The 46,372-nt window shown below is 48.6% G+C and carries 36 protein-coding genes and 1 tRNA gene (1 of these 37 cut by a window edge); 28 read left to right on the top strand and 9 right to left on the bottom strand.

Annotated features, from left to right (window positions below; all coding sequences use genetic code 11):
* Nucleotides 1-196 precede the first annotated feature (196 nt).
* Nucleotides 197-1,105 (top strand): recombination-associated protein RdgC, encoded by a 909-nt coding sequence (gene rdgC / locus KEF85_RS16755; RefSeq protein WP_215582431.1) that lies wholly within the window; start codon nucleotides 197-199, stop codon nucleotides 1,103-1,105.
* Complete coding sequence (locus KEF85_RS16750) at nucleotides 1,105-2,049, top strand: L,D-transpeptidase family protein (protein WP_215582430.1); 945 nt, start codon at nucleotides 1,105-1,107, stop codon at nucleotides 2,047-2,049. The genes rdgC and KEF85_RS16750 overlap by 1 nt, the downstream gene beginning before the upstream one ends.
* Before the next feature lie 135 nt (nucleotides 2,050-2,184).
* On the opposite strand, the gene KEF85_RS16745 is transcribed toward KEF85_RS16750, so the two are convergent.
* Both KEF85_RS16745 and KEF85_RS16740 read right to left on the bottom strand, forming a co-directional pair.
* Nucleotides 2,185-2,463 carry an Lpp/OprI family alanine-zipper lipoprotein gene (locus tag KEF85_RS16745; RefSeq protein WP_215582429.1) on the bottom strand — a complete coding sequence of 93 codons (279 nt, stop codon included), beginning with the start codon at nucleotides 2,461-2,463 and terminating at the stop codon, nucleotides 2,185-2,187.
* Nucleotides 2,464-2,549: 86 nt separating this feature from the next.
* Nucleotides 2,550-3,041: a L,D-transpeptidase family protein gene (locus tag KEF85_RS16740; protein ID WP_246534995.1), complete on the bottom strand. Its 492-nt coding sequence runs from the start codon at nucleotides 3,039-3,041 to the stop codon at nucleotides 2,550-2,552.
* 133 nt (nucleotides 3,042-3,174) lie between these two features.
* Here KEF85_RS16740 and KEF85_RS16735 point away from each other — a divergent pair, with 133 nt between their 5' ends.
* Entirely contained in the window at nucleotides 3,175-4,809 is a 1,635-nt protein-coding gene (locus tag KEF85_RS16735) for an alpha-D-glucose phosphate-specific phosphoglucomutase (protein ID WP_215582427.1), read from the top strand.
* Between the two features lie 32 nt (nucleotides 4,810-4,841).
* On the opposite strand, the gene KEF85_RS16730 is transcribed toward KEF85_RS16735, so the two are convergent.
* Nucleotides 4,842-5,915, bottom strand: a complete 1,074-nt coding sequence (locus KEF85_RS16730; protein ID WP_215582426.1) for an AI-2E family transporter — start codon at nucleotides 5,913-5,915, stop codon at nucleotides 4,842-4,844.
* A gap of 135 nt (nucleotides 5,916-6,050) precedes the next feature.
* On the opposite strand from KEF85_RS16730, the gene moaB reads away from it, so the two are divergent.
* From moaB to KEF85_RS16650, 14 genes are all read left to right on the top strand, one after another.
* Nucleotides 6,051-6,572, top strand: a complete 522-nt coding sequence (gene moaB, locus KEF85_RS16725; protein ID WP_215582424.1) for a molybdenum cofactor biosynthesis protein B — start codon at nucleotides 6,051-6,053, stop codon at nucleotides 6,570-6,572.
* Nucleotides 6,572-6,937, top strand: a complete 366-nt coding sequence (locus KEF85_RS16720; protein WP_215582423.1) for a DUF423 domain-containing protein — start codon at nucleotides 6,572-6,574, stop codon at nucleotides 6,935-6,937. Before moaB ends, KEF85_RS16720 begins: the two co-directional genes overlap by 1 nt.
* Nucleotides 6,938-7,174: 237 nt before the next feature.
* The gene (gene pepN / locus KEF85_RS16715; protein ID WP_215582422.1) at nucleotides 7,175-9,817 is read left to right on the top strand and encodes an aminopeptidase N; all 2,643 of its coding nucleotides are present in this window, start codon (nucleotides 7,175-7,177) and stop codon (nucleotides 9,815-9,817) included.
* A gap of 49 nt (nucleotides 9,818-9,866) precedes the next feature.
* Nucleotides 9,867-10,460 (top strand): imidazoleglycerol-phosphate dehydratase HisB, encoded by a 594-nt coding sequence (gene hisB, locus KEF85_RS16710; protein WP_215582421.1) that lies wholly within the window; start codon nucleotides 9,867-9,869, stop codon nucleotides 10,458-10,460.
* A 48-nt stretch (nucleotides 10,461-10,508) separates the two neighbouring features.
* Nucleotides 10,509-11,150, top strand: coding sequence for an imidazole glycerol phosphate synthase subunit HisH (gene hisH, locus KEF85_RS16705; protein WP_215582420.1), 642 nt, complete (start codon nucleotides 10,509-10,511; stop codon nucleotides 11,148-11,150).
* A 56-nt stretch (nucleotides 11,151-11,206) separates the two neighbouring features.
* Nucleotides 11,207-11,941, top strand: coding sequence for a 1-(5-phosphoribosyl)-5-[(5-phosphoribosylamino)methylideneamino]imidazole-4-carboxamide isomerase (hisA, locus tag KEF85_RS16700; protein ID WP_215582418.1), 735 nt, complete (start codon nucleotides 11,207-11,209; stop codon nucleotides 11,939-11,941).
* A gap of 3 nt (nucleotides 11,942-11,944) precedes the next feature.
* A complete protein-coding gene (gene hisF / locus KEF85_RS16695; protein ID WP_215582416.1) occupies nucleotides 11,945-12,718 on the top strand; it encodes an imidazole glycerol phosphate synthase subunit HisF in 774 nt (257 codons plus the stop codon).
* A complete protein-coding gene (hisI, locus tag KEF85_RS16690; protein ID WP_215582414.1) occupies nucleotides 12,715-13,101 on the top strand; it encodes a phosphoribosyl-AMP cyclohydrolase in 387 nt (128 codons plus the stop codon). The genes hisF and hisI overlap by 4 nt, the downstream gene beginning before the upstream one ends.
* Nucleotides 13,102-13,177 (top strand) — tRNA-Thr (locus KEF85_RS16685).
* Between the two features lie 116 nt (nucleotides 13,178-13,293).
* Entirely contained in the window at nucleotides 13,294-13,908 is a 615-nt protein-coding gene (locus KEF85_RS16680; protein WP_215582413.1) for an Abi-alpha family protein, read from the top strand.
* Between the two features lie 172 nt (nucleotides 13,909-14,080).
* Complete coding sequence (locus tag KEF85_RS16675) at nucleotides 14,081-15,445, top strand: IS1380 family transposase (protein ID WP_215580104.1); 1,365 nt, start codon at nucleotides 14,081-14,083, stop codon at nucleotides 15,443-15,445.
* Between the two features lie 640 nt (nucleotides 15,446-16,085).
* On the top strand, nucleotides 16,086-16,208 hold the full coding sequence (locus KEF85_RS16985) for a hypothetical protein (protein WP_281413662.1): 123 nt from the start codon (nucleotides 16,086-16,088) through the stop codon (nucleotides 16,206-16,208).
* A gap of 80 nt (nucleotides 16,209-16,288) precedes the next feature.
* Nucleotides 16,289-20,485, top strand: coding sequence for a hypothetical protein (locus tag KEF85_RS17150; RefSeq protein ID WP_425515581.1), 4,197 nt, complete (start codon nucleotides 16,289-16,291; stop codon nucleotides 20,483-20,485).
* A 523-nt stretch (nucleotides 20,486-21,008) separates the two neighbouring features.
* Complete coding sequence (locus KEF85_RS16650) at nucleotides 21,009-30,497, top strand: virginiamycin B lyase family protein (RefSeq protein WP_425515605.1); 9,489 nt, start codon at nucleotides 21,009-21,011, stop codon at nucleotides 30,495-30,497.
* 126 nt (nucleotides 30,498-30,623) lie between these two features.
* On the opposite strand, the gene KEF85_RS16645 is transcribed toward KEF85_RS16650, so the two are convergent.
* Entirely contained in the window at nucleotides 30,624-31,163 is a 540-nt protein-coding gene (locus KEF85_RS16645; protein WP_215582411.1) for a copper resistance protein NlpE, read from the bottom strand.
* A gap of 583 nt (nucleotides 31,164-31,746) precedes the next feature.
* Here KEF85_RS16645 and KEF85_RS16640 point away from each other — a divergent pair.
* A complete protein-coding gene (locus KEF85_RS16640; RefSeq protein ID WP_215582410.1) occupies nucleotides 31,747-32,880 on the top strand; it encodes a fatty acid desaturase family protein in 1,134 nt (377 codons plus the stop codon).
* Here KEF85_RS16640 and KEF85_RS16635 read toward each other — a convergent pair.
* Both KEF85_RS16635 and KEF85_RS16630 read right to left on the bottom strand, forming a co-directional pair.
* Entirely contained in the window at nucleotides 32,875-34,542 is a 1,668-nt protein-coding gene (locus KEF85_RS16635) for a SulP family inorganic anion transporter (RefSeq protein WP_215582408.1), read from the bottom strand. The two genes, KEF85_RS16640 and KEF85_RS16635, sit on opposite strands and share 6 nt — an antisense overlap.
* 127 nt (nucleotides 34,543-34,669) lie before the next feature.
* The gene (locus tag KEF85_RS16630; protein WP_215582406.1) at nucleotides 34,670-35,047 is read right to left on the bottom strand and encodes a hypothetical protein; all 378 of its coding nucleotides are present in this window, start codon (nucleotides 35,045-35,047) and stop codon (nucleotides 34,670-34,672) included.
* Between the two features lie 78 nt (nucleotides 35,048-35,125).
* Between KEF85_RS16630 and KEF85_RS16625 the strand changes: the two genes are divergently transcribed.
* From KEF85_RS16625 to KEF85_RS16610, 4 genes are all read left to right on the top strand, one after another.
* On the top strand, nucleotides 35,126-35,341 hold the full coding sequence (locus tag KEF85_RS16625) for a hypothetical protein (protein WP_215582405.1): 216 nt from the start codon (nucleotides 35,126-35,128) through the stop codon (nucleotides 35,339-35,341).
* Between the two features lie 73 nt (nucleotides 35,342-35,414).
* Nucleotides 35,415-35,888: a hypothetical protein gene (locus tag KEF85_RS16620; RefSeq protein WP_215582404.1), complete on the top strand. Its 474-nt coding sequence runs from the start codon at nucleotides 35,415-35,417 to the stop codon at nucleotides 35,886-35,888.
* A 28-nt stretch (nucleotides 35,889-35,916) separates the two neighbouring features.
* Entirely contained in the window at nucleotides 35,917-36,438 is a 522-nt protein-coding gene (locus tag KEF85_RS16615; protein ID WP_215582403.1) for a GNAT family N-acetyltransferase, read from the top strand.
* Between the two features lie 47 nt (nucleotides 36,439-36,485).
* Nucleotides 36,486-37,286 carry a helix-turn-helix transcriptional regulator gene (locus KEF85_RS16610; protein ID WP_215582402.1) on the top strand — a complete coding sequence of 267 codons (801 nt, stop codon included), beginning with the start codon at nucleotides 36,486-36,488 and terminating at the stop codon, nucleotides 37,284-37,286.
* Nucleotides 37,287-37,372: 86 nt separating this feature from the next.
* On the opposite strand, the gene KEF85_RS16605 is transcribed toward KEF85_RS16610, so the two are convergent.
* Genes KEF85_RS16605 through KEF85_RS16595 form a run of 3 tightly spaced genes read right to left on the bottom strand, consistent with a single transcriptional unit; the run spans nucleotide 37,373 to nucleotide 40,607 of the window.
* Nucleotides 37,373-39,769, bottom strand: coding sequence for a Lon protease family protein (locus KEF85_RS16605; protein WP_215582401.1), 2,397 nt, complete (start codon nucleotides 39,767-39,769; stop codon nucleotides 37,373-37,375).
* A gap of 8 nt (nucleotides 39,770-39,777) precedes the next feature.
* Nucleotides 39,778-40,386 carry a GTP cyclohydrolase II gene (gene ribA / locus KEF85_RS16600; protein WP_215582399.1) on the bottom strand — a complete coding sequence of 203 codons (609 nt, stop codon included), beginning with the start codon at nucleotides 40,384-40,386 and terminating at the stop codon, nucleotides 39,778-39,780.
* Nucleotides 40,387-40,439: 53 nt separating this feature from the next.
* The gene (locus tag KEF85_RS16595) at nucleotides 40,440-40,607 is read right to left on the bottom strand and encodes a DUF7230 family protein (protein WP_215582398.1); all 168 of its coding nucleotides are present in this window, start codon (nucleotides 40,605-40,607) and stop codon (nucleotides 40,440-40,442) included.
* Between the two features lie 55 nt (nucleotides 40,608-40,662).
* On the opposite strand from KEF85_RS16595, the gene mnmG reads away from it, so the two are divergent.
* From mnmG to KEF85_RS16565, 6 genes are all read left to right on the top strand, one after another.
* Complete coding sequence (gene mnmG / locus KEF85_RS16590; RefSeq protein WP_215582397.1) at nucleotides 40,663-42,531, top strand: tRNA uridine-5-carboxymethylaminomethyl(34) synthesis enzyme MnmG; 1,869 nt, start codon at nucleotides 40,663-40,665, stop codon at nucleotides 42,529-42,531.
* Nucleotide 42,532: 1 nt separating this feature from the next.
* Nucleotides 42,533-43,159, top strand: a complete 627-nt coding sequence (gene rsmG, locus KEF85_RS16585; protein WP_215582396.1) for a 16S rRNA (guanine(527)-N(7))-methyltransferase RsmG — start codon at nucleotides 42,533-42,535, stop codon at nucleotides 43,157-43,159.
* Nucleotides 43,152-43,928 carry a ParA family protein gene (locus tag KEF85_RS16580; protein WP_215582395.1) on the top strand — a complete coding sequence of 259 codons (777 nt, stop codon included), beginning with the start codon at nucleotides 43,152-43,154 and terminating at the stop codon, nucleotides 43,926-43,928. The genes rsmG and KEF85_RS16580 overlap by 8 nt, the downstream gene beginning before the upstream one ends.
* A complete protein-coding gene (locus KEF85_RS16575; RefSeq protein ID WP_215582394.1) occupies nucleotides 43,925-44,773 on the top strand; it encodes a ParB/RepB/Spo0J family partition protein in 849 nt (282 codons plus the stop codon). The genes KEF85_RS16580 and KEF85_RS16575 overlap by 4 nt, the downstream gene beginning before the upstream one ends.
* Before the next feature lie 387 nt (nucleotides 44,774-45,160).
* A complete protein-coding gene (locus KEF85_RS16570) occupies nucleotides 45,161-46,075 on the top strand; it encodes a type IV toxin-antitoxin system AbiEi family antitoxin domain-containing protein (RefSeq protein ID WP_215582392.1) in 915 nt (304 codons plus the stop codon).
* A gap of 123 nt (nucleotides 46,076-46,198) precedes the next feature.
* Nucleotides 46,199-46,372 carry the 5' portion of a nucleotidyl transferase AbiEii/AbiGii toxin family protein gene (locus tag KEF85_RS16565; RefSeq protein WP_215582390.1) on the top strand. The gene runs 552 nt beyond the window's last position, so only the first 174 of its 726 coding nucleotides appear in the window; the start codon lies at nucleotides 46,199-46,201; the stop codon falls past the right edge of the window.

The raw sequence follows: 46,372 nt of genomic DNA, 5'->3' as shown, positions 1-46,372 counted from the left end.
CGTTGGTCAAACATTGGCATCTAAAGGGTTTGCATGATACCACAGAGCATTAAGCTGACGACTTTTAGAACCGCAATTTAGCACAGCTCCACCGCCAAATCAGCATAATGGGCTGATTTGGCATAATACCTGTCATGTGGGTTCCTCAGCACTTGGCAAATTTGCGATAATACCCGGTTTTAAGTAGAGTTCTGACATGTGGTTTAAAAATCTTGCCGTTTACCGTTTTTCCGAGCCTTTTACGCTGGCTGCCGATGAGTTGGCAAAGCACTTGCAGCAACAGGCTTTTCGGAGCTGTGGCGCGCATGACGAATTCAGTTTCGGCTGGACTACACCGTTAGGCAAAGCGACAGAAACGCTGGTGCATACCAGCAATGGGTTTATGATGGTTTGCGCCAAAAAGGAAGAAAAAGTGGTGCCTGCTTCAGTGATTAACGAAATGTTGCAGGAGAAAATTGAGGAAATTGAGGCGCTTGAAGCCCGAAAATTGCCGCAAAAAGAGCGTAGTCGAGTCAAAGATGAACTGATTTTCGAATTATTGCCCAGAGCTTTTTCTTTTTCACGCAAAACTTATGCTTATATCGACAGTCAGAATGGCTGGCTGGTCGTAGATGCCGCATCTCCTAAAAAAGCCGAAGACTTGCTGACCCTGCTTCGCCAATCACTAGGCTCTTTACCAGTAACTCCCTATGCCACTGGACTAAAACCCAGCCTAGTGATGACAGACTGGCTGTTAAATCACACGGCACCTAAAGACATTATAATTGAGGATGAATGCGAATTACGTTCTCAAACCGAAGAAGCCGCCATTATCCGCTGCAAGCATCATGACCTGAGCCTGCCGGAAATCAAAAATCATCTGGATAGCGGTAAACAGGTGATTAAACTGGCGCTTAGTTGGGCAGATCGCTTAGCTTTTGTCTTGGATGAACAATTAGCGGTTAAACGCCTGAAGTTTCTGGATTTGATTCAGGAGCAGGCGGCTGAAATTGAAACCTATGATGAAATTGAACAGTTTGATGCCGATTTTTCGATTATGACTGCGGAATTAGCCAACTTTTTTCCGCGTTTGCTTGAGTTATTTACTACTGAGGGTCAGGCCTGATGAAAGCCAGATTAATTTTCAGCTTGCTGCTGTCTGTTTCCAGCGCTGCTACAGCATTAACATTACCCACTCCAGATAGAGCCGGAGACAGTTTGATTGGCAACCCACCTCAAGACGCCAAGTATGTGGCCGCTACCCATGAAGACACGCTGATTGACATTGCCGTTAACTTTAGGCTGGGTCAGGACGAGATTGTGCTGGCCAATCCCACCGTGGATCGCTGGCTGCCAGGGGCAGGCACCAAGGTAAAAATCCCCAACAGCTTTTTACTGCCGGATGCGCCTAGACAAGGCATCGTTATCAATTTACCGGAAATGCGTATCTATTTTTATCCAGATGCCACCCGTGTAGTGACCTATGCAATAGGCATAGGCCGGGTGGATTGGAAAACGCCTATGGGTAAAACCCAAATTCAGGGTAAAACCGAAAATCCCTCCTGGTCTCCGCCGCCATCGATTATTGCTGAGCATTTGGCTGACGGTGATGTTCTGGATCCCTACTATCCGCCAGGGCCGGACAATCCATTGGGTTTGTTTGCCTTCAGGTTGGGTATTCCAGGCTATTTGATACATAGCACCAATAAAGTTAATGGCGTAGGCATGAGGGTGAGTCACGGCTGTATTCGGATGTATCCGGCCGATATTGAACAGTTTTTCCCTATGGTAAAAGTCGGCACCCAGGTCAATATTGTCAATCAGCCCATCAAGGTTGGCTGGTATCACGACACTTTATATCTGGAAGCCTATCCAGAGATGGAGGAAACACCTACCAGTTTCGAACAGCGTTTACACAGTGCACTGGATATTATCGAACGCGCCAATGGCGGCAAGATGCCGGTCATTAAAGGCTCTATCCTAAAAGCGGCCCTGGAAAAACAATCAGGAACACCGATAGCACTTTATCAGCGCCCTACCAGCAATATCGCAGCTGTAGCGCCTAAATAAGCTTTAACACAGCTACAAGGGTCTGTATATGCAGGCCCTTGCTTTAATCGGCTCAAATAAATCCTTTAGCCCACAAAAAAAGCCCGTGAGCCGAAACGACTCACGAGCTTTTTAAATCAACAAAACAAGCAGAGCTTATTTGTGTTGTGATTTTTTGAACAGACGATCCAATTTGCTGTTGGTGTCTTGTGCATATTGAGCAGCACGGTTTGCAGCAGCTTCAGCAGCAGCAGCTTTAGCAGAAGCTTCAGCGGCAGCAGCTTTAGCAGATGCAGCATCAGCAGCAGCAGAAGAAACTTTACCTTCCAGTGTGCTAACTCTTGCGTCTAAAGACTCCAGATCTGAAGTGCTTGCGCAACCGGTAGCCAATGCTGCAATTGCAACAACTGCTGATAATTTAATAGCTTTCATCATGGTTTTCCCCTTGATTTATGGTTTCAAAAAATTTTAATGAAAAAGACATTGTCAATTGTCCAACATTTTTTTGGTTTTTACCAACATTATTTCACTGTTACCAGTGTTCCTTTCTCTATCCACTGGCTAAGCTGATCAATTTGATCGTTAGTCAGTGCGATACATCCATGCGTCCAATTCATGGATTGATGGATGCCCAGATTGCCGCTTCCTAAGCCATGTATGCCAATTTGCCCACCTAAATCAGTATATTGCGGCGGGACTTGCCCGTTGATATGAGCTCTGGCAATAGACTCATAAGTATCCAGATCTATTTTACCGGCCTTAAGCGCGCTGTCAGCATGCTCAATACTGGGATAGGTTAAACCGTAAAATTTACGAAAGGGACTTTTCTCATTAATCCAGCCAATACGGAAGTTACCCAATGGCGTAATGTCATCACCACGATGCAGTTTTTCCCCGGCTCCATTCCTACCTATCGCTATATTTTTCAGAACAGCGATAGTTTTTTCACCTTTTTTGATTTCCATATTTAAATTTACAGTATCAACCAGCAACCAGACATCCTGATCGGCCATACTCAGACTTGGCATCTGGCAAAAACATAACAGCAAAATGCTTAACAATTTGTTTCGAGCCATAGACAATCTATAATTAAATAAAAATTTGGTGTAATTTATCCGTTTCCAATTGTCGCACTAAGGGTTAAACATGCAAACAAAAACCTATGCCACCACAGCGTATGAAGGACAAAAACCAGGCACATCGGGTTTACGCAAAAAAGTTAAAGTATTTCAACAACCGAAATATCTGGAGAATTTTGTCCAATCCATCTTCAACAGTCTAGTTGATTTTCAGGGGAAAACACTAGTACTGGGTGGCGATGGTCGCTATTATAACCGTCAGGCCATTCAAATCATTATTAAAATGGCTGCCGCCAGTGGCTTTGGTGAATTGATCATCGGCCAGGGTGGCCTGCTGTCCACTCCAGCGGCCTCAAATATCATACGTAAGTACCAAGCATTCGGCGGCATAGTCCTGTCTGCCAGCCACAATCCCGGCGGCCCGGATGAAGATTTCGGCATAAAATACAATGTCAGCAACGGCGGCCCGGCACCCGAAAAATTTACTGATGCCCTGTATGAACATACTACAACCATCAGCAATTATGTCATAGCTGAGTTTGACGACATTGATCTGGACTCTGTAGGCGAAACTCAAATTGGTGAATTAAAAATCCGGGTGATAGATCCAGTGGCCGATTATGCGCAGCTGATGGCAGAAATTTTCGATTTCGACCTGATCAAGCAAAGCATAGCTGCCGGCCTGATTACGCTGCGCTTTGATGCCATGCACGCCATCACCGGCCCTTATGCCACCCATATCCTGGAGGAAGTGTTAGGTGCAGCTCCAGGTTCAGTATTTAACGCTGTACCACTGGAAGATTTTGGCGGCGGTCACCCCGATCCCAATATGGTACATGCCCACGAATTGACCGAAATCATGCTGGGTGCAAATCCTCCGGTATTTGGCGCTGCCTCGGATGGTGATGGTGACCGCAACATGATTATGGGTGCACATGTGTTTGTCACGCCCAGCGATAGTCTGGCGATTATGGCGGCCAATGCCCGACTGATTCCGGCTTATGCCAAAGGTATCAGCGGTGTGGCTCGCTCCATGCCTACCAGTCAGGCGGTCGATCGAGTTGCCAACGCACTCAATCTGCCTTGCTATGAAACACCGACCGGCTGGAAGTTTTTCGGCAATCTGCTGGATGCCGGCAAAATTACCCTGTGCGGTGAAGAAAGTTTTGGTTCGGGCTCTAATCATGTCCGCGAAAAAGACGGCTTATGGGCGGTGCTGTTCTGGTTGAATCTGCTGGCCCGTAAACGCCAGTCGGTTGCCGATATCGTCACTGAACATTGGCAAAAGTTTGGCCGCGATATTTACTGCCGCCATGACTATGAGGCTGTCGATAGTGATATTGCCAATGGTGTGGTTGATCACTTACGTGAGCAATTGGACAGCTTGCCCGGTAAAACGCTGGGTAGCTATACAGTGAAATTTGCTGATGAATTCAGCTATACCGACCCGGTCGATCACAGCGTCAGCAACCATCAGGGCATTCGCATTGGCTTTAGCGATGGCTCCCGGATTGTGTTCCGTTTGTCGGGCACTGGTACGATAGGTGCCACGGTGCGTATTTATCTGGAAAAATATGAACGTGACGCCAAAAATCACGCTGAGGACGCCCAAATTGCCTTGGCTGAACTGATCGAAATTGCCGAACAACTCAGCCAGCTTAAACAACGTAGCGGCAGAACTGAACCCACTGTCATTACCTGAGTAACCGTTTATAAGTGAGTGGAGAGTGGGCGTTAATGCCCGCTCTCCAGTTCCACCAGCGGCTCCTGCTCTTTACGAATCAACCAATCCAGCACCAGGGAATACATGGTTGCCAACAGGGTAGGACCGATAAACACGCCAATAAAACCAAATTCGAACAAGCCGCCAAAAATGCCGATGACAATCAGCACGAACGGCAGTTCTACTTCGCGACTGATCAGAATGGGCCGCAGCCAATTGTCTATCGTACCGACAAACAGCGAAAACCACAGCGTGATAAAAATCGCCCAGCCAATTTCACCATCGGTCAGCATCCATAATGCCACCGGCAGCCAGACCAGCGTTCCCGCAGTGGGAATAATCATTAAAAAGAAAGCAAATACGCCTAAAACAAAGGCGTAGGGCACGCCGGCAATCACCAAACCCAAAATTGATGCAAGGGCCTGCGCCAGGGCCGTACCCAGAATGCCGTAAACCACTGCGCGCAAACTGGAGCGGACAATATGCAGAATGCGCTGCGTGTTTTCCCCGGCCAGACGCTGTATCACCATAACCACATGCTGCGCCACATGTTCACCATCCCGGTAGAAAAAATACAATACCAGCACGCTCAAAAACAAATGCATCATCTCGGCACCCAGCTTGACACTTTGTTGCAACAACCAACTAGTGCCGGTTAAGGCATATTGACGACCCAAATTGACCAAATGCTCAGAATCCTCACCAAATTTGCGCCAAGCGCCACCAAGCTGATTACCAACAACCGGCAATTTTTCCAACCAGACCGGTGGAGCCGGCCAAACATGGGCGCTTTGATTCAGCCAATGTAATAATTGATTGATATCTTCGGTAAAAGAAAATGCAGCAGCGGCAATCGGCAGCAACAATAAAATACTGATCGGCAACACCATGCAGCTTGCCGCCAGATTCGGACTTAAATCCCAGGCCCGCAACCGGGAATAAAGCGGCCAAGTGACAAAACACAAAATCGCCGCCCACAGCAGATCGATCAGAAAAGGTTGCAACACCTCATAACAAGTAAACAGCAACAAAAATAAAGCCAGTGGACTGGCTATTTTTTCAAAACGAAATTTTTCGGAGGGCATAATAAGAATTAAGATTATTCAGCAGAGGTTAGAGAACATTACAATAGGCATTTAAGCCATTCCAAATGACGTTAATATGACGATGCTTGAATTTGCACCCATTTATACCCACCGCTTAATGAGGAGACTCGTATCGTGAATGCAGAACGGCAATTTATCCCTTTAGATATTGCGGTATTAACCATTTCCGACACTCGCACTGCAGAGAACGATAGCTCCGGGCAGGCCCTGGTGACGGCATTAACTCAGGCCGGTCACCACTTATTTGAGAAAACCATAGTCACTGATGATATTTATCAAATCCGTGCCGTGCTGAGTCGCTGGATAGCGGATGTAGCAGTCAATGCTGTTATTACCACAGGCGGTACCGGTGTGACCGGCCGGGACGGCACGCCTGAGGCTGTTTTACCTTTGCTGGACAAAGTGCTGGAAGGTTTTGGCGAAGTGTTTAGAATGATTTCCTATCAGGATATTAAAAGTTCGACTTTACAATCTCGGGCCCTGGCTGGCGTTGCCAACGCCACTTATATTTTTTGTGTGCCGGGCTCTACCAATGCCTGCCGAACGGCTTGGGACAGCCTGATAAAAGACCAGCTGGATTACCGCACCCGGCCTTGTAATCTGGTACAACTCATGCCGCGTTTACTGGAAAAATAATGGACAAGCGCTTTTTATTTCCGGCCGCCGTAAGCGGTTTTCTGGCTGTTGCAATGGGAGCGTTTGGTGCCCACGCTTTAAAACCCCTACTCAGTGAACATGGTGTAGATATCTACAAAACCGCCGTCAATTATCATATGTGGCACAGTCTGCTGCTGGCCCTAATCGCCTTACTGCCACCGCATAAACTATTAAACTTGGTCGCCATTTTGCTGATAGTCGGTATTGTGTTGTTTTCCGGCAGCCTGTATTTATTGGCCATTTTTGAGATACATTGGCTGGGTATGATCACACCTTTTGGTGGCTTGGCCTTTTTAAGCGCATGGGGTTTGTTGATCTGGATCAGTAAACCTGGCAAACCTTAGAAATAAGCCTGCAAATACCTGCAAAGCCAGCCGGCTTGCTAAATTGCCGGTACTTGGTATATTGCTAGCATGGCGCTGGATGTAAATTATCAAAATTGCTGCGATAATACATGGCTGTAAGCAACTGATAGTTTGCCATAATCCAAGTAATTATTTAGCTGATATAAAAATAGCTGGCAGGTCATGCCCTGCGTAATTATTAACCCAATCTGAAATTTGTAACAAGAGCTGATACTGATGCGCGATGCTTCCCCGCAAACTGTTTACCTGAAAGACTATACCCCACCGGAATACCTGATCGAAACGGTTGAACTTAACTTCGATCTTGATGAACAGCTGACTATCGTCCGCTCCAGCTTAAGCTTGCAGCGCAATCCGCAAAGCAAACACCAAAATCTGGCTTTAAGCTTGATGGGGGAAGAATTACAGTTGATCAGTCTGGCAATTGACGGGGTTAGTCTGGATGAAGACGAGTACACCCTGGACAAAGAGAGCCTACTTATCCATAAGGTGCCGCAAGACAGAGCGTTTCAGTTGAAAATTGAAAACAGCATCAGCCCAGCCGCCAATACCGCTCTGGAAGGCCTCTATTTATCCAGCCAGATGCTGTGTACCCAATGCGAGGCCCAAGGCTTTCGAAAAATCACCTGGTTTCTGGACAGACCGGACGTAATGAGCCGCTATAAGGTCACCCTTAGCGCCGCTAAAGACAAATATCCGGTATTACTGTCCAACGGTAATAAAATTGCTGGCGGTGATATTGATCAAAACCGTCACTGGGTGACCTGGGAAGATCCTTTTGCCAAACCCAGCTATCTGTTTGCACTGGTGGCGGGACAGCTGGAAGCCGTGAGCGATGAATTTGTCACCCACAGCGGCCGCCGCATTGAATTACAGATTTTCGTTGAGTCGCATAATGTCGATAAATGCGCCCATGCCATGCAATCGCTTAAAAACGCCATGCGCTGGGATGAAGAAACCTATGGCCTGGAATACGATCTGGATTTGTACATGATCGTCGCAGTTGACCATTTCAATATGGGGGCCATGGAAAACAAAGGTCTGAATATTTTCAACACCAAATTTGTGCTGGCCAGACCAGATACCGCCACAGACAGTGATTATGAATATATTGAAGGCGTGATAGGTCATGAATATTTTCATAACTGGACCGGCAACCGGATTACTTGCCGGGACTGGTTTCAATTAAGTTTAAAAGAAGGCTTTACCGTATTTCGTGACCAACAGTTCAGCGCTGACCGCAGTTCTAAAGCCGTTAAAAGGATCGCCGACGTCAATGCCTTGCGCACCCGGCAATTTGCCGAAGATGCCGGCCCATTAGCTCACCCGGTTCGCCCTGAAGCCTATATTGAAATTAATAATTTCTACACTTTAACCGTCTATGAAAAAGGTGCAGAAGTGGTGCGAATGCTGCATACCCTGCTGGGACCAGAGGGTTTCCGCAAAGGTTGTGATTTATATTTTGCCCGGCATGACGGTCAGGCCGTCACCTGCGAAGATTTTGTCAATGCACTGGAAACAGCCAATCAGGCTGATTTCAGCCAATTCTGGCTGTGGTATTCTCAAGCCGGCACACCGGTACTGGATGTCACTGAGCATTACGATGCGGCAAACCAGCAACTGCATTTAACCATTAAGCAAAGCTGTCCGGCCACTCCCGGCCAAGCCCAGAAAGCGCCATTTCACATCCCGGTGAAACTAGGCCTGCTGTCTGACGATGGCTCAGCTGCCCCGATTTGGTTTAATCAGCAATCCAGCAATGAAATCACTTTGCATGTCACGGCGGCGGAACAGACTTTTAGTTTTGCCAATTTAGCACAAGCACCGGTAGTGTCCTTGTTAAGAGGCTTCTCGGCTCCGGTCATTCTAAAAATGGAACGCAGCCTGGAAGATCTGGCTTTTCTGTTACGCCACGACAGCGACACTTTTAACCGCTGGGAAGCTGGTCAACAATTGGCGATAAAAGTCATCTTTGAGCTAATCAAGAATCTGCAAAACCAGCAAGCCTTGCAATTAACCCCGTTACTGGTCGATGCCTGGCGCAATATTTTGCAGGATAAATTCAGCGACTTATCCTATCAGGCCATGCTGTTAAGCTTACCCGAAGAAAGCTATCTGGCCGGTCTGATGGAAGTTATCGATGTTGATGCCATCCATGAAGCGCGTGAATTTGTCCGAATCAGTCTGGCTAAGCAATTGCAAACTGAATTCCAGCGATTGTATACCTTGTATCATCGTGATGAATCCGGCAACTTCCAGGCGGATGCCATCGGCAGACGCCGCTTGAAAAACATCTGCTTAAACTATTTAATTTCCCTGGAAACCCCGGAAAACTATGAATTAGCCGAACGCCAGTTTTACAGCGCCGGTAATATGACCGACCAGATGGCGGCCCTGGCTACCATTGCCAATAGCCGACATCCAGCCAAAGCCCGCAGCCTGGATAGTTTTTACCATCAATGGCGCCGTGAAGCTCTGGTGATAGACAAATGGTTTGCCTTGCAGGCCACCAGCAGTATGCCCAATACTTTCGCCACTGTGCAAAGTTTGATGCGTCACCATGCCTTTGACATAAAAACACCAAACCGGGTCAGAGCCTTGATCGGTGCCTTCAGCCAGTCCAACCCAGTCAACTTCCACGCTAAAAACGGCGAGGGTTATGCGTTCCTGGCCGATCAGGTTTTAGTGCTGAACGACCTCAATCCACAAATCGCTTCGCGCATGGTGACCGGTCTGGCCCAATGGCGGCGTTATGATGAAGAACGCCAAATCTTGATGAAACAACAATTACAGCGTATTGTTAGCTATGCGCATCTTTCCAAGGATGTCTACGAAATTGCCAGCAAGAGTTTGGCTTGATCGTCACAATAACGTAAACTAGCCAGCTTATTAGGTACGCATAGCAGCTATGAACCCACGCATCGCCCAGGTTGAGCGTAACACGCTCGAAACCCGGATTAAAATTGACATCAATCTGGATGGTAACGGCACCGCATCGTTTACCACCGGTATCCCGTTTCTGGACCACATGGTGGATCAGGTTGCCAGACATGGCCTGATTGATTTGCAGATTATTGCCGACGGCGATTTACAAATCGACGCCCATCACAGTGTCGAAGATATTGGTATTACCCTGGGCCAAGCTTTTGCCAAAGCCCTCGGCGACAAAAAAGGCATTTACCGTTATGGCCATGCTTATGTACCATTGGATGAATCCTTATCACGGGTTGTGGTGGATTTTTCCGGTCGTCCTGGCCTGTTTTATCAGGTAGAGTTTCCCAGAGCTGTAATCGGCAGCTTTGACGTGGATTTGTTTCGCGAGTTCTTTCAAGGCTTTGTCAATCATGCCGGCGTAAGCCTGCATATCGATAATCTGAAAGCCGGCAACGCCCACCATATCGCCGAAACAATATTCAAAGCCTTTGGCCGTGCAGTGCGCATGGCAATCAGTCTGGACAGCCGCATGACTGACATTATCCCTTCCACCAAAGGCAGTCTTTAATTCTTTCATTGCCAATTCTGAAACTCTGACCCTAATCATCTAGTCTTTATGTCTTCAGTTGCCGTCATCGATTACGGAATGGGTAATCTGCATTCCATTGCCAAAGCTCTGCAACATGCCGATGCCGGGGTCAATGTGCAGATCAGCGCCGATCCTCAAGTTATTAATGCCGCTGATCGTGTGGTGTTTCCCGGTGTGGGAGCCATGCGCGACTGTATGCAAGCTTTGCATGATACCGGTCTGGCTGATGTTATCCGCGAAGCAGCCGCCAGCAAGCCACTATTGGGCATCTGTTTAGGTATGCAGGCTTTGCTGAGTGACAGTGAAGAAGGCGGCAATATTCCTTGCCTTAACGTCTTTGAAGGTCATGTGCGTCGCTTTAGCGAACATTTGACCGATAAAGACGGCAATACCTTAAAAATCCCACACATGGGCTGGAATCAGGTTAAGCAACAAGCGCATCCGCTTTGGGATAATATTCCGCAAAATAGCCGCTTCTATTTTGTGCATAGTTATTATGCCGTGCCCGATCATATTGAAGAAAGTATTGCCAGCAGCGATTATCCACAGCCATTTACCTGTGCATTGGCCAAAAATCAGATCTTTGCCGTGCAATTTCATCCGGAAAAAAGTCAGACCGTCGGCCTGCAATTGCTAAAAAACTTTTTACATTGGAATGGCCGTTTTTAACCCCCAAAGCCAGACCGGCTTGCAATAAATGATGTGTTAACCATTGAGATTGAGATATGTTGCTGATACCTGCAATTGATTTGAAAGAAGGGAAATGTGTACGCTTGCGTCAAGGCCGCATGGAAGACGATACGGTATTTTCCGACGATCCAGTCGCAGTGGCTGGTCGCTGGGTTAGTGCCGGCGCCAAACGCTTGCATCTGGTTGATCTGGACGGCGCATTTGCCGGCAAGCCCAAAAACGCGGAAGTGATTCACGCGATTGTCCAGGCCTATCCAGACATACCGGTACAAATCGGTGGCGGCATTCGCGATGAAGATACCATACAAGCCTATCTGGAAGCCGGTGTGCAATATGTGATTATCGGCACCAAAGCAGTGAGTGAACCTCATTTTGTCCGGGATGTATCCATCGAATTTCCCGGCCATATCATCATAGGCCTGGATGCCCGAGACGGCAAAGTAGCGATAGACGGCTGGTCTAAACTGTCCCGCCACGATGTGATTGATCTGGCCCAAAAATTTGAAGCCAACGGTGTGGCGGCCATTATTTATACTGATATTTCCCGCGACGGCATGATGCAGGGTGTCAATGTGGAAGCCACCGCCAAACTGGCCAGAGCTATCCATATACCGGTGATCGCTTCCGGCGGCATCACCAATCTGGATGACATTAAAGCCCTGGGTGAAGTAGCCCACGATGGCATTATTGGTGCCATCACCGGACGAGCTATTTATGAAGGCACCCTGGATTTTGCCGAAGCCGAAAAACTGGCCGAATCGTTCGGATAAATCATGAGCCTGGCAAAACGCATTATCCCCTGTCTGGATGTCGATAACGGCAGAGTAGTCAAAGGCGTTAAATTCGTCGATATTCGCGATGCCGGCGACCCGGTGGAAATTGCCCGCCGGTATGACCGGGAAGGCGCAGACGAAATCACTTTTCTGGATATTACCGCCACTCACGACAACCGCGACACCATCGTTCATGTGGTGGAACAAGTGGCCAGCGAGGTATTTATTCCGCTGACCGTTGGTGGCGGCATTCGCACACTTGAGGACATCCGGCGCATGTTAAATGCCGGTGCCGATAAGGTCGGTATTAATAGCGCAGCCGTATTTAATCCCGAATTTGTCAAACTGGCCGCCGAAAAATTCGGCTCTCAATGCATAGTAGTGGCCATAGATGCCAAAAAAGTCAGCGCTGCCGGCGAGCCTGAGCGCTGGGAAATTTTTACCCACGGTGGCCGTAAACCTACCGGCATTAATGCCGTAGATTGGGCTGAAAAAATGCGCGTTTACGGTGCTGGGGAAATTTTACTGACCAGCATGGATAGAGACGGCACCAAATCCGGTTTTGATCTGGCCCTGACCCGTGCCATCAGCGAAGCGGTGTCGATACCGGTCATCGCATCCGGCGGCGTCGGCAATCTGGATCATTTGGCAGATGGCATTTTGCTGGGCAAAGCCGATGCCGTGCTGGCTGCCAGTATCTTTCACTTTGCCGAATACACCATCGAACAAGCTAAACTGCATATGCAGGCCAAAGGCATAGAGGTGCGTTTATGAGCAAGGACTGGCTGGCGGAAATACAATGGACAGCAGATGGCCTGGTGCCGGTCATCGCCCAGCAGTATGATACTGGCCGGGTGGTGATGTTTGCCTGGATGAATCCCGAATCCTTGGCGCTTAGCGTCAGCGAAGGCTTTGCGGTATACTGGTCACGTTCCCGGCAGCGCCTGTGGCGCAAGGGTGAAGAATCCGGACATAAACAAAAAATTATCGATATCCAACTGGATTGCGATGCGGATGTCATTCTGTTAAAAATAGATCAACATGGTGGCATCGCCTGCCACACCGGTCGCCATAGCTGCTTTTACCGCAGTTTGACAGACGGTGAATGGCAAACCACGGAACCCGTATTAAAAGACCCCGAACACATCTACAAATAAGCCGGTGTAGCTCAGTCGGTAGAGCAGCGCACTCGTAACGCGAAGGTCGTAGGTTCGATTCCTATCTCCGGCACCATTTAAATCAAATAGTTATGTTGACCTTGGATTCTTGTAAAATAGTCAAGTTCCACTCACGTTCCAATTGATGCTAAAAAATCAGGGTAAACGGCAATACAAAACCAATAAAAAGTCATGAGCGAAGAAAATAGCATTATCCCTATTTCAGATGCGCAATCAGAAGCAATCAAGGAAATTGTCGGCGCAGTTCGAGATGGCGGCGGTTATTTGACGGAAATTTTAGGCGACCTACCTAAAGATTTGGTTGGACTAATTGGGGATAAAATAAAAATTTATAGGGCTACACGACTTCAAAAGCTTTGGGATGATGCGAAGCATCATCTGGGTATACAGCAGCCTGAAACACCATGTTTAAAATTGGCGCTTCCTATTTTTACCGAAGCCGTAGATGAAAGCCGCGAAGAGCTTCAAGACTTATGGGCTAGATTGCTTGCAGCTTCAATGCATCTAGAAAAATCAAAACGTTTTAGACTTGCTTTTATTGAGACAGCAAAAAAACTCGACCCCTTAGATGTTCGGGTATTGTTAGAAATCAAACTAAATCCGCACAATACTTTTCAGGTGGGAAGTGAAGCCGGGAAACTAGCTCAACATTTAGGTGTTGGGTTCGATGAAGTCAAAATCTCATTAGACAACCTCGAAGAATGTAAAATTTTGTCTCAAATAGGTTCCATAGATAAGGGATTAAGTTCTTACGGGAAGGAATTCTTACGCGCCGTCGAATTCTAACAAATGTCAATAAAGTATACATTATTTTACACTACCCGCCACCCGCGCAAACCCGCATTTTGCAACGCAAATAAAAGTTAACCTGAATCCGTGTTCGTTTTTTTTATAAATAGTCATAAGTCAATGATAAAAAAGGTATAATATAGTTTTTCTATAGTCACCCGTTTTGATTATGGCACGTTTTAAGCTTAAAGAATCCAAAAAGGAACTTACCTCCTATGCCGGACTATCCTTGATCGGCCAGTGCCTGGAAGCGGTCAATGTCGAAGTGATGGTGGACGGTAGAATACCTGTTTCACAGGGTATCAAAACCTCGGATTTAGTCAAAACCACTGTTGGCCTTTTAAGTATAGGCAAAAGCGACTTCGAGGCTGTTGAGCCGTTTCGTGAAGATCGTTTTTTCAAGAAGGCATTGGATGTACGTAAGGTTCCCGGCAGCGTGTGGCTGCGGCAACGTCTTGATCGTGTCAGCGGCAGCCTGCTGGAGCCGGTGGATGATCTATCGATACGACTCATCGAACGAACAGAAGCCCCAATTACGCCGCATAAAGGCTACGTCTGTCTGGACATGGACACCTTCGTCATGGATCAGAGCGGTACCAAGAAGGAAGAGGTGAGTCGAACCTATCAGGGAGTGGATGGCTATACGCCTGTCGCGGCTTATTTGGGCAATGAAGGCTGGTGTATAGGATTGGAACTGCGTCCAGGCCGCTGGCATTCATCGCTGGAGATTGATTATTTTCTAGAAAGGCTGTTTCCTCGAGTTGAGCGCTTGGTTGCACCGGGTTTGCCGTTGTTATTACGCAAAGACTCAGGGTTTGATAGCGCCAAACTGTTATTTACGGTTGCGGCTGAGAAAGAACGCTGGGCAGCCATGAACAGGCGCTTTGAATACTTGATCAAGTGGAATCCAAGACGGCAAGATAAGACATCCTGGTTAGAAAAAGCGGAAGCGGCCGGCGCCTTTGTTGAAAAACGCCCCGGTAAACGGGAAGCGTTAATGACACTGACGGTGGAACGTGCTTGGAAAAAACAGACTCGCCCCTTCAGACTGGTCGTGCGGATCATTGAACGCACGAGCAATAAGCACGGCCAGATGCTATTACTGCCGGACATTCAACTGGAAGGCTGGTGGACGAGTCTGGAGGAACCCGAAGAAACCGTCATTGAACGCTACCGCGACCACGGCACCCATGAACAATTTCATTCGGAATTCAAAACTGACCTGGATATGGAACGCTTACCATCTGGAAAGTTTGAGACCAACGACTGTCTATTGAGAATGGGTATGTTTGCCTATAATTGCTTGCGACTGATTGGTCAACTGGGCTTGACTGGCGACTTGGCGCCAATACGTCATCCGGCAAAACGACGGCGGTTACGAACGGTGCTGCAAGAAGTCATGTATCGAGCAGCCCAGGTGATCCACAAAGCCCGGCAATGGTGGCTGGACTTAGGGTGCGCCTCACCCGTGGCAAAAGTATTCGCTTATTTACAAGAGCGATTGGTGGTGCAGCCTGGCTTTGCATCAGGATAAGCGGCGCGAAAGCTGAGATGCTGGTTACGAGCTGATTCTCCGGGTAGAGAAGAAGATTGCTTGTCTTGGCGTCAGGTTTTTCATCTGGCGATGCCGGCAATACCATGGAAACGATTGATTTTTGCGACTGAGGGCTTGATGAACGGCAGTTAAATTTCGATTGGTGGTAGATTTTTTTAAAAAACGCGTCTGAAACGCGACTGCCCTCACTTAAACCGAAAGGAACACGGATTCAGGGTTAATTTTACATTTTATTTACAAATAATAAGCTTATTTTGAGACTTTACACATGGCTGGGCAAAATCATGAAAGACAAACACATTAGATATATCCGGGTAAACTCAACTTCTCATAACGCTGAACGCCAATTGGCAGAGGTGCAACTAGACTGTCAAACAGCGTTAAAAAGTTACCACTCCCGGTCATCAAATTACAGCGGTAACGTGGGGCTAGTTGGGACGGCTAGACAGTCAACTTCCCAATAGCCCGAGCCATTGCGGTTCAACCAATAGACCACAAGCAGACCATTGCTATGATTAAGTTTCCACCATTCCTTTTTGCTTCGTTATAATCAAGGCTTCCTATCCTTAACGACCTTACAGCTCAAGGAAGTACCATGTAAGTTGCCGTCAACCTACCATTGACAGCCCGCAAGCTGCAAGCGACCACAGACAAAGGATTTGCCAACCATGATGTGGTTGAACAAATCATCAAAATTATTGAGCAACGTGCCGAGTTGACGATACGGCGGCTAACAGATTAGCGTGACAGGGGAATTGCGCATTTACTGAACAATGGCTTGACATTTATATTAAAATACATATTTTTGCTAGGGAATATCACGTGTCTTCAAATAATGCCGCCCCGACATTGTCTGCCACGATTCAGCGTATGGCTTCTTTCCCTGGCCACGGCCCCGGTGAATATCAAAACGCATCTGCATTTGCCATTATTAAAAATAATGGCTCGGTAGTCACTTGGGGCGATCCAGCTTCTGGTGGCGATAGCAGTGCCGTTGCCGGCCAGTTAACCGGTCAGATACCTGTTTTACAGATAGTTTCAACCGGTAGCGCCTTTGCGGCACTGCGCAACGATGGCTCAGTGATTACCTGGGGCAATCCGAGCATCGGCGGCGATAGTAGTGCTGTTAGCAATTCATTATCCGGCAATCCGCCGGTTATGCAGTTATTCTCAACCGGTTCGGCGTTTGCCGCACTGCGTAGCGATGGCTCAGTGGTGTCCTGGGGAATGTCAGGCGCTGGCGGAGACAGTAGCAATATCGCCAGTCAATTAAACGGCAGTATTGCTGTTACGACAATTTACTCCACCAATGATGCTTTTGCTGCCTTACGTAGCGATGGCAGTGTGGTTACCTGGGGTAACTCTGCAGATGGCGGCACAGCAAGCAGTCAATTAACTGCTAGCATTCCTGTCATCCGAATTTTTTCAACCGCTACAGCCTTTGCAGCTCTGCGCGCCGATGGCTCTGTTGTTACCTGGGGTGACAGTACGAGTGGCGGGAATAATAGCAGTGTCAGTAGTCAGTTAACGGGTACGCCACCGGTTATTCAGGTTTTTTCGACAGCGGATGCTTTTGCAGCCCTTCGTGCTGACGGCTCGGTGATCACCTGGGGCAACACTACCGATGGTGGCAACAGCAGCACGGTTAGTACCCAGTTAAACGGCAGTATTCCGGTAGAACAGGTTTATGCAACCAGTGATGCCTTTATTGCTTTACGCAGCGATGGCTCAATTGTTAGCTGGGGTAATACCGGTAATATACCCAGCACCTTACCATCTACCCTAGCAGCACCATTTCCCGCCGTGACACAAATTGCCTCCACCACCGGCGCTTTTGCGGTTTTATTGGCCAATGGCTCGGTTATGGCATGGGGTAGCGCCAGTAGCGGTGGTGATACCAGTACGGTTGCCAGCCAGTTAAATGGCAGTATTCCGGTTACTCAACTCTATGCAACCGGCAATGCTTTTGCGGCAGTACGCGCTGATGGCTCAGTCATTACCTGGGGCGATGCCAATTCGGGCGGCGACAGCAGTGCAGTAACCAATCAGGTTAATTCCGGCGTTGCAGCGGGCCCGGAAGGTACAGCGGATTACAATCACCTCATCAGCTATCAAATCCAGAACGCGCCGACCCTATTAATGCCGGATTCCGCCCAAATCACTTTGAGCGGCTCCAGCTTGTCACAGATTGATAATTATAACGGTGTCAGCTTAACTATCGCCCGCCACGGCGGTGCCAACGCACAGGATATTTTTGCTCCTAGCGGTACACTGCGGTTAGCCGGCAGCAATATCAATATCGGTAATATTACGCTTGGCACCTTCAGCAACAAAGCCGGTTCACTGGTGCTGAATTTTAACACTAATGCCAGCCAGGCATTGGTTAACGCTGCATTGAAACAACTGACCTACCAAAACACCGCCGATACCGATACCACTAGCAAAACGGTGCTAATGGACTGGACATTTAGCGCAAAAAGCGCTCCGGTAGCCACCATCGAAACGACCTTAACCCTGCTGCCTAATATTTCGCCTGTACTTAATCCGGCTACAGCACCGGTTTTGCAAGGCGTAGCTGCCAATGCAGGCGCACCGGTCGGACAGGTGGGTACCTTAGTCAGTACCCTGTTAGGTGGTGGCGAACCTTTAAACAATTACAGCGATAGTGAAAATCACGCACCAGGCATGGCCATCATCGGCACTGCTCCGGGTACACTCTGGTATAGCACCAATAACGGTGGAACCTGGCTAAAAGTGGGCACCTTAACCACCAGCAGTGCCTTAACGCTGTTTGCTGATAAAAATACCCGAATTTATTACCAGCCACCAACTGGATTTTATGGCGCTATCAGTGCAGCCATCAGTTTTAAGGCCATGCAGCAAATCTATGGTGAAAGTAATGGTGGGCTTAATATCAATACCCTAAGCAGCACTGCCTTTTCCAGCGCAACAGATACTGCCGCCATTAACGTTACCGCCATTCAAACCGGCAATGTCCATCTTGATACCAGCTTTAATGGGACAGGGAAAGTTCTCAGTGATTTTGGCTCTACGGATGTCGCGCGTGCCGTGCTGGTTCAAACAGACAATAAAATCGTGGTTGCCGGATATGGTGACGCCAATATCGATTTTGCGATTTCCCGCTACAACGCAGATGGCAGCCTGGATACCAGCTTTGCCGGTACAGGAATGCTTACCACGGATTTTGGCGCTACCGATCAGGGTAATGCCATTGCCCAACAAGCAGATGGCAAAATTTTGCTGGCAGGCTCTACCTCAAATGGTAGCAGTTCAAATTTTGCACTGGTTCGTTACAATAGTAATGGTACGCTCGATCAAAGCTTTAACCACAGCGGTACGGTCACCACCAGCTTTGGCAGCAATACTAATGCATACGCTAATGCCATGGCGGTACAAGCTGATAATAAAATCATTCTGGCCGGTGCGGCAAATAACAATTTTGCATTGGCTCGCTATAATCCGGATGGCAGTCTGGATAGCAGTTTTAACAGCACGGGTTTGGTCACCACCAATCTGAACGGTCTCTCGCAAATCAGGTCTGTTGCTATTCAATCAGACGGTAAAATACTGGTCGCCGGCAATGACTTAAACGCCACAGGCTATGAAATTGCCATGGCCCGTTACAATCCAGATGGCAGTCTGGATACCAGCTTTGCCAGCAATGGTGAATTGATCATCAATCCCAGCTCCACCTTCAATCTGTTCGGTACAGTCTATTCCGGCATTGAATCGATGGTACTGCAGCCCGATGGTAAGATCCTGATTGCAGGTTATTTGCAAAGTGGCGGCTCTCCGGCAACTGATTTCGCGATCATGCGCCTGAATGCCAACGGCACTCAAGACCTCAGCTTTAATAGCAACGGCCTGGTAACTACCGATTTTGGCAGCAGTGGTTCAACAGTTGCCAATGCTCATGCTTATGCAATGCTGCTCCGACCAGATGGTAAAATTGTGGTGGTGGGCACCACCAATAACGGCAACGATATGGCGGTTGCTCAATATTTAACCAATGGCAGCCCAGATCCCAGTTTTAATGGCAGCGGCCAGCAGACCATTAATTTTGGCAGCCTGGATTATGGCTATGCCATTGCAGAACAGACTGATGGCAAAATAGTCCTGGCCGGTTCTGGCGGCAGTAACTCAGATTTCGCGATAGCCCGACTCAGTTACGGCACTACCGTCAGCTACAATGGCCCATCGCTGAGCAGCGCCAGCTATAACGCCGGCAATGGTCAACTGACACTGACGGGCAACAAATTAACCACCGGTATCAACGATTACCTGGTAACTGATCTCACCCTGAAAGGTGATGGTAACAGCAACTATACCTTAACCAGCGGCAGCAAGTTACTGAATATTTCAGGAAATCACAGCATCACCTTACAGCTGTCGGCGGCTGATCAACAGGCTGTCAACACCTTATTCAACAATAACGGCGTCACTGCCGACAACGGCACACCGTACAATCTGAGCGCCAGCAGCGGCTGGGATACCACCGCCAACTCAGTCAGCATTCTAGGTGTCGCTGTCAGTAATGTGATACCGCCTAGTCTCACCACCGTCAGCTATAACGCAAGCACCGGGGTGTTCAATATCACAGGCAGCCATTTGATCAATAATGGCAGCAATGGAATTAATCTAAGTAATTTCACGCTCAGCACCGACGGCAATAGCCACTATACCTTCAACAGTAGTCAAGACAGTCTTAGTAACCTGACTGCCAACGGTTTTACCCTGACTTTAAACACTAGCGACAAAGCTGCTGTTAACGCTTTTGTGAATGCCAATGGCGGTATTGCCCTGAGTGGTGTGGCTTACCAGTTGAATACCACTGCATTGTGGGATAATGATAGTGGTGCTGCAATCAACAGCTTACCGGTTACTGTCAACGGCATCAGCGCTGCCGTCGCTAAGCGCTGCCAATTACAACGCCGCTACCGGTATACTCACTCTGACCGGCAACAATTTGACCAGCACCACTGCCGGTTATCAGCTTAACGACTTTACTTTGACTGGTGATGGCGGCACTCATTATCAGCTAACGGGCGGCCATGTCATCGTTGGCACCGCTACCGGCACCAGCGTCAACCTGCAGCTTTCCAGCACCGATCAATTGGCTATCAATGGTTTGCTCAATCACAACGGCAACCAGGCAAATGATGGCAGTCTCTACAATCTATCAGCCAGTAACGGTTGGGATACGGGCGCAGTGGCATTGACCACGCAGGGGATCAGTGTCAGCAACAGCAACGCCCCCACCATTACCGGCGTGAGTTATGATGGAACTATCGGTCAGTTCGTTTTCACCGGCAATCATCTGACGAACCACGGCAACAGCAGCGGCATTAATCTAAGCGATTTCTCGCTGAGCAATACCAGCTATAACCCCTTTAAGCCCACCTATACCGTCAACAATCTTACCTCAACTGGTTTTAGCTTTTCGCTGGATAGCGCAGATCAACAGTTCTTCAACGGCATTTTGAATACTGCAGGTATTAATTCCAACAGCGGCTTATCCCTTATGCTCAAAGCAACAGCCAACTGGGATAGCAACAATGGAGCAGCCATCAGCCAGCAGACCATTACAACGATCAATCTCAACTCGACTGCCGCAGTTGCTGTTTCCGGAAAAGCTGGGCCTTGGAATCCGGGACTTAATCCAACTTATTCATACGGCTATCCAACCGGCTTCAATTATTCTGCTCAACCATTACCTCCCACCAAAGTCTATAGTGGCATAGGCACTTTACATTTCAATGCCGGTGATTCCCTCACCATTAAGTACACCGGCGGCCTGGTCAATCCTGGAGTTGGTCAAGGTAACGATGCAGGCGGTATCACAGATGGCTTCGACTTCCTCCTTGGTACCCCACCAGCCAATTATATTCCTGGCAATGTCAATCTAGAGGAATTGGTAGGCGTGTTCGCAAACGCGAATGATGTCATTGTCGGCACCCCATTTGCCATAGGGAATAGTGCTAAGGTGGTGATACCGACAAATGCCTATGAGCTACTTCTGGGATTTAATGACAATTACTACGCCGACAATTCTGGTTCGGTCAACATTGCCATCACTGAATCAAGCAATATCAATCCACCCACCCTTAACAGCGTCAGCTACAATGCCAGCAATGGCGTATTGACGCTGACCGGCTACAATAGCTCGACTCTTCCCTCGGCTTTTACCCCCACTGACCTGACTTTAACCGGCGATGGTGGCATCAGCTATACCTTAACCAGTGGCTCGGTGGCGGTGGCCGGTTCATTAACCAGTTCCAGCGTTAACCTACAATTAAGCAGCATTGATCAATTGGCCATTAATGGCCTGCTGAATAACAACGGCAATCAAGCTCAAGACAGCACACATTACCTGCTGACCGCTACCAATGAATGGCAGACCGGTGCAGGCGCCATTATCAATCAGCCGATTACCGTCAGTAACAGCACCACTCCTACCCTGAGTAAAGTCAGTTACAACACCGCCAGCGGGGTATTGACCTTTACCGGCAATCATCTGGTAAATCAAGGTAGTAACAATGGCATTACGGATAGTTATTTTACCTTGCAGGCAGGTAACAGCAGTTATATCTTTAACAGCCATGATCAGGTCAGTAATCTAAGCAGCACCGGCTTTACCATCACGCTGAGCAGCAGCGATCATGCTGTGGTTAACAGCTCCATTGATATGAATGGCACCACCAACAGTAGCGGCAATATTTATAATCTGAAAGCCAGTGCCGGCTGGGACAGCGATAGCGGCAATGCGGTCAATACCCTGGGGCTAACCGCCACTGGATATGTGCCGACATTGACTGCTGCCAATTACGATGCAGCCTCCGGCAAATTGACCCTGAACGGCAGTCATTTAACCCTCAACGCCAGCCAATATCTTGTTAACGCCTTTACGCTGAAAGGCGATGGCGGCAATAGCTATACATTAAGCAATACCAGCACGGTAAACGGCACCCCAACGCTCAATAGCGTCACGCTACAGTTGTCCGTCGGCGATCAGCTTGCCCTGGATGGTTTGTTCAATAAAAACGGCAATCAGGCCAACGATGGTAAAACCAGCTACAATTTGTCAGCCATTAGCGGTTGGGATACCGGTAGCAGTGCGATCACTACTCAAAGCATCAGCGTCAGTAATGTCACGGCTCCCACAGTCAGCGCAGTCAGTTACAACACCGCTAATGGTGTATTTGCATTCAGCGGCAACCATCTGGTCAATCACGGCGGCATTAACGGCATAAGCCTCAACAACTTCAAACTTAACGCAGGCACCAGCAGTTACAGTTTTAACAGCAATGACACAGTCAGCAATCTTACCGCTACTGGTTTTAGCATTAATTTAAGTAAAACCGATCAAACCAGTGTCAATACATTTATCAATAACAACGGTAACCAGTCTCTAAACGGTACCAACTATAACTTAAGTGCCACCGTCAACTGGGATAGCGATAGCGGCAATGCCATCAGTTCACAAGCTATCAATGTCAGTGGTGTGCCTGCCACCCTAAATAGCGCCAGCTATAATGCTGCCAACGGTATCTTGCAGCTAACAGGCGTTAATCTGACATTAAATACAGCTGATTACAACGTCACCACTCTTAGCCTGAAAGGTGACGGCGGTGGTAGTTATACCTTGAGTAATGGCAGTATACTCAGCGGCACGCCGACCAGCACCACTGTCAGCATCCAGCTATCGACAGCCGACCAACTGGCCATAGACGGCTTGCTCAACCAAAACGGCACTCAGGCTAACGATGGCACGACCAATTTTAGTTTAGCGGCTAGCGGCAACTGGGATGCTGGTGCTAGTGCTAGTGCCATCAACAGCCTAGGGATCTCTGTCAGCAATGTCACTTCACCTACGATAGCTTCGGTGACTTACAACGCTGCCAGCGGCGTGTTTAACATCACTGGTAGCAAGCTGAGCAATCACGGTTCCAGTAACGGTATTGCCGTTAGCAATTTTAAATTGACCGGTGGCAATAGCAGCTACAGCTTCAGTAGCAATGATACCGTTAGTAATTTGAGTGCTAACAGCTTTAGCATCACTTTAAGCAAAACGGATCAAGCAACGGTTAACAGCTTCGTTAACGCTAATGGCCTACAGCCAAAAACCGGATCAGCCTACAATTTCAGCGCCAGCGGTAAATGGGATAGTGATAACGGCAATCCAATCAGCACTCAGACTGTCACTGTCAGCAATCTAGCCACGCTCAGCACAGCCAGCTACGACGCCACTAGCGGCAAACTGACCCTGAGCGGCAACTATCTGACCACGACTAACAGCGACTATAATCTCACTGCCTTAACTATTAAAGGTGACGGCGGCAGCAGTTATACCCTTAGCAACAGCAGCAGTGTATTCGGCACGCCCACCAGCAGCAGTATTACTTTGCAACTGTCTGCCTCCGACCAACTGGCCATTAATGGCTTATTAAATAAAAATGGCAGCCAGGCTATCGACAGCAGCAATTATCTTCTGAGCAGTAATGCCGGCTGGGATACCTCGGCCAGTGCCAGCAGCAATCAGAGCATAACTGTCAGCAATTCCGCCAGCCCCACTATCACAGCGGTTTCTTACAACGCTGTTACTGGCGTATTCAGCGTCAATGGCAGTTCTTTTGCCAATCACGGCAACAGTAACGGCATTATCCTCAGTAATTTTAAATTCACCGGCAGTAACGGTAGTTACAGCTTTAGCGCCAGCAACGACAGCATCAGTAATCTTAGCGCAACCGGCTTTAACATCAATTTAAGCAGCGCAGACAAAACCACCGTCAACCACCTGGTCAACGCCAATGGTTTAAATCCGCAAACCGGCGCAGCTTACAACCTGAGTGCGACCGGTAAATGGGATAGCGACAACGGCAACGCGATTACAACTCAGGCGGTTTCTGTTAATGGACTCCCGACTATCACTCAGGCCAGTTACGATGCCAGTAGCGGCAGACTTAGCCTGAGCGGCAATAACTTTACTGCCAGCAATACTGATTACCAACCCACCAGTTTGACGCTGAAAGGCGATGGCAACAGCAGTTATACATTAAGCAGTGGCAGCAATTTGTTCGGCACCCCCAGCAGCACCGGTGTCACATTCCAGCTTTCTAGCGCCGATCAGCTTGCCATCAATGGCTTATTAAATAAATCCGGCACTCAGGCTAACGATGGTAGTACTACCTATACCCTTAATGCCGGTAATGGCTGGGATACCGGAATCGGTGCAGCCAAAAGCCTAGCGCTTACCGTAAGCAACGCTATAGCCCCCACCATAACATCGGTCAGTTACAACACAGCCACAGGCGTATTCAGTTTTACCGGTAATAATCTGAGCAACCATGGCAGCAGCAATGGCATTGCCGTTAACCATTTCGCACTGACAGGCGGTACTAACGGCAATTATCAATTCAATGCCAGCAATGACAATGTTGCTAATCTCAGTAGCAGCGGATTTACCATTACCCTAAACAGCACCGACAAAACAGCGGTTAACAGCTTTGTTAATAGTAACGGCACAGCTCCCAGCACCGGCGCTGCCTATAATTTAACGGCGACCAGCAACTGGGATAGCGACAGTGGAGCGGGCATCAGCAGTCAACCCGTCACCGTCAGCGGCCTGATACCGACCATCAACAGCGTTAAATATAATGCTGCCAATGGCCTGCTTACCCTAAACGGCCTTTATCTGACCACCGACAGTCATCAATATGTGGTTACCAACCTGACGCTAAAAGGCGATGGCAACAGTAGTTACACATTAACCACCGGCAGCAGCGTAACCGGCGTACCGACTAATACCAGCGTCAGCATCCAATTATCGGCAACAGATCAACTGGCAATTAATGGTCTGCTCAATAAATCTGGCACAACGGCCAATGACGGCAGCATTTACAGCCTGAATGCCGGCAGCGGTTGGGATTCCAGCATCAGTGTAGCCAACAGCCAACCGATTAGCGTCAGTAATACCGTTGCCCCGACACTAACAGCTGTCAGTTACAACGCAGCTAGCGGCGTATTCAGTTTTACCGGCAATCATCTGAGCAACCACGGCAGCAGCAACGGGATTGCTGTTAACAATTTTAGCCTGACAGGCGGTAGCAACGGCAATTACCAGTTTAATGCGACCAACGACAGTGTCAGTAATCTCAGCAGCACCGGATTTACCATTACCCTAAGCAATGCCGACAAAACAGCGGTGAATAGTTTTGTCACCGTCAACGGCACCGCCCCCCTTAGTGGCGCTGCTTACAACTTAAACAGCTTGGCTAACTGGGACAGCAATAACGGCGCCAGCATCAGTACCCAATCCGTCTATGTTAGCGGCTTATTACCAACGCTCAGCAGTGCCAGCTACAACGCAGCCACCGGCCAGCTCACCTTAAGCGGTAACAATCTCACCACAGCCAGTAGTAATTACCTGGTTACAGATTTCATTCTGAAAGGCGATGGCAATACCAGCTACACGCTGAGTAACAGCAGCACTATATCCGGCACACCTACCAGCACCAGCCTAAGCATCCAGTTATCGGTAACTGATCAATTGGCCATTAATGGCCTGTTTAACAAAAATGGCACCCTGGCTAACGATGGCAGCAGCATTTACAATCTAAGCACCACTATCGGCTGGGACACCGGTGCCAATCCGATTACAACACTGGGCATTACGGTAAGTAACGCAACCACCCCGCAGATCACCAGGCTGGCTTACAACGCAGAAACAGGCGTATTCAGTTTCAGCGGTAACAATCTGACTAACCATGGCAGCAGCACCGGCGTTGCACTTAACCATTTTACTGTGACAGCAGGCAACACCGGCAGTTATACCTTTAACAGCTTTAACGACAAAGTCAGCAATTTAAGCAGCAGGGGCTTTACGGTTACCCTCAATGCAAGCGATCTGTCTACAGTCAATGCCTTGCTTAACAACAACGGCAACCTGAACGGCAATAGCAGTGCCTATAATCTGACAACAACTGCCAAATGGGACAGCAACAGCGGGAATGCCATTACCAGCCAAGGCCTGTCGGTAACCGGCGCGACACAAACCGTGGTTTCATCGGGCATAGGCATTATCTCTGGCCTGGCTATCGACAGTGCCGGTAGTCTGTATTTGGCGGATAGTGGCAACAATGCCATTGAAAAAATTGCCGCAGGCAGCCACACTGTATCCAGCCTGCTTAACAACGGCCTTTCTGTTCCACAGGGAGTCGCCATCGATAGCGCAGGTAATCTCTATATTGCCGACTCAAGCGACAACGCGATTAAAGAAATTGTTGTCGGCAGCCAAACAGCTATCACTCTGTTAAACAACGGCCTAAATAATCCTGCCAGTATCGCGGTTGACACTGCGGGTAATATCTACATTGCTGATACATTAAATAATGCAATTAAAGAAATCAGTGCAGGCATCCACAACGTAACTACCCTGCCAGCCACAGGTATTAATGTACCGGATGCCATTGCCGTTGATAACGTTGGTAACGTGTATTTTGCTGACCCGCAAAACAAGGCCATAAAAGAAATTTCAGCGCTCGACCATAGCGTAACCACCCTGCTGACCACCGGACTTAACAGGCCCCAGGGAATTGCCGTTGATAACGCCGGAAATGTTTTTGTCACAGACTCTATCAGCAATAACATCAAGGAAATATCCGCAGGTAGCCGCACGGTAACCACTGTACTGGCCAGCGGCCTTGCCAACCCTACCGGCATCGCAGTGGACAGTGCGGATAATCTTTATATTGCGGACAGTAATAACCGCGTCATCAAGGAACTGAATCACGCCAATTATCTGTTCAACACCGCTCCAACCAATAACAATCTGGTTACGATTAATAGTCTTTGGGAAAATACCCAGCAAATTGAGCTGTCCAAATCCATTTTTACAGCCTTTGCCAACAGTAATAGCATCACTGCAGCCAATTTCAGTAATAGCAGCAGCCCCACCAGTGCCGCCGATTATCTGTACTACAATGCCAGTACCGGCGGACTGTATTATGCTGCCCAAGGCTCCAGCAATCCGGGTAACGCTATTGAAATTGCCGTCGTGGGCGTCAACAGCCACCCATCTGCATTGAGCATAGGCGATTTCAGTCTGTTAAGCAGCAAAACGGCACCGACACTCAGCAAAGTCAGTTATAACGCCGCCACTGGTCAGCTTACTCTGACCGGTGCTAATCTCACCAATAAGATCACTGACTACAATATCGCCAAACTAAGCCTTAAAGGCGACGGTGGCGGCAGTTACACCCTGAGTAACAGCAGCACCATAACAAGCACCCCAAGCAGCAGCACACTAAGTATCCAGCTTTCCAGTACCGATCAGTTAGCTATTAACGGATTGTTAAACAAAAATGGCAATCAGGCTAACGACGGCCTAAGCAATTACAATCTCTATGCCGCCAGCGGTTGGGATACCGGCGCCAACACCATCAGCAACCAAAGCATTACCGTAAGCAACGCCGCCACACCATCGCTATCTGGGGTAACTTACAATGCGACAACCGGCGTTTTTACCGTTAGCGGCAGCAATCTGGACAATCATGGCAGTAATATCGGCATTGCGCTAAACAATTTCACCCTATCGGCAGGCAGCAGTAGCTATACTTTCAACGCCAGTACAGACACTATCACTGCGTTGAGTAATAGCAGTTTTAGCGTTACATTGAACAGCGCCGACCAATTAGCGATTAATAGCTTTATCAACCATAATGGCAGCATGGCCGGCAATGGCACCGCCTATAATCTGTCGGTCAGCGCCAACTGGGATAGTGATACCGGCTCATTGATCAACACTCTCGGTGTCTGGGTCAATAACGTCGCCTTACAAAACCTGATAGCATCTGGCCTTAACAGCCCACAAGGTATTACCATTGATGGTTCAGGCAATCTGTACATTGCCGATACACTTAACAACGCGATCAAAGAACTGGCGACAGGCAGCCAGACCCTGACGAATCTGATCACCACCGGCCTGAACAATCCGCAAGCCATAGCCCTTGATAGTGCCGGCAATCTGTATATTGCCGATACCGGCAACAAAGTGGTTGAGCAATTTATACCCAACACCCAAACGCTAACCACAATCCCGGATAATATTCTCGGCAGTCCGCAAGGCATTGCCGTCGACAGTGCAGGTAATATCTACGTTGCAGACCCTATCAACAATACCATTGATGAAATAGCCGCAGGCAGCAACAACTCATCCACCCTAGCGGTTAGCGGCTTAAATAATCCACAAGGTGTGACGGTTGACAGCGCAGGCAATGTTTATATTGCCGACACTGGCAACAACGCTATCGAAGAAATAGCCGCAGGCAGTAACAGCCAAACCACCCTAGTTAATTCAGGACTATTCAGCCCTACCAGTGTTGCTGTCGATAACAGCGGTAACTTGTATATAGCTGATCAGAATGGTGTGGAAGTGTTTACCGCCAACACCCAAAGTCTGTTATCACTTAGCGATAGCCGCTTGAAAAAAGCCGCCGCTGTTGCGCTTGATAATGCCGGCAATCTCTATATCGCCGATAGCGGCAACAATGCTATTGAAGAAATCACTCACAGCGCCCTGACAGCCATTCCGGTACTGACTGGCGTCAGTTACAACGCCAGCAGCGGCGTTTTTAGTTATACAGGCAGTAATTTACTCAGTCACAATGCATTGGCATTAAGCCATTTTATGGTTTCCCTGCCACTATACAATGGCGGTATCGCCTACGGTCTTGCCGGTTACACATTTAATACGGCTAATGATATCGTCAGCAATATCAGTAATAATGGTTTTAGCATCACATTAAGCAGCAGCGATCAGGCCACCGTCAATGCATTTATTAATACCAACGGCACAAGCAATAATGGTCAAAGCTATAGTATTTCCGCCAGCGCCAACTGGGATGGCGGCTATGGCACAGCCAAATCCACACTACCATTATCGGTAACAGGCGCTGCGATGCAGGTATTGGCTACTAATGTTAGCCCTTACAGTCTTGCGGTCGACAATCAGGGCAATATTTTCTTTAGCGACGGCACTATTCAGGAAATTAAGGCAGGCAGCTCATCAGCACCGGTTTTAATCTCAGCCGGTTCAGGGTCTTTTAATTTTATCGCCCTGGACAATCAGGGCAATCTATACGCTGACGGCTTTAATCAGGAAATTGATACCATAAGCGCCACCAGCCATAGTCTGCAGCCTATTCTATATGGCAGCGCTTACGGTATTTATCCTTACAGATTGGCGACAGACACTACCGGCACTTTATATGTAGCTGACAGCTATAATGACATTCTGGAATTTACACACGGCAGCCATAATATCAATACTCAAATTGCAAGCGGTGCAGGCACTCTGGGAGGCATTGCTGTTGATAATGCAGGTAATATCTATTTTGCTGATTCCAGCAATAATAGTATTAGTGAAATTGCTGCAGGCACCACCACCCCGCAAACCATATTCGCTAGCGGTCTGTCCACACCAACGGCCCTGGCAATGGACAGTGTCGGTAATCTCTATGTGGTGGATAGCGGTAACAACGCAATTAAAGAAATCTCAGCCGGTAACCATGTCGTTACCACACTGCTTTCTGGCAATGATTCGGGCACGAACGTACCCATGACAATTAGCAGTATAGCGGTGGATAGCGCAGGCAACGTTTATATTGCCGATACCGATAATCAACAAATCAAAGAAATTATCCATTCCACATACGTTTTTAATAACGCACCATCCACCACCCCTATTAACATCAGTCAATTTTGGGAAAATACCGGACAAATTGAGTTATCCAAATCAGTTTTTAGCGCTTTTGCCGGAGCAAACAGCGTATCGGCTGCAAACTTTGCTAACGCCAGCACTGCCCAAAGCCCCAGCGATTATCTATATTACAATGCCGGCACCGGCGGGCTTTATTACAATGCCGGCACCTCCAATCCAGTTGAAATTGCTGTGATTGGCGTCAACAGCCATCCAAGTGCATTGAGTTTAGGCGATTTTAAATTGATTGCCTGATTAAAGCCTATTCCTAGCATAGTCACAAACTTTACCAGGAATAGAAGCGGGGGTATCAAGGCGGGCGCCATTATCCTGGTAAAGCTATGAACAGCTATGCTTCTGCTCGGCCATCCGACACTTTGCTTAGTGAATATGCACTTCCCGGGATTTAGCTTTATCGCTTCTATTCAAGGTATAGTCATCCTGGTCACCAGGCAAAGGCTTGCCATTACTGCCGAGCTGAATCAGGGTGCCGGCATCTTTAATGGTGAACAGACGTTGGACACTATCTTTGTTGGAAGTTAAGGTCAAAATATGACTGACATCATCCCAGCTGTATTTGCCTTTATCGTAATATTCTCTGGCAGAAGCCATTGCGTTCTGGGTAACCAGCAGATAATTGTTTTTTTGTTTCAAAGACAATGTCATTTTAAAACCATCACAGTCTTTTTCTTTACATGGTAAATAGCCATAAAAAACGCCACGGAACACCTCTGCCTCACTAGCCGGATTGGTGTGGGCAGAATGATCCACGCCACCCTGACGACTTAATTCCCTGGCCTTGAGTGCTTTTTCCTGGAGTTGCATATCCGATTCAGCCCAAGCCGGGTTAAGCATCGACAGCAATGCGCCGAAACAAATCAAAGTCACATATTTTTTAATTTTTATTTTTGATGTTTGCATATTAGATTTTTTTGTTTCTGTACGTAAATTAGTCTGGCTCAAACACCTTGGGAGAAAATTATTGCTTAACGGCAAAAACGACCAATCCCAACTTTATGCCAACCCCATGATTTTTATTTATTAAAACATTACCCGGATTTGTGAAATAAAATCCTAGTAAGCCGCTGGGTATTCTATTGCGATATGGTTTTACATTCAAATAAGAAAAATCACCAGCTTGAATTTTCTACGCTCACTTGCGGTTCCAGCCTCGAGTGGACGTTGAACAGTGCTGCTATAGAAGACCTACAATATTTTGTTTATTCAATTTACCAAATTGCATGATTTTGCCGAGATTACACCTATAATGGGTGGATGCGATCTCGATTTATTTATTCCATGAAAACAGTCAATGTCAACGGCTTAAAAAATGGCGCCTGCTGATTGTGCCGGCCAGCACCTCCCTGGAGCAATGGCTGACAATCGCTGACGATTCGATTGTTGGTATTTGTGGGTATTGATTCAGCTCCTGAGCATCAAGCCTGATCTGCTACATTCCTCGACATCCTAACCCCACCAAAGCACTATAAAGAGGCAATCCGTTTTGAGTTTAAATAGTTACCAGTCGGTAGATCGTGAGCAATTAGCAAAAGATATCAGCCAAATTCACCAACAAGCCTTAGCCAATATCGGCGCAGCAGATTACAAACATTTAAAAAAAATGGAGCGCTGGGGCAAAGCCTGCTCAATTATCGGTTATGGCACTGCCTGGATAATGCCTAATCCGCTGTCCGCATTATTCATCAGTATGGGCAGTTTTACCCGCTGGACCCAAGTGGCGCATCCTGTCATTCATAAAGGTTACGACAAACTTAACGGGATACCCAAAAACTACACCAGTAAAAAATTTGCCCAAGGCTGGAGACGGTTTTTCGATTGGCCGGACTGGATGACAATACCGGGCTGGCATCACGAACATGATTTATTGCATCATTACAGTTTGGGTGAAAAAACCGACCCCAACAATGCCCAGCACAATATGGAATGGCTGAGACAATCACGCCTGCCGATGTGGCAACGCTATACGATAGTGGCCTTGTTTGCGGGTATCTGGAAAATTATTTATTACACACCCCGTACCCATAAAGAACTGTGCCTGAATGCCGCCCGCCAACAAGACCTGCCCGAACCGGTCATGACCCGCATCGGAGCATGGAGTCCGTTTACCCAGCAAGGTCGCTCCTTGTGGCTGTATAGCGTCCTGCCCTATACCGGCTATCGTTTCGTCGTATTGCCCTTGCTGTTCTTGCCTATAGGCAGTTTTGCCGCCATCAGTGTCTTGCTTAATTCCATCATGGCAGAAATTTTTACCAATGTGCACAGCTTTGTGGTGATGATCCCCAATCACGCCGGCGATGACGTGATGATGTTTGATGAAAAGGCTAAAGGCAAGGGTGAGTTTTACTTACGGCAGATTTTAGGCTCAGTCAATTACCCAACCGGATCTGATTTCAATGACTTTTTTTACGGCTGGTTAAATTATCAAATCGAACATCATTTATGGCCGAATATGCCGTTAAGACAATACCAGCTATTACAGCCGCAAGTGATGGCTCTCTGTCAAAAACATAACATCCCTTATTGCCAACAATCCATTTTTAAACGGTTATTAAAAGCGGTGGACGTTATGGTGGGAAAAACCTCCATGCTTAAACCAGGCATCCAACATAAATTATAGCAATGCCATTTCTTCCAACTTTTTTGCCCCCAGCACGGCATCGTTAACACTCCAAAACAACTTGCCGGCAAATTTATCATGCGCCAGCTGTAATAATAATGAGCTGATAGGATCTTTAACCCTGGCCAGAACCAGTGTTTTGTTTTGCTGTTCCAGCTGCTGGGTAAATTCGATTAAACATTCAGCTGCCGTACTATCCAGATTGGCGCTTACTTCCAAACTAATAATCAGGGTGCGTACATCACTACTGAGTTGTAGCCGGTGATTAATTTCGGCCAGAATACCTTCCACGCTGGCAAAAAACAGCGGTTCTTCCGGACGCAGGATTAACAGTCTGTCATGCACTACAGCGCTGGGGTGATTATCTCTGTCCACATAATCAGTAGTATCGTCCAGCTTGGCCAGTTCCCTGACCACCGGTTGACTAAACGCCCGAATAGCAGCCATCAAAGATAAAGCGATGGCGATCAACATGCCGTGCAATACCCCAAAAGCCAATACCGCCAACACTGCCGCCAGCGCCAGATATTGATCACGATTGATACGCCATAAGGCCAGCAAGGACTTGGGATTTAAGGCATGACTTAAGGCATTGATCACTGCCGCCGCCACCAGAGGCTCTGGAATCAGGCCTATCCATTTTTGGCCAAACAGCGTCATCAGCAACAAAACCACACCTGCCGCCACTCCGGCCAGTTTGGTTTGCGCTCCTGCGGCTTCATTGGCTGAGCTGGCCGAGAAACCAGCTCCAACCGGCATACCCTGCAACAAACCCGACAGCAGATTAGCCGCACCCAACGCCAACAATTCCCGATTGGGCTCAACACTATTACCGTGATTAAGTGACAGACTCCGAATACTGCCCCAGGATTCAGCCACAATAATCACCAGCAAACCAAACGCCAGCTCGGCCAATCTTAACCATTTTTCCAATGGTAATTCCGGAAACACAAATGCCGGCGGCTTGATGTGCAAAGGGCCGACAATATCCACCTGTAAGGCGGCAAGATTCAGCCAGGCACTTAAGCCAATACCGGCCACCAGAATCACAAATGCGCCGGGCACTATCGGCCAGCGTTTCAGCAGCCATAATATCAGCAAAGCCCCGATGCCTATACCGGTGCTCCAGGCACTCCATTCCTGGTAATGGTGTATCAGCTCAATAATAATCGGCAAAGGACTGGTTGCCGCCACGTCTATTCCGAACAAAATCGGCAGCTGCTTAATAATAATGGTCACAGCCAGCGCAAATGAAAAGCCATGCAGCACCGGGCGTGAGACAAAGGCCGAAAGCCGGCCCAAACCAGCTTTGGCAACCACCAATAATCCGGCACCGGTTAAAATTACCAAAGCACTGCCAAAACCAATGGCGGCATCAGCATCCAGCGGGTGCAAAGACAATACCACCGCTGCCAGCAGTGCGGCTGCCGAGGAAGTGGGCGCAACGATGGCAAATGGGCTTTTGCCTAAGCAGGCATAGCAAAGCAGACCGACAACTGCAGCGGCGATAGCCGCTTGAATACTCAGATGGGCAATGGCCGCATAGGCTACGGCTTCCGGGAGCAATATAAAGGCAACCGATAAGCCGGCAATGGCATCAGCAAGCAGTATAGCAGGGCTAAAACCAGAGCCGGAACGCCCAACTATTGAAGAAAATTTCACTTTTATTTCGGCTCCTGCGGACAAGCAAATAAAACCAGCGTCATTATTCAGTGTAAGTGTTTTGGTGGATTGCCTAGCGGCGAATCCACCCTACAGGTAATTACAAACCAGTTAATTACAATTTTGTTCAAATAATTTTACAGTAAATTAGTTCATCTTCATTAAACTGATAAATCGCACACAAGCGATGATAACCATCAGCAATCACTACTTTGCCGATAGCCTGATCACGCACCAACAAAAGCGGCGACAGGCTCTTGCCCTTCATAATCTTTTTTCTGTCCTTTTCAACATGGGAATTACTGACGCCTAACAAGGACAGTTGTGAGGCTCGAAATATGTCCTTGGCTTTATACTGCACGATACGGGCGTTTTTTAATCTGTGTATCATGTCAGCCACCTGATCGTTGCTGTAAATCAGACTGAGATAGGATTCAGCAGCAGGGTAATCATGCTCTTCTACCTCAGACAGCCACTGAATGACATCGTATTTTGGTTTTGACATATTGGTTTCTCCATACCTGCATTTAACAATCAAGCCACCAAGTGTAGCAGACCGTACCTAACAAGTTTCGACTAGTGGTTGACCAATATTACTTTGACGGCAGCGTTTGAAGATGTGTCGACTCTGCAAGCACATGGTTCGCGATTGATGCGCATCACTGCGTTCAATACATCCTACGCCATCCGTCAAAATATGATCGGTCAGCTACTAGCCATCCAATCAGCCGGTCATTTTCCAGACAACTACCGACCAAGCCATCAATTAAGTTGCAAGTCCTGGTATTATTTGAAATAGTAACTATCTGGGAAAAATTTCCGGCACTGGTATTTACCCAGGCCCTTTCAGTTACGCTATCCGTAAAAAAGTTATGAAAAAACTATTGCTTAGCATTTTAGCTATTTTTCTGATTATCGAAGAATGGTTATGGGATTTATTATCGGCGCTGGGTCATTACCTGATCCGCCAGCTTCATCTGGAATACATCGAACGCTGGCTGATACAAACCACCCCGCCGATAGCTTTACTGGCGGTGTTGGTGCCGATTCTGCTGGTACTGCCGATCAATCTGGCGGCTTTATGGTTTTTAATACATGCTCAGATCTGGCCGGGTATTTTGTTGGAAATACTCTCCAAACTGCTGGGCACTTTGCTGGTAGCGCGGGTATTTGCCCTGACCAAGCCGCAATTACTGACATTCAAAGCCATTAATATCATTTACACTACCATCAGTGACTGGTTGCACTGGGCGCATCAGAAAGTGGTTGATACCGCTATTTATCAATATGCCAAACAACTTAAAGACAAGCTTAAGTTGCGGCTTAAAGCCATTTTTTCCGCTTAATTGCCACTGGATGTTAGTGACCTAAACAATGCAACTGGTGTTTTCCGAGGCTGAGGCCAGCAATGCCGAAGCGCTGGTCAGACTAATCAACTGTGCTTATCGCGGCGAAACCAGTCGGCTGGGCTGGACCACCGAAGCCGATTTGCTCAGCGGCAGCAGAACCGATCTGACAGATATACTCGATTTGCTTGGCGCACCGGATTCCATCATATTAACCGGTCGATGCCGGCAAGAATTGCTGGCTTGCGTACATTTGCAAAAAACCGGACAACAAGTCCAGTTTAGTATGCTGGCCGTAGCACCTGGCCGGCAAAACCAGGGCATAGGTAAACAGTTATTGGCGGCAGCTGAAACCAAGGCGCAACAACGCTGGGCAATAACAGAGTTTGCCATGTGGGTAATTGATCATCGCCCAGAGTTGCTCAGCTTTTATCAACGACGCGGCTACCAACTCACCGGGGACAGCCGGACGTTTCCAGTTAACGCTGCCTTATGGCAAGCCAAGGTTTCTGGCTTGCGTTTAGAGTTGTTGGTGAAAAAACTGCCATAAATAGACTAACAGTCGTGAATGTCAAACGACACAGGAGAGCATAAGCCATGACCCATAGCCCAATGTATAAACCTGCTATTGCCCAGCCCCCGCGATATGACGCTCTCTGGGATATTAATGACCAGCACATGTTTTTTACCGGCCCCCTGTATTACAACGCCAACCATCAGCATGGCGCGCCGGTTTTTTTGGCAGGGATTTACGGCAAGTTTCGGCTGCGTTTGCCCGGCAGTGACTGGATGTGGTGCCGTACAGCGGTGATTCCGGCCGGCGGCTTGCATGAACTGGATGTGGGAGGTGAACCGCTGGCGGTATTTTATATTGAACCGAATACAGCTGGTATTGAGGCCTTGCTGCCGCTGATAAACAATTGCCGCGAGGTCAATGGTTCCCTGGTCGGCAACGGCGGTGAAATCAGATTTATGCGAGATCTTTATGAAGACCGTTATAACCCGGCCTGGAACGGCGCGGTATTGGATGATCTATTAGGCTTTTCCAAACGGCGGGGCGGCACAGTGATCGATCCGCGTATCGCGCAAGTGGTGAATCATCTTTACCAAAACGGTGATGAGCTTACCGCTTTAACTACCATAGCCGACAGTGTGGGCCTATCGGCATCACATCTGCAGCATTTATTCACGGCCCAAATCGGTGTACCGTTTCGGCGTTACCGCAGCTGGAACCGGATGAGAATGTCGATCCGCGAGATCATCAAAGGCAATAATTTTACTTACGCGGCACATGCAGCCGGCTTCACCGATTCGGCGCATTTTAGCCATGAATTTCGCAAAACCTTTGGCGCGGTACCCAGCATTGGCCTTAAAAAACTGGCCAGATTACAGCTTTAGCTTGAGTGGGGGGTTAAGTTTGCGTTAGGTGGCTTGGTGGCTTGCCTGGCGGCGAAGCCACCCTACATGGCTATCGAACACCCTGGCTAAGCGCCCTCCACTTCCTTATCTTCATCACCGGATATGTCGGAAATTTCCTTTAAGCGCGCCACTGCCTTAAAGTTAATGCTGCCTTCCGGATACTGACCGTTGGCATCCACCGCGCCCGCCGGCTGATTCATTAACAGCGCCAAGGCCTCATCGACATTGGCTACTGAATAGATGGCAAACAAACCTTGCGCCACGGCATCAATCACATCCTGCTTTAACATCAGATTGCGCTTATTTGAGGCTGGAATGATTACCGCCTGCTTGCCGGTCAAACCTCTGGCCGCACACAGATTGAAAAAGCCTTCGATTTTTTCGTTGACGCCACCGATAGCCTGCACTTCACCGTATTGATTGATAGAACCGGTTAAAGCAAAACCCTGCTGGATAGGCACCCTGGTCAGCGCTGAAATCAAACAGCACAATTCGGCCAGCGAGGCGCTGTCGCCGTCGATGTGACCATAGGATTGCTCCATAGCAATACTGGCGGAAATGGCCAGCGGAAATTGTTGGGCATAGCAATGGCCCAGATAACCAGTCAAGATCATCACGCCTTTGGAATGAATAGGCTGCCCCAGTTCCACCTCACGCTCAATATCGACAATGCCGCGTGAACCAGGGTGGACAGTGGCGGTAATCCGCGCCGGCGCACCAAAACTGCTGCCGCCGATATCCATCACCGTCAGGCCGTTGACTTTACCAATCGCCAGACCATCGGTGTCGATGAGGATGGTGCCGTCCAACATTTCTTCCAGCACTGCTTCGGCAATCCGGCCATTGCGCTGCTCCCTGGCCGTCAGGGCCAGTTCGATTTCGGCTTTGTCGATATGGCTGGCACCACGCTGGCTGCCCAATAAATTGGCTTCGGCAATGATTTCCAGACAACTGTTAACATGCGCCGACAAATGCGACTGATTTTCCGCCAGCCGGCAGCTGTATTCGATCAGCCGTAACAGGGCCGGGGCGGTCAACTCTCTGGCCCCGGAATCACGTACTTGTTGAGTCATGAGCTGCACAAATTGGGCAATACTGTCCGAACTGCGTTTGATATGGTCGTCAAAATCGGCCAACACCCGGAACATTTCGTTGAACTCGCTATCCAGCTCTTCCAGCAGATAATAAATATCCCTAGCACCCACCAGGATGACTTTGACATTAAGCGGTATCACCTCGGGTTTCAGGGTGATGGTATTAATGCCCAGCTCGGAATACGGCGATTCGATTTCTATACGGCCAGACTGCAAGGCGCGTTTCAAACCTTCCCAGACGAAAGGATACGTCAGGATTTTTTCGGCATCCAGAATCAGATAACCACCATTGGCGCGATGCAGCGAACCCGGACAGATGCGCCGGTAATTGGTGACCAGCGTACCTTGATCGTTAACGTATTCGATGCGGCCAAACAGGTTTTGATAAATGGGGTGTGGTTCGTAAATCACCGGCGCACCCTGGGTGTCGTGCTTACAGTCCACCAGAATATTGGGCAGATATTGCTCATTAAGCAGCACGCGCTTGCCGGCACTTTCCCGGCTGTCCTGATGGCGATTCGGCATCAGAGAATCACTGATGGTGTTGCCGAGATTTTTTTCCACCTCAGCCAAATAAGTAATCACATCATCAATATTCTGATATTTTTCATTCAGCTCGGCAAACAGCGGCTCTAATGCCAATTTAATGGTGTCGTTGTCCAGCTGGCGCATTTCTTCCACCAGAGTACGCCGCCATTGCGGCAGTTCCAGCAACACATCACCCAAAAACTCTTCCAGTTCTTCGGTGTGTTTATGAAAATCATCGCGTTCGGCTTGCGGCAGCAGGGTAAATTGTTCCTCGTCCAGCGCTTTGTCGTTGCGGATAGGCAAAAAGGTGATGGCATCGCTATCCCGGTATAAGGCCACCCGCATGTCGCGGGCTTTGTTATCCACCTGATCAATAGCGCTGTTATAGCGCTGATTGAAACGCCGCTCTATCGCAGTTTTTTTCTGTTGATAGCTGGGGCTTTCAAAAGCCGCCGGAAAAGTGGCCAGCACATTGTCGATCAGCTTTTCAATGTCTTTATAAAAGGCCTGACCTTCCCCGGAAGGCAATTGCACCACTACCGGTTCGCGCGGATTCTCAAAATTGTCCACATAGGCATAGGACAGCGGCGGTTCCTGCTGCTCGGCATAACCGGACAGATAATGGCTGACCATAGACAAGCGCCCGGTGCCGGGATCGCCCATCACAAAAATATTGTAGCCTGGCGCTTGCATATCAATGCCGAAAGCCAGTGCGGCTTGGGCGCGCTGCTGACCGATGATACCGGGCAACTGGCCGGCGATGGGTTTGGTTGAGCTGATATTGGGCAAATCAATAGTAAGCTTCAGTGCCGAAACCGGCAGTTTTAAATGATCTAGCATACGCTGGCTTATTGGGAGTCTGGTACGGAAAGCAAGTGATGCATGCGTTCGGCCTTGGTTTTAAGATAATCGACATTGTCGAGATGAATATGGGTTTCGATGGGTATACGTCGGCTTACCGGCATACCCAGTTCGGTGAGCTCGTCGATTTTTTGCGGATTATTGGTAATCAGGGCAATGGAACGCACTTTTAAATCGCTGAGGATTAATGCAGCAATATCGTACTGGCGCTCGTCGGCCAAATGACCCAGATGAATATTGGCGTCTACGGTGTCCAAACCCTGATCCTGCAGATTATAGGCCTGCAGTTTTTTTAACAAACCGATGCCGCGGCCTTCCTGGCGCAAATAAATCAGCACACCGGTGCCGGCCTGATTAATCAGACCCAGCGCCATGTCCAGCTGTTCACCACAATCGCAGCGTCTGGAACCCAGTACATCCCCGGTAAAACACTCGGAATGGATGCGCACCGGCACATCGTGTTTGTTTGCCACATCGCCTTTGACGAAAGCGATATGCTCTTTGTCGTCTATGGAATTGGTATAGTAATGGAGTATAAATTCGCCATGTTTGGTGGGAATCCGGGTTTGAACTTTATCTTCTATGCTTACTTTCACTGGTGTTGAAATCCTTATGTTGCCTGGGCCTAGCGAGAGCCTTTCTGAATCACTTAAGCGCAAGCGATTAAGAAAGGCTCCTGCCCGGCGTGTTTGCCTTTACGACGATATTGGCGCTTATCGGCAAAAACCAAGGCCTTGTTACAATGGTGAGCGAATTTCGCCACCGGATTTTTTAGCGGTAAATCCGCCGCTTGCGGGGTTTGGTTTTGTTTTCTCATGATTTTTTCCTCATAAACTATTAAGATAGCGCTTTTATTTGACCATAAATTAGCTGTGAAATTCCAGAAAGACTTTGATGTGATCGTAATAGGCGGCGGCCATGCCGGTACTGAAGCGGCATTAGCCGCTGCACGCGGCGGCGCGCAAACCCTGTTGCTGACCCAAAACATCGAGACCTTGGGTCAAATGAGCTGTAATCCGGCCATAGGTGGTATCGGTAAAGGCCATTTGGTTAAAGAAATCGATGCACTGGGCGGTATTATGGCAAAAGCCATCGATCAGGGCGGTATTCAATTTCGTATCCTTAACGCCAGCAAAGGCCCGGCGGTTCGCGCCACCCGCGCTCAGGCCGATCGCCAGCTGTATAAACAGGCGGTGCGCAGCGCGCTGGAAAATCAAGCCAATCTGGCCATTTTTCAGCAAACCGTTGCTGATCTGCTGGTCACCGGCAACCGGGTTACCGGCGTAAAAACCCAGATGGGTCTGGAATTCAACGCCAGAGCCGTGGTGCTGACCGCCGGTACTTTTCTGGCCGGACGCATCCATATCGGCCTGGAAAACTACAGCGGCGGCCGGGCCGGCGATGCCGCTTCCATAGCCCTGGCCGAGCGCTTGCGGGAACTGCCGTTACGCATAGGCCGGCTGAAAACCGGCACCCCGCCGCGTATCGATGGCCGCACCATTGATTACAGCAAATTGCAGGAACAACACGGCGATACGCCACTGCCGGTGTTTTCCTTCATGGGCCAGCGCAGCCAGCATCCGCGCCAGATCTGCTGCCACATTACCCGCACTAATAGCGAAACCCACGATATCATCCGCTCCGGCCTGGATCGTTCGCCGATGTACACCGGTATTATAGACGGTATCGGCCCGCGTTACTGCCCTTCTATTGAAGATAAGGTGGTGCGCTTTGCCGAACGTGATTCGCATCAGATTTTTGTGGAGCCGGAAGGTCTGACCACTAACGAAGTTTACCCGAACGGGGTATCCACCAGTCTGCCGTTTGATGTGCAATACCGCTTTATCCGTACCATGATCGGCTTTGAAAATGCCGAGATTGTCCGGCCCGGCTATGCCATTGAATACGATTATTTTGATCCGCGCGATTTGAAATCCTCGTTGGAAACCAAACATCTGGACGGTCTGTTTTTTGCCGGCCAGATCAACGGCACCACCGGTTATGAAGAAGCCGCCGCCCAGGGTCTGATTGCCGGCCTGAATGCCGCGCGTCTGGCGCAAGGATTGGAAAGCTGGTGTCCAGGCCGTGACGAAGCCTATATCGGGGTGATGATAGACGATCTGATTACCCGTGGCACTGCTGAACCGTACCGGATGTTTACCAGCCGCGCCGAATACCGTTTGCAACTGCGCGAGGATAACGCCGATCTGCGGCTGACCGAACAGGGCCGGGCGCTGGGTCTGGTTGACGATGCCCGCTGGCAGCACTTTATTGAAAAACGTGAAGCCATTGCCAATTTGCAGGGCAAACTGGCCAAAAAATGGATCAGAGCCGAAACCGATGAAGCCGCACTGGCCGAATTACACTGGGGCAAAAAGCTGCTGAAAGAAGCCAGTTTGATGGAATTGCTGCGCCGTCCGGAAGTGGATGTGGAGCGTTTGCTGGGCTTTACTGATGACAGCGAAGTGGATGAACAAGTGGCCGAACAAGTGGCGATACAGGCCAAATATGCCGGTTATATTGACCGCCAGCAAACCGAGATTAACCGTACCCTGCGTTACGAACATTTAAAACTGCCGGAGCATGTCGATTACAGCGAGGTGTCGGGCCTGTCCAATGAAGTCAGCGAAAAACTCAAAAAACAAAGACCGGAAACCCTGGGTCAGGCGGCCCGGATACCCGGCATCACCCCGGCAGCCATTTCCTTGCTGCTGGTACATCTGAAAAAGAAAAGCGCCTGATATGCCGGCCTATCGTGAAAAACTGCAGCAAGGTATTGCTGCATTGGCCTTGCCGTTGGCCGAAACCGAAATCAGCGCTTTGCTGCATTTTATTAAGTTAATAGAAAAGTGGAACAAAACCTATAACCTCACCGCCATCCGCGATCCTGCCGAGATGGTGGATTTTCATATTCTGGACAGCTTGGCCATCCTGCCGCATATCCAGCCGCCGCGGATTGCCGACATCGGCACCGGTGCCGGTTTGCCGGGGATTCCGCTGGCTATTTGCCGGCCGGACTGTCATTTCACCCTGCTGGATTCCAACGCCAAGAAAACCCGGTTTGTGCAGCAGGCGGTGCTGGAACTGGGTTTGAAAAATGTGGACGTGGTGACTAGCCGGGTGGAATTATTCAAACCCGAGACCTTATTTTCTGCGGTGCTATGCCGCGCCTTTGCCGCCATGCCGGAAATCATGCAACTGACCGGACATTTGCTGGCGGAACACGGTTTATTGTTAGCCATGAAGGGTAAGCAGCCCGAGCAGGAACTGCTGGAATTGTCTTCCACCTACCGGATCATACCGTTGACGGTGCCGGGCATAGCAGCCGAGCGCTGTCTGATCGTTTTGGAGAATTTAAAAAATGGCTAAAATTATTGCAATTACCAATCAGAAAGGCGGCGTGGGCAAAACCACCACCAGCGTCAATCTGGCGGCGGCACTGGCCGCCACCAAACGCAAGGTGCTGCTGATTGATATGGATCCGCAGGGCAATGCCGCTATGGGCTGTGGGGTGGTGAAAGATGATACCGACTATTCCAGTTGCGAATTATTGCTGGAAGAAGTGCCGGTGACTGAAATTATTATCAAAAACCCGCAACTGGGGTTTGATCTGATTCCCGGCAATTCTGATTTGACTGCCGCCGAAGTGAAATTAATGAACATGCCGCACCGGGAACGGCGGCTGGCCGACACGCTGTTAAGTGTAAAGAACAGCTACGATTATATTTTGATTGATTGTCCACCATCGTTGAATATGTTGACGCTGAATGCTATGGTAGCAGCGCATAGTGTGCTGATTCCGATGCAATGTGAATATTACGCCCTGGAAGGTCTGTCATCGCTGATGGCAACGCTGAAAAGTGTGCGGGAGAACATCAATCCCGGCCTGTATCTGGAAGGGATTTTACGCACCATGGTGGACAGCCGCAGCCGGCTGGGTAAAGACGTTTCCGATCAATTGCTGGAATATTTTGGCGACAAGGTGTTTCGCACCACCATCCCCAGAAATATCCGTCTGGCTGAAGCGCCCAGTCATGGCGTGCCGGTTCTGGCTTATGATAAAGCTTCGCGTGGGGCACTGGCCTACATCGCCCTGGCCGGTGAAATGATCCGAAAAGACAAAGCGGCAAAAAAATGATGCAAAAAAAACGTGGTTTAGGTCGGGGTTTAAGTGAATTGCTGGGTGAGGTAACGCCGGTTACCGAAAAGTCCCAGGACACCCAGACTTTGCCGGTGGAATTTTTGCAACGCGGCAAATATCAGCCGCGCAAGGACATGGACCCGGTAAAACTACGGGAGCTGGCCGACTCTATCGCCGCCCAGGGTATTATTCAGCCGATTATTGTCCGCAAAATCGCTACCGACAAATACGAAATCATCGCTGGTGAACGCCGCTGGCGCGCCGCGCAACTGGCCGAATTGAGCGATGTGCCGGTAGTGGTGAAAGATATAGACGACCGCACCGTGATGGCGGTGGCGCTAATCGAAAACATCCAGCGCGAGGACTTAAGCGCACTGGAAGAATCCGAAGCCCTGCAACGCCTGCAAGACGAGTTTGAACTAACTCATCAGCAAATTGCCGATGCGGTGGGCAAATCCCGCACCACTGTCACCAATTTATTGCGTTTGCTGGACTTGCCCGCCGAAATCAAAACCCTGCTCAGCAAAGGCTTGCTGGAAATGGGCCACGCCCGCGCCCTGCTGGGCCTGCCGGAAGACCGCCAGATCGACATAGGCCAGAAAGCCGCCAAGCTGGGCTTGACGGTACGGGCTGTGGAGAAACTGGTCAAGGAAAACCAGCTGGAAAAACCAGCCGCACCCGCCAAAAAAATCGACCCGGACACTTTGCGCCTGCAACAAGAAATTGGTGATAAAACCGGAGCCAAAGTCGAAATCAATCATCAACCCAACGGCAAAGGCAAGCTGGTGTTTCATTACAGCAGTTTGGAAGAGCTGGATGGGATTATTCGGAAGATTGGTTGAAGTCCACAGAATTTTGCGGGTACGATTTGGTTTTAGCTGTTTTACCAAAAAATTGGTAATTACTAAGCATCTAAATATCCCGATTAAAAGCAAGTAGTTGTAGGATGTGCTGAACGCACTGCAGCGCATCATTCGAAGCTAAGTACTTGTTAAGACAAGAATCAGCAACGTTACGCCGATTAATTAGAAAATTGTATGCAAAACTAGTGATATTTTTTGGGTGTAAAGATAGACAGTTTTACCATTTAGAATTAGTCCTAAGGACTAATTCTAAATGGATAATTATAAGCGTGTCAAGTATTAAGCTGATTTCTAAAATACTATTGGTATTGACATCTATTTAAATTAACTGTATATGTCCTTAGGACATATACAGTTAATATCAAGATGGAAATAACCACTGCACTCACCCTAGAAATTGGCCGACTGCGTCAGCCCATTGTCACCAGCTATCAATTGGGCTGTCTGATTTTTAAGCTGTATCAAACCAAAACCTATCAAGGCGAAAAACTGGCGCGACTGCAAAAAGACTTACCAGAACGTCTGGAATATAAACGTGTGGTTAATACGCTGCTGGGCAACGGTGTCTTACAACACAGTAAAGAATTATCAAATCAGGAAATTTATACCGTTCTGGGCCAGGATGCGGCGGCAGAAGATATTGTCTGCTGCATTGATCCTTTTTGTTACATTTCCCATCTCAGCGCGATGGTTTATCACGGCCTGACCGAACGCTTACCGAAAATGCTGTTTATTACCACCCTGCCTCATCCACAATGGGGGCAATTGGCTATACAGCGTATGCAAAAAGACCTAGGCGAAACAGCTGTAACACTTTATCAGGAGGCGGCATTAACTAGCTTACACCGCCTGAAAATAAACAAAATTCAACGTAAGACGATTAATGTTTACACCACACTGCACTGCGACCCCGGCTCTTATCTGATCGTGCAAGGACGAATAATGCGGGTTGCCACCATCGGTCGCACTTTTCTGGATATGCTGCGGGAACCGGAATTATGCGGCGGGATTTATCATGTACTGGAAATTTACGCCGCCCATGCACAGCGCTATTTGCGCCTGATTATCGATGTGATTAACCGGCACGGTACTAAAATTGATAAAGTTCGCGCCGGCTATATTCTGGATGAGCGCCTGGGTTTACTGCATCCTATTATTGACTCATGGCTGGAGTTTGCTCAACGCGGCGGGTCGCGCAAGCTATTGGCAAATGCGCCTTACAGTTCGCGATTCTCGGAGAAATGGTGTTTATCGATTAATATTGAAGAAGAGGAGGTTTGATTGCAAAAATTTGACATCAAGGACTGGGTCAAGCAAAACGACAATTACCGTCCATTCCGACAGGCTGTGCATATCATTCTTACTGCCATAGCCGGAACTCCCTAGCTACAAACCAGCATGATCATGAAAGGTGGCATTCTTTTGGCGCTGGGTTATAGCAGCCCACGATATACCAAGGATATCGACTTTTCAACCGCAACCAAGCGACCGGATTTTGATCTGGCAGAATTTCGGCGCCAACTGGAAACCAGCCTGATCGAAACTGTTGAAAATCTGAATTATGGGCTTGATTGCCGG

The organism is Methylomonas paludis (assembly GCF_018734325.1).
Classification (GTDB): Bacteria; Pseudomonadota; Gammaproteobacteria; order Methylococcales; family Methylomonadaceae; genus Methylomonas; species Methylomonas paludis.
The sequence above is the reverse complement of the archived record's forward strand: the minus strand, read 5'-3'. Positions and strand labels throughout refer to the sequence as shown.

Bases quoted from the DNA above. Each gene is read 5' to 3' on its own strand.
- pepN (WP_215582422.1), top strand. From the start codon at position 7,175: ATGCGCGATGCTTCCCCGCAAACTGTTTACCTGAAAGACTATACCCCA.
- KEF85_RS16745 (WP_215582429.1), bottom strand. From the start codon at position 2,463: ATGATGAAAGCTATTAAATTATCAGCAGTTGTTGCAATTGCAGCATTG.
- KEF85_RS16620 (WP_215582404.1), top strand. From the start codon at position 35,415: ATGAAAAAACTATTGCTTAGCATTTTAGCTATTTTTCTGATTATCGAA.
- KEF85_RS16610 (WP_215582402.1), top strand. From the start codon at position 36,486: ATGACCCATAGCCCAATGTATAAACCTGCTATTGCCCAGCCCCCGCGA.
- hisH (WP_215582420.1), top strand. From the start codon at position 10,509: ATGTCTTCAGTTGCCGTCATCGATTACGGAATGGGTAATCTGCATTCC.
- KEF85_RS16720 (WP_215582423.1), top strand. From the start codon at position 6,572: ATGGACAAGCGCTTTTTATTTCCGGCCGCCGTAAGCGGTTTTCTGGCT.
- KEF85_RS16605 (WP_215582401.1), bottom strand. From the start codon at position 39,769: ATGCTAGATCATTTAAAACTGCCGGTTTCGGCACTGAAGCTTACTATT.
- KEF85_RS16575 (WP_215582394.1), top strand. From the start codon at position 43,925: ATGATGCAAAAAAAACGTGGTTTAGGTCGGGGTTTAAGTGAATTGCTG.
- KEF85_RS16650 (WP_425515605.1), top strand. From the start codon at position 21,009: ATGCTCAAAGCAACAGCCAACTGGGATAGCAACAATGGAGCAGCCATC.
- KEF85_RS16570 (WP_215582392.1), top strand. From the start codon at position 45,161: ATGGAAATAACCACTGCACTCACCCTAGAAATTGGCCGACTGCGTCAG.
- KEF85_RS16750 (WP_215582430.1), top strand. From the start codon at position 1,105: ATGAAAGCCAGATTAATTTTCAGCTTGCTGCTGTCTGTTTCCAGCGCT.
- KEF85_RS16675 (WP_215580104.1), top strand. From the start codon at position 14,081: ATGGCACGTTTTAAGCTTAAAGAATCCAAAAAGGAACTTACCTCCTAT.
- hisI (WP_215582414.1), top strand. From the start codon at position 12,715: ATGAGCAAGGACTGGCTGGCGGAAATACAATGGACAGCAGATGGCCTG.
- KEF85_RS16580 (WP_215582395.1), top strand. From the start codon at position 43,152: ATGGCTAAAATTATTGCAATTACCAATCAGAAAGGCGGCGTGGGCAAA.
- hisB (WP_215582421.1), top strand. From the start codon at position 9,867: ATGAACCCACGCATCGCCCAGGTTGAGCGTAACACGCTCGAAACCCGG.
- KEF85_RS16730 (WP_215582426.1), bottom strand. From the start codon at position 5,915: ATGCCCTCCGAAAAATTTCGTTTTGAAAAAATAGCCAGTCCACTGGCT.
- rsmG (WP_215582396.1), top strand. From the start codon at position 42,533: ATGCCGGCCTATCGTGAAAAACTGCAGCAAGGTATTGCTGCATTGGCC.
- KEF85_RS16645 (WP_215582411.1), bottom strand. From the start codon at position 31,163: ATGCAAACATCAAAAATAAAAATTAAAAAATATGTGACTTTGATTTGT.
- KEF85_RS16680 (WP_215582413.1), top strand. From the start codon at position 13,294: ATGAGCGAAGAAAATAGCATTATCCCTATTTCAGATGCGCAATCAGAA.
- KEF85_RS16630 (WP_215582406.1), bottom strand. From the start codon at position 35,047: ATGTCAAAACCAAAATACGATGTCATTCAGTGGCTGTCTGAGGTAGAA.
- KEF85_RS16595 (WP_215582398.1), bottom strand. From the start codon at position 40,607: ATGAGAAAACAAAACCAAACCCCGCAAGCGGCGGATTTACCGCTAAAA.
- KEF85_RS16735 (WP_215582427.1), top strand. From the start codon at position 3,175: ATGCAAACAAAAACCTATGCCACCACAGCGTATGAAGGACAAAAACCA.
- KEF85_RS16615 (WP_215582403.1), top strand. From the start codon at position 35,917: ATGCAACTGGTGTTTTCCGAGGCTGAGGCCAGCAATGCCGAAGCGCTG.
- hisF (WP_215582416.1), top strand. From the start codon at position 11,945: ATGAGCCTGGCAAAACGCATTATCCCCTGTCTGGATGTCGATAACGGC.
- hisA (WP_215582418.1), top strand. From the start codon at position 11,207: ATGTTGCTGATACCTGCAATTGATTTGAAAGAAGGGAAATGTGTACGC.
- rdgC (WP_215582431.1), top strand. From the start codon at position 197: ATGTGGTTTAAAAATCTTGCCGTTTACCGTTTTTCCGAGCCTTTTACG.
- KEF85_RS16740 (WP_246534995.1), bottom strand. From the start codon at position 3,041: ATGGCCGATCAGGATGTCTGGTTGCTGGTTGATACTGTAAATTTAAAT.